This is a genomic window from Flavobacterium arundinis (assembly GCF_038289855.1).
Classification (GTDB): domain Bacteria; phylum Bacteroidota; class Bacteroidia; order Flavobacteriales; family Flavobacteriaceae; genus Flavobacterium; species Flavobacterium arundinis.
Genome location: NZ_JBBYHR010000010.1, coordinates 113,169 through 170,839, shown reverse-complemented (window position 1 = coordinate 170,839; position 57,671 = coordinate 113,169). Strand labels below are relative to the sequence as shown.

The following is a 57,671-nucleotide window of genomic DNA, read 5'->3' as shown; positions in this document are numbered from 1 at the left end:
GCAAATTATTCGGGCATTGCGGTCTATAAAGACATAAACGACCTTGCTAAATGGAAAGTTCTCGACAGTATTACCAAACCCATTCGGAACATTGCGCAAAATAAGCCGGGAGAACTTTGGGCTGCAGATAATTACAGGAGCTTATATCGAATAACCTATGATCCGTCTTTTAATGTAAAGCGCGTTGAAAACGTATCGGCGAAAAACAACATCAATAGTGACTACGGGGTTAAGATATTCAATTTCAGGAATGAAATATTATTTCTTATTAATAATACCTGGTACGCCTATAATAGTATATCGGCCAGGCTCGAAAAAAATATCCCGTTTAATGATTCATTCCGAAATATTTCGGATATCATTCCAATTGACGATGATAATTTTATGGTAATCAAAGATGGCCGCCTGTACACGATATCCCAATCGGGAGGGGAATTTGTATGGAAACTCCTTCCGGAGAAATATTACCAGGGTAGGCTGATCATGGAAAACACACAGCTAAGTAAAGATGGAAACAGGCTGCTGCTAAATCTTGACGATGGATTTCTTGCTTTTGAGCCGGAAAGTGATAAGCTGAAAGAGCATAAAATAACTATTGAGGGCTTTTATCAGGGGTGGCCTATTGATGAAGATACAGATATTAAGTATAATCAGCCGGTTCAGGTCAATATCATATCAGGGTATTTCGGATATAACAGACCTGACCTTTTTTACCGCCTTAATGAAGAAGGCTATGTTCCGGTTGATAATGGCAGCCTGACATTGAATAACCTAACGAGTGGGAAACAGGAGCTAGTGGTTTACTATAATGACGGTGTAAAATATGTCAGGGTTGCAACATATAATTTTAGTGTAGGCAGGCCATGGTACTTTTCATTTTTAATGGTAATTGTGTATGTGTTTGTTATATCGGGTATATTCTTTTTGTACTATCGTTGGAATAAGGTAAGGTACAATCAAAAGATCAGGCTGAATGAGGAAGAACTAAAACACCGCACACAGATACTGGAACTCGAAATGGATGCCGAAAATAAGCTAAGGCAGCAGGAATATGAAAAACACATGCTCGAAATGGAAGTGCAGACTAAAGCTTCGGAAGTCGCCGGCAAGTCACTTTCAATTGCAAAGCATAGCGAAATGATAGAAAGTATCCAGGAAGTATTGGAATCGGAATCGGATGGCAACCACGTCAAATCGCGTATCCGAAAAATTCTTAAAACAAATACAATCAATAAAAATGAGTGGCTGAATTTCGAAAAGAACCTTATCAAAAGCCACGAGGAATTTGTGGAGAAGCTCTCAAAAAAATATCCAACACTTACTGCCAAGGATATCAAATTATCAATTTATTTAAAAATGAATCTTTCATCGAAAGAAATAGCCCCGTTAATGAATATTTCTTTTCGCGGCGTAGAGCTGCATCGTTACAGATTGCGTAAAAAATTAGATATAGGAACGGAAGAAAGCCTGTATAAATTTATGATAAGTATATAGTAAATCAATATTATTTATACAATATCTATAAAATATCTTATATTATTACATACTTCTTGTACATCATCACTACATCATTCGCTATTGTTATGATGTGTTTTGTTTCAGTTTAATTATCTGTATTTCAGTAAATTGTTGTTAAATTATGTTAAAATGATGTAGTGTAGTAAGGTATATACAGTGCTTACTATAACGTTTTAGTTCCTTAAATTTGGGATAGCTAAATTTTATTTAATTATACCATGAGGAAAACAGTACTCAATATTACCTTCTTACTAACAGGCGCAATAACGTTTGCACAAGTGCCTACAACGCCTCAGCCCGCTATAAATGATTCTGTATTTAACGATTCAGTGTTTTTCGACAATGAGATGACCGAAGTTGTCCTTATTGGTTACGGAACAAGAAAAGCGGGTGCAATAACAGGTTCGGTAGTACAGATTAAAGCGGCAGATATCGTGCGTACGCCTGCCCAGTCTGCCATTCAGGCAATACAGGGAAAAGCAGCCGGTGTAAATATCGTTACCAATGATGAGCCGGGAGGCTCGCCATCTATCCGGATCAGAGGCCTTGGAACCGTTACAGGCGCACGTGATCCATTATATGTAATAGATGGTATCGAGACTTCAAATTTAAATGGAATTAGCCCGAATGATATTGCCACGATCGATGTTCTGAAGGATGCATCTTCATTGGCAATTTACGGCCAAAAGGGTTCCAATGGTGTTATTATTATAACGACTAAAAAAGGCAAAATTGGCGATATCAAAGTTAACTATGATGCTTACTACGGCCAAAAGTTTATACAACGCAAGGTTGATATGGCTGACTCATATCGATTTGCCTATTATAACAATTCAGCTTTAGGTGACCCTTCTTATTTCAATTCTACTCAGCCTTATAGTACAGACTGGCTTGATGAAATAACCGATACAGGAGAAATGATGAGCAATTCTGTTTCCCTTTCGGGCGCTACAGAACAAGCTACCTATTATTTTGGCGCTTCTAATTATAAGGAAAAAGGTATCCTTAACGGAACACAGTTTGAAAGGACCAATGTTATAAGCAACAACACTTACAAATTATTTAATGAAAAATTAAAAATAACTTCGTTTATTAACCTTTCGACAAATAAATCGACACCTAAACCGCTGAGTGCATTCACAAATGCCTATAAGCAGTCACCGATTGTACCGGTAAGGTTTGAAAATGGCCGTTGGGGCGTTCCTCTAAGGGATCCGGCTACGGGCCTTGCAAGTATAAATGGTAGTGACAGGTTTAATAACGTGGCTAACCCTGTGGCACAGCTGGCAAATTTTGATGAGCAGAACAGGAATACAACCCTTATCGGATCAGTGAATGCGGAATTAAAAATTTTGGATTACCTGAAATTTAATTCGAACTTCGGCGCAACAGCCAACTGGAGTAAAGGATACACCTATACGCCTACAAGGGAGATTTTCCTTTCGGCAAATCCTACACTTGGCGTAGAAGATTATATTACGCAAAATCCGAACAACCCTATTATAAATACACTGCAACAACGCAGAAGTACGAGTTACAGGTGGAACTGGGATAACTATGCAACGTTTACTAAAACATTTGCAGAAGACCATAATGTAACACTGGTTGCAGGTCTGTCAAGGACAACCAGCAATATTTCAGAATTCCTGAATGCTACAAGGCAGGATGTCCCGGCACAATCCAATTACTGGAATCTTGACCTGGCATCTTACAACGGGACAGTGGCGCCGGGATCGGTAGCCCAAAACAATAGTACAACACCTATCGTATCGGTAGCCTATTTTGCAAGGGGAGAATATGATTACAAAGGCAAATATCTTTTTTCGGCATCGATACGCCGCGAAGGGATAAGCGCTTTCCAGGAAGCCAAACGTTTTGAGACATTCCCATCGGTTTCTGCCGGATGGGTGCTTACTGGTGAAGAGTTTATGAGCAATGTGAAATTCCTTAATAATTTCAAGATAAGGGGTGGTTATGGTGAAGTGGGTAATGCCAATGCCAGTACTATCAATACGATTCTTTTTAATGCCGGTAACAACTACGCCTTTGGCCCTGACCAGATAATATATCCGGGAAACAATGTGCCTTTCCAGGTTGATCCTAACCTGACATGGGAAACGATGAGAGAAATAGACCTTGGTTTTGATTTTGCCGTGATGAACAACAGGCTTACAGGATCATTTGATTATTACAACCGTAAAACAGACAATGTGATACTTCCGGTTGCTGTACCTACGGTGCTTTCTCCGGAACCGGTTTTACTCAATAGCGGTCTTGTAAGCAATAAAGGGGTTGAATTTACTGCAAAATGGCAGGATAAAATAGGACAGGATTTTAATTACTGGATTGGTGGAAACGTATCGCACAACAAAAATGAGCTTGAAGAAGTACACAGCCCGTTCTTTGGAGATTATATCGGTGGCAGCCTTGGCAACGGGCAATATACCAAGCAGGTACTGGTAGGCCAGCCTTTGGGAACATTCTATGTATACCAAAATACAGGGTATAATTCTGACGGCGCACCTACCTATAGCGACCAAAGGGTAGCGGCAGGCTCGTATATTCCAACAGTGACGTATGGTTTTAATGTTGGCGCAAGCTATAAAGGATTTGACGTTTCTGTAGATGCCTATGGTGTTGGTGGGAACAAGCTTTACAATGGTAAGAGAGCACAACGATTTGGCGGCGAAAATATTGAAGACGCTGTATTGGAAAATTTCTGGACACCTTCTACGCCGAATGCTGCTAATCCACGGCCATCCAATAGTGTTCCGCGAGCATCTACCTACTATATAGAAAAAGGTGATTTCCTCAGAATAAACAACATCACTCTTGGCTATACATTACCCCAATTATTTAAAGGTATAGATAAGGTAAGGATGTACGCGACAGCTATAAACCCGTTCCTGTTTACTAAATATAGTGGTTTCTCTCCTGAAGTAGTAGGTAACGACAATGCAAGCCCTCTTGGCAGTGCAGGTATAGAACTGGACGCTTATCCTACGAACAGAACATTTTTATTCGGCCTTAACATAGGTTTTTAAAAGCAATGATTATAAATATAACAGAGATGAATAAGAAGTTTTCATATAAAGCTATAACAGGGGCGTTAATTGTAATGGCAGCAATGACGCTGTCCTGCGACGATGACTTGAATGTGGATCCACAAAATGCGATTAACGAAATTGATTTTCTTAATAATCCGGATAATGCGGTACAGCTCGTAAATGGCGTATATAATAAGATGTTGGATTATGATATGTATTCTTTCTCCTGGATCGGGATGACAAGCATAACATCCGATGATGCAGATAAAGGTTCTACACCAAGTGATACAGGAACAGATAAGCAAAAGATGGATGCGCTGACCTTTGATGCATCCGATATATCATTCAATGATGTATGGAAGGGCAGGTATGCGGGCATCTACCGTACAAACAATGCGTTATTTTACCTTGAGCAATTGTCTATAGACGCGACATTGAAAAACAGGCTGATAGGGGAAACTAAGTTTCTGAGGGCATTATTCTATTTTGACCTCGTGAGGTGTTTTGGGGATGTGCCTATTGTGGTGGAACGAATCGACCTTAACGATACCGAAACTATTAATGAGGTTGTATTTATAAGGAGGCCGAAAGCTGATGTATATGCGCAAATAGAAGCAGACCTTACAGACGCAATGAATAAGCTTCCGCTCAAATCACAATACAATCAAAATGACCTCGGCAGGGCTACAAAAGGTGCTGCACAGGCATTGCTGGCAAAGGCTCATCTGTACCAACAGGAATGGAATGAAGCTTTTGATATGGCGGGGCAGGTAATAGCATCCGGCGAATATGGACTTTTGCCAAATTATGCCGAAGTATGGCGTGAAGTTGGCGAGAACCAGCGTGAGTCGATATTTGAAGTGCAGGCTACGCTTACTAAAGGCCTTAGCGGATATACAGATGTTCAGGGGCCAAGAGGAACACCCGATCTAGGGTGGGGATTCAATACACCTTCCGTCAATCTTTCCAATTCGTATGCAGCTGGGGATCCAAGGAGGCAAGCTACTATAATGTACGTGCCGGGCGTGCTTTGGGATGGCTTCATTGCTCCAACTACATGGAATAACCCAAGATATAATTATAAGGCTTACCAAAGCAGTATAGCCGAGTCCTGGAACGGCAATAAAGGTGAAACGGCCAAGAACCTGCGCCTTCTTAAATACAGTGACATACTTTTGATAAGGGCAGAAGCGGCCTACCAAATGGGTAATACCAGCGAAGCCGAAGACAGGATTAATGAAATACGCACAAGGGTAGGGCTTGGAGAGATTTCGGGCATTACGCTACAGCAGATATACAATGAAAGAAGATGGGAAATGGCCATGGAGCATGATAGGTGGTTCGACCTTGTAAGGACAGGGCAGGCGCAGGCGGCAATGGCAGCTGATGGAAAAACATTCATCGTTGGCAAGCATGAGGTTTTCCCGATACCGGACCCTCAGATAGCGGTTAGCGGAGGAAGGCTTACCCAAAACAATTATTAATTCAAAACACGAATACTAATACTAACTTAATTTTTAATTTAATTTTTACTATGAAAACAATCAAAATTTTTGCGTACGCCCTGGCCGCTACTTCAGGGATGGTACTTACTTCTTGCGGCAGCGACGATTCAGCCAGCAGCCTTCCCCCAATTGGCGGGTACAACACTGCTGATGAGATTGCCGCAAGTGACCTTTTAGCATACTGGCCCCTTAATGGTGACGGTAAAGAATCGAAGTCCGGAGCTATGCCAACAAACACTGTTGGTGCTTCGTGGGTTGAAGGAAAAAAAGGACAGGCTTTACGTTTGAATTCAGGTTTCCTTGACTATGCCCCGATTGCCGAATTGAACGGTCCAAACCCGGGCTTTACAATAAGCTGTTGGGCTAAAATAACCAACCAGAAACTTACACCGGATGCAGTAAGTACAATTTCCCCGCTTATCTCATTTGCCGGTGGTCCAAATGCTAACGTTGGAAACCTTGCTCTTTTTGGTAACACGCATGGCTTAGTATCAAGTGACTCTATCCAGATGAAAGCAGAATACCATTTTAAGAAACCGGATGGTGTTGATTTCAATGGCGACTGTGTAAATATGATAAAAATGGAACCTTGGATGATTTCCGACAATGCTGCTAATACAGGCGCGACTCCGCTTCATGCTGCATTTGCAAACAAAACAGGCGGGCAATGGGCTCACATTGTATTTACGTACAATGGCGCCAATGCTATGGTTGGTATGTATGTAAATGGAGTTAAAATATCTAATCCTGCATGGGAAGATAGAAAAGGAGATAATACTTTACCATTGCCAATTGCTTTCTTTACACCGTCACACCCAATCATTGGAGCTCTTGCAAGTGTAGCAAACGGTACTAATGTTGATACATGGAATGCCGCTCTTAAAGGTGATATAGATGAAATTCGTGTTTACAAAAAAGCACTTATACTTGCTGATATCAATGCTCTTTATCAGTTGGAGTCTGCAGGCAGGTAATTAAAATTTTTATATTTATAAATCCCGGCGGCATTGCCGCCGGGTATTTTAACTCCCGCGATGAGCGGGACAGTATGTCCCCAACTATACTGAAAATTCCAAAATACATTTCCAAGAAAATCATCATCAAAAAACAATTCACAGTGAAAATTTACCAGTTAGCCATCATTCTTACTTTATGCATTTCGTGCGCATCGTGCGATAAGAAAGATGATGATGAAAACAATACTACTCCTCCATTGGAGGAAACAATGACAGACCAGCAGATCCTCGACCTTGCCCAGAAAGATGCGATCAAGTACTTTTGGGACTATGCCGAGCCCAATTCAAAGCTTGCACGCGAAAGATACCATACCGATGATCCGGGCAATGATGCCCAGATTGTTACCACCGGGGGTTCAGGCTTTGGCCTTATGAGCATCCTGGTAGGAATAGAGCGTGGTTTTGTACCGCGCGGAGAAGCAGTTACGAGATTACAGACTGCTCTTAACTTTTTAGAAAATGCAGACAGGTTCCATGGTGCATGGCCACACTGGATGAATGGTATAAACGGCAATGTAATACCATTTGGCACAGTTGATAATGGCGGTGACCTTGTGGAAACCTCATTTTTATGTGAGGCATTGATATGCATGCGTGAATATTTTAAAAATGGCAATGAGGCCGAACAGGCCCTTGCACAGCAGGCCGATGAACTTTGGAATGGCGTTGAGTGGGACTGGTATACCAAAGGCGGCGAACATGCGCTGTACTGGCACTGGTCGCCGCAATACGAATGGCAGATCAACTTTAAGCTCGAGGGCTACAACGAATGCCTCATAACGTATATAATGGCGGCAGCATCCACAACGCATCCCGTAGATGCCGCAGCCTACCATGAAGGCTGGGCCAGGAATGGAGCCATAGTAAATAACGGTCAGCGCTACAACCTCCCGGTAGTATTAAGTTATAATGGAGCTAATGGTAATGTGGGACCTATGTTCTGGTCGCATTATTCGTATTTGGGAATGGATCCCCGCGGATTGAGCGATCAATATGCCAATTACTGGACACTGGTGCAAAACCATGCGAAAATACAGCACGCTTATTCTGTTGCGAACCCAATGGGCTGGACAGGATACAGCGACAAAGTTTGGGGCCTTACGGCAAGCTACAGTCGCAATCCTAATGGCAGTACAGGCTATGATGCCCACTCACCTGTAAACGATAAAGGGATAATCAGCCCAACGGCAGCATTATCGTCTTTCCCATATACACCGGAAGAGTCAATGAAAATGCTACGGTTCGTGTATGAAGATGCCGACTGGAAAAGCAGGCTCATAGGCGTGGCAGGGCCGTACGATGCCTTTAGCATACACCACAACTGGGTTACACCGCGCTACCTTGCCATTGACCAGGGGACAATAGCGCCAATGATAGAAAACCACCGCACAGGGATGCTGTGGAACCTGTTCATGCAGGCGCCGGAAGTGCAGCAGGGGTTGCTTAACCTTGGCTTCCACTCAACGCAGCATGGATTTTAATTTAGAATGATTAGGATTTTTTCATAGCAATTCTTTTTCAGTACCGTCTTTTGCCAATGGCGGAGGACGGTATTTTTTTTCAAAAACATCTAATTCGAAAATATACTATAATGAGATTTAATACGACCTTACTCCTTTTACTGGCTTTTTCTTTGTCAATGCATGCGCAGAAGAAGAAAGCCGACAAAAAAATAAAGCCACGCGATGAGTTTGTAGCCGAACTTATGGCAAAAATGACAATTGACGAAAAAATTGCCCAAACAGTACAATTTACTGCTGATGGTACCGTAACAGGGCCGAAAGGTGGGGATAACTTTATAAATGAGATTAAAAAAGGAAACGTTGGGTCGATACTAAATGCTACCGGAGTAAAATATACCCGCGAGCTGCAAAAGCTTAACCTTGACAATTCACGGCTAAAAATTCCATTGCTGTTTGGATACGATGTTATACACGGCTATAGGACAATATTCCCTATAACGCTGGGTGAAACTGCAGGCTGGGACCTGGAGGGGGCCGAACTCTCTGCCCGTATAGCAGCTGACGAGGCTGCTGCATCAGGTATCCATTGGACGTTTGCACCAATGGTAGACATTGCCCGCGACCCGCGTTGGGGCCGTGTATCTGAAGGTTCCGGAGAAGACACCTACCTGGGTTCTAAAATGGCCTATGCCCGCGTGAAAGGTTTCCAGGGAAACGACCTTTCGTTAAACAATACTATCCTTGCCTGTACCAAGCACTTTGCCGCTTATGGGGCTGCCGAGGCTGGGCGTGATTACAATACGGTGGACATGAGCGAAAGGGTACTTCGCGAAACGTACCTGCCGCCGTTTAAAGCGACCGTAGATGCAGGGGTAAAAACGTTCATGACCTCATTCAACGAAATATCGGGTGTACCTGCTACGGGTAATAAATTCCTTGTAAACGGCATCCTGAAAAACGAATGGAAATTTGATGGCTTCGTTGTGACCGATTATACCGGCATGAACGAAATGATATACCATGGTTTTGCAAAAGACTCTATGCAGGCCGGTGAGCTGGCAATGGTTGCCGGTGTTGATATGGACATGGTGGGTGGCATTTACCTCAAAAAGCTAAAAAAGCTTCTGAACGAAGGCCGTGTTACCGAAGCGCAGATAAACGATGCCTGCCGCAGGATACTCGAAGCAAAATATGACCTTGGCCTTTTTGAAGACCCTTATCGCTATAACGACGAGAAAAGGGAGGCTGCTACCATCACTAAAAAAGAATACCTGGATGCTGCATTGCGAATAGCCAACAAATCGATGGTATTGCTTAAAAACAACAACAATGTACTGCCGCTCCACAAAGAGCAGAAGGTAGCCTTTGTAGGGCCGTTGGTAAGCGACGACTGGAACATTATAGGCTCATGGGCTGCTACGGGTGACCGCCAGGGATTTGCCGTGAGCGTTCAGGAAGGTGTGAACAAAATAATTACCGATAAAAGTAAAGTTACTTTTGATAAAGGTGTTGAAATCGTTGACCAGCGCCGCGACATGATGCAGAAAGCACTTGATAATGCCCGTAAAGCCGATGTTATCGTAGCTGTTATGGGTGAGTTTGAAAACATGACAGGAGAGGCTGCTTCGCGCACCAATATCGACCTGCCGGGTATCCAGAAAGAATTTCTTGCTGAACTAAAAAAGCTGGGCAAGCCAATTGTTTTGGTGCTGATGAACGGAAGGCCGCTTACCCTTAGCTGGGAAAATGAGAATATGGATGCCATACTTGAGGCGTGGTTCCCCGGTACAATGGGCGGTGATGCTATTGCACAGACGCTTTACGGAATCAACAATCCGGGCGGTAAGCTGCCAATAACGTTCCCAAGGAATTTAGGTCAGGTACCGTTATACTACAACCATAAAAATACAGGAAGGCCATACCTTGGCGCTTCTGATCCTGAACAAAAATACAAGTCCCGCTATATCGATTCGGATAATAGTCCCCTTTATCCTTTTGGTTACGGGCTTAGCTATACTAAGTTTGATTATTCCAACCTGAAGCTTTCTTCAAAAAGCATCAGCATGGGCGGAAAGATCAAGGTTAGCGTTGATGTTGCCAACACCGGGAATTATGATGGTGAGGAAGTGGTACAGCTGTATGTAAAAGATGAATTTGGGTCGGTAACCCGTCCGGTAAAAGAGCTGAAAGGATTTAGGAAACTGATCCTGAAAAAAGGAGAAAAGAAAACGGTGGAATTCGAGATTTCTACTAACGACTTGCGCTTTTATAATATTGATATGAAGTTCGTTGCAGAGCCTGGGGACTTTGAAGTGTCGGTAGGCGGCAGCTCTGACGCGAACCTTAAAGATAAGTTTGTGTTAGTTAAGTGAGTTTAATTTTGTTGATCTTTGTGTGTAAAGGCTGTCTGAAGGGGACAGCCTTTTTTCTTACATTTACAGCCAATATTTATAAAAAATGAGATACGTAATTGCTTTCTTTTTCCCCTGGTTGTCGCTGTTCCTGCAAGGCAAAATAATGTCGGGCATTATCTGCCTTGTTCTTCAATTAACCCTCATTGGATGGATACCGGCTTTTATTTGGGCAGTAAGCGCATTGAACCGTATGTATGCGGATAGGCGCAACAGGCAGCTTATTAAAGCAGTAGAAAGGAACTACAGATAGCAACTGTCTGTCGTTTTTATCATATCCTCACTGCAAACGTTTGAACCTTCGGGATTTTTAAAGACAATTCTGATTTTAGTGCGTTTTTTTAGCAGATTGATTAATAGCAATACCGCAGTATATCTGTATATTTATGAAATTTTTAAGTATGAAATTTTACATCACTGCCATTGCGTTTTTCTGTGCCGGGTTATTGAATGCCCAGACAGTACAGTCACCTTCAAAAGAGATCACGGTAAACTTTGCAATTGACGCTTCCGGGCGGCCTAATTATACTGTTACCTATAAAAATAAGCCTGTTATTAACCAAAGCTTGATGGGGCTTGAAGTAAAGCACCTGCCTGCCCTGAACAGCGGGTTTAAGGCTATCGAAACAAAACAGTCTTCTGTAAATGATACATGGAAGCCCGTCCTTGGCGAGGTGGCAGAGATCAGGAACAATTACAACCAGCTTGAAATAGCCCTTGAGCAGACAGCAACAGGCAGGAAAATGAACATCATCTTCCGCGTGTTTGACGAAGGTGTAGGCTTTCGCTACGAATTCCCCAAGCAACAAAACCTCAATTACTTTATAGTTTCTGCTGAAAATACCGAATTCAACCTCGCGGGCGACCATAAGGCTTTCTGGATCCCCGGCGATTTTGACAGCCAGGAATATGCCTATAACGAAACATTGCTTTCGGAGGTAGATAACAGCAAGCTCGATATGAACAACGGTATCGGAATGAAATCCATCCCGCAAAAACATGCCGTACAGTCGCCGCTGATGATGAAAAGCAAGGATGGCCTGTATATCAATATTTTTGAGGCAGCCGTTGTTAATTACCCGGTAATGCACCTGCAACTGGATCCGGCAAAGCATACACTAAAATCGCTCTTAGTACCCAACGCCATGGGCGATATGGCTTTCCTTCAAACACCTGCCCAAACACCTTGGCGTACCATAATGGTAAGCGATGATGCACGTGAGATACTGGCGCAGAAAATGATACTCAACCTTAACGACCCTTCCAAAATAGATGATACTTCGTGGATTAAACCAATGAAGTATATAGGCATCTGGTGGGAAATGCATGCTGGCAAGTCCACCTGGGACATGAGCGGTACGCAGGATGCCGCCCAGAAAGTAACAGCTACACCAAGGCCGCATGGTGCTACAACCGCAAACGCAAAAAAATATATTGATTTTGCGAAAAAGCACGGTTTTGAAGGCCTTTTGATCGAAGGATGGAATACAGGCTGGGAAGACTGGTACAACAACTGGAAAGAAGAGATTTTCGACTTTACCACACCATATCCTGATTTTGATGTAAAAGAAGTCAGTGACTATGCTAAACAGAATGGCGTTAAGCTGATCATGCACCATGAGACATCGGGTTCGGTTTCCAACTATGAGCGCAGGCTCGACAGGGCTTTTAAGCACATGAAGGATTACGGCTACCAGTCCATAAAAAGCGGTTACGTAGGCAGGATCATTCCAAGGGGCGAATTCCACGACGGGCAGACCATGGTGAACCATTACCTGTATGTGGTAAAGCGTGCCGCGGAGAACAAGATCATGGTCGATTCGCACGAATCGGCGCGCCCAACAGGTGTTCACCGCACATGGCCCAACTATGTTGCTGCCGAAGCAGCAAGGGGCAACGAGTTCAACGCATGGAGCGTGGGCAACCCACCGGTGCACGAAACCATATTGCCTTTCACAAGGCTTTTGGGCGGCCCGATGGACTATACGCCGGGTATATTCGAAATAAAAATGAGCGTGTACGACCCTGCCAAAACGGAGCAGGTGCATACCACTTTGGCAAAACAGCTTGCCCTTTATATCACGATGTACAGCCCGTTGCAGATGGCCGCCGACATACCGGAAAATTACGAAAAATATCCTGACGCTTTCCAGTTCATAAAAGATGTAGAGACCGACTGGCAGGACACAAAAATACTGGAAGCAGAACCGGGCGACTACGTTACCATTGCCCGAAAAACTAAGGGAAAAGAAAGCTGGTTCCTTGGCGCTATAACCGATGAGAATGCCCGTACTACGACCATTTCCCTCGATTTCCTTACGCCGGGCAAAAAGTACAAGGCGGTTATTTACCAGGATGGCAAAACGGCCAACTGGAAAAATAACCCTATCAGCTACGAGATAAAAACACAGGAAGTGACTTCGAAAACGAAGCTTAAACTGGTCCTTGCAGCAGGTGGCGGAACAGCTATAAGTTTTATGCCAATTGACAATAAGTAATGAAGAGACTAGCCATTATAGTATTGCTTATCGTTTTTACTGCGGGTTACGGCCAGCAGAAAACCTATTGCAATCCCATAAATATTGATTACGGCTACTGCCCGATACCCAATTTTGTGACGCAGGGAAAGCACCGCGCTACTGCCGATCCGGTGATCACATTCTTCAAGGGAAAATACTACCTGTTCTCCACCAACCAGTGGGGTTACTGGCATAGCGACGATATGCTCGACTGGAAATTCATTCCCCGAAAATTCCTCAGGCCGGAGCATGATGTCTATGATGAGCTTTGTGCTCCGTCCGTGTCTTTTGTGAACGATACAATGCTGGTGGTTGGCTCTACACACACTAAGGAATTCCCGATTTGGATGAGCACCAAACCCGAAGGCGACAACTGGAAAGAGCTGGTGCATAAATTTGAGGCCGGTGCCTGGGACCCGTATATTTTTTGGGACAAGGAAAAAGACGAGGTCTACCTTTATTACGGCTCAAGCAACCTATATCCGTTATATGGAGTAAAGCTCAATCGTAAGACCTTCCAGCCTGATGGCGAAGTGATCCCTGTACTGGCGCTGAATGACGACGAGCACGGTTGGGAACGCTTTGGTGAACATAACGACAATACCTTTTTGCAGCCTTTTACCGAAGGCGCTTTTATGACAAAGCATGACGGCAAATACTACCTGCAATATGGCGCACCCGGCACCGAATTCTCCGGTTATGCCGATGGGGTGTATGTGGGCACCAACCCGCTTGGCCCATTTGAGTACCAACCGTTCAACCCTTTCTCGTATAAGCCGGGAGGCTTTGCAAGGGGGGCAGGGCATGGGGCAACCTATCAGGATATAAACAACGATTACTGGCACATATCAACAGTTGTATTATCTGTAAAGAATAATTTCGAAAGACGCTTAGGCATCTGGCCTGCGGGCTTCGATAAGGATGGCGTGATGTACAGCAATACGGCGTACGGTGATTACCCAACGTACCTCCCGGCGCAGCATAAAGGCCACACGGGGCTGGCATCATTTGCCGGATGGATGCTGCTCAATTACAACAAGCCGGTACAGGTCTCTTCTACTTTAGGAGGCTTCCAACCGAATTTTGCCGTGGATGAGGATATCAAAACGTACTGGTCGGCTAAAACAGGGAATAAAGGCGAATACATCATGACCGATCTTGGTGAAAAGAGCACCATCAACGCGATACAGATCAATTATGCCGATCAGGATGTGGAAATTATGGGTAAGCCTGCAACAACGACCGGGCATAAATACATCATTTATGCATCGGATGACGGAAAGAAATGGTCGGTGCTTGTTGATAAAAGCAAGAACACCAAAGATGTTCCGCACGATTATATCGAACTTGCCAAACCTGCGACAACACGTTATATAAAACTGGAGAACCTGCAGATGCCTACGGGCAAATTCGCGATAAGCGGATTGAGGATATTCGGTAAAGGAAGCGGCGAAAAGCCGGGCGAAGTGAAAAATTTCGTTCCTTTACGCGCCGAAGCCAAAAAGAAGGGCGAGCGCCGTAATGTATGGTTCAAATGGCAGCAGGAGCCCAATGCCGATGGCTATGTTATTTATTTTGGCAAATCTGCTGATAAATTATATGGGTCGATTATGGTATATGGCAAAAATGAGTATTATTTTAGCGGCCTGGACAGGAGCGATGCCTACTATTTCCAGATCGAGGCTTTTAATGCCAACGGTATCGGCCCAAAAACAGGAATTAAAAAATCAGAGTAAATAAAACATTCTTTCTAAAAACCAAATATTCACATTAACCATTAAACATTTATGAGTTCACAAAACCAAACCAAATGGGGCCAGTTCATTCCGCTGGTAACCGTTTTCTTCTTTTGGGGCTTTGTTGCCGCAAGTAACGATATCCTCATTCCCGTTTTCAAGAAGGCGTTCGACCTTTCGCAGGGACAAAGCCAGTTGGTATCTGTTGCATTTTACATTGCCTATACTGTTGGTGCGCTGCTTTATATGGGAATTTCATTCCTCACAAAAAAGGATATCGTAAGCCGTCTTGGTTACAAGAATTCACTTGCCCTTGGCCTTATAATTTCCGCATTAGGTACATTACTGTTTTTTCCGGCTGCAAACACGCAATCGTTCCCTTTAATGCTTTCAGGTCTTTTTATTGTTGGCCTTGGCTTTTCACTTCAGCAAACGGTAGCTAACCCGCTTGCGATTGCATTAGGACCGATAACAACAGGATCGCAACGCCTTACGCTTGCAGGCGGTATCAATAACTTTGGTACGACGATAGGCCCGCTTATCGTGAGTTTTGCCCTGTTTGGCGACCCTGCCAACGCAAATCCTAATGTAAATATAGAGGATGTAAAAATCCCTTACCTTATCCTGGGAGCCGCTTTCGTACTTGTTGCGATCATGCTGAAGTTCTCTTCGCTGCCAAACCACCCGGCTATAGAAGAAGATATTGTTGAAGATACAAAAGGCCCAAGCAAGTCCGCATTGCAGTACCCGCAGCTTTTATTGGGCATGCTTGCCATCTTCCTTTATGTGGGGGTTGAAGTTTCTACCGCAAGTAACCTGCCTGCCTACCTTGAAAAAGACCTTGGCTTCCTCACCAAAGATGTAGCGCCTTATATATCACTTTACTGGGCGAGCCTAATGATTGGCCGTTGGGGTGGTGCTGTTGAGGCATTTACCAATACGAAAAGCATGCAGATGATCTTCAAGTTTATAGCGCCATACCTTGCATTTGGTGTTTTCCTTGGGGTAAATGCAATTGCACAGCACGATCTTGCACCTTTCTATGTATATGCTGCTATTATCGTAGTGCTTATAGTTGCCGACCTTGCCAGTAAGGGAAACCCTGCGACAATGCTGATGTTGTTCGCATTTCTGGGAATTATTGCATTGATAGTAGGTATGACCACTGAAGGAATGGTGAGCGTTTATGCCTTTACAAGCGTTGGGCTATTCTGCAGTACCTTATGGCCATGTATCTTTACACTCGCTATTAGTGGACTTGGCAAGAAAACCACGCAGGGCAGTAACTTCCTTATTATGATGATTATGGGTGGCGGACTTGTAAGTTTCACGCAGGGTCTTGTAGCCGATGCTACTACCATAAAAATGAGTTATATCGTTGGCGTTGTTTGTTTCGCTTACCTTGCATTCTACGCTATTGTCGTTAAAGGTATCCTTAAGCGCCAGGGCATTAATTTTGACACAAAAATCAGCGGGGGCCACTAAGATTCACCTCTGAATTATAAATCTAAAACCGTCCCTCAGCAGGGGCGGTTTTGTGTTTTTGCTAACACTGCTGCTGTGGGAAAAGCTTTATATTTGCAAAAAAAAATAATCATCATGAACAAAAGAATAATAGCATTATCAGTAGTATCGGCTTTGGCATTTGCCGCCTGTACCGAAAAGAAAGAGACCGTGACCGAAGAGCCTGCCGCCGTAGAAGTTGTAGATAAAACCGCTGCACCCATAGACAGCGTTGTAACACCGACTGAAGTACCGGAGAAAAATTCACAGCTTGCCGAAGGTACTGAAATCACGGTAGAAGGAAAAATTACGGAGATCAACCAGGGTAAAGACGGCTACACTGCCAAGATTAAAATGGCCGATGGTACCGTATACTTCGCGACAATTAGCATCCCGAATATGAAAGACCCTAAACAATATAAAAAATATAATGTTGGCGATGTTATCAAGGTAAAAGGCAAAACCTTTAGAGTTGAAGAGGATACAATGATCAAGGTCGAGGAGTTGTACTAATAAATCCGGATTTTTATTTTAATTATATATAGAGACACAGTGAATGTGTCTCTATTGGTTTTAAAGAGACGCAATCACCCTGTTTCTGTAGTATGCTCGTTGCAACATACTGACCCCAAATAAGACGTTTGTCCTTTACTGTTCCAGCTGTCCGGTAGTTCGGGAAACTGTCTGCATTTGCAACTCTTTTTTGTTATATTTTCAGAAATAAATCCTAGCTGTGCAAAAAAACATGGAAAGCTGCGCCATTATTTAATGAAGATTCCCCAAAAATTATTCCCCCATGATTTTCCACAATTCTATGACTGATGGCAAGGCCAATTCCGGTTCCATTATACGCCCCGTCATTATGCAATCGCTGGAATATCGTATAGATCTGCTTCTCATACTTTTGCTCAAAACCAATTCCGTTATCCTGAAAGGTAAAATCGTACCAAACCAATTCATTATCCAGTGTCGGATATTTTTCCACCTGCGCTGCTGAGAGCTTTTCGCAGGAAACTTCGATTCGCGGAACATTATCGGTACGCAGGAATTTTAAAGCATTGCTTATCAGGTTATAAAATAGCTGATTCATCTGTAAGGGTATTGCGGCAATCATAGGAAGATCGGAGCAGGTTATTTCCACATTTTTCTGCTCAATGACCAGTTCAAAATCACTAATAATATTTTTAACGACGTTATTTAAATCGGTGGCAACATACAATCCCGGATCATTAGCAAGATAAGAGTAGGAGAGGAGGTCCTTCACAAGGGTTTTCATCCTTTCCGATGATGCACTTATTTTATCGAGCAGTATTGTGGCTTCTTCAGGCAGGCCCTGTCCCTGCAACACACTCACGAATATTTGTATTTTCCTGAGAGGTTCCTGGAGATCATGGCTGGCAATGTAGGCAAACTGCTGTAGCCTTATATTAACGCTGTTGAGTTCGCGAATAGACATGCTGAGCTCGGCGTTAGATACTTCCAGCTCTTCTGTGCGCTCTTTTACTTTTGCCTCAAACCCGTCTGACAATGATTGTAGGTCCTGTGCAATTTTTTTCCTTTCTGTTATGTCCTCAATGGCGAGAAGAATTAACTGTTCTTCACCTTGCTCATTGGGAACCTGCTTAGCATTAAGCAATAAAATGCATTCTTTTCCGGGGGTTATTTCCAGGCCAATTTCATAATCATCTAACTGCTTGTTTTGGAGCAGCACTTTTTCGAGCAATGACCGCATAGTCGCATTATCAAATAACCCACCGCATATTTCGTATATCAGTTGCGCTTTGGCCTCTTCTTTGGTAATGTGGTATTTTTTCACAAAGGCCTTATTGATATTTTTTATGCACATGTTTTTATCAAGCACCACTATTGGTTCCCTAAGTGTGGCTACGATGGCCTCAATGTAGGCTTTTGAAGAATTGATCTCTTCCTGTTTCTCAAGCAGTTCGGCATTTATATTAATAAGTTCCTCATTGCTTGACTGCAATTCTTCCTTGGAAGTTTCCAGTTCTTCGTTCAGGCTTTGCAGTTCTTCCGTTCCGCTAAGCAGTTCTTCATTGGCGCTCTGGAGCTCTTCATTTGAGGCTTCTTGTCCCTCAGATATAGCATTTACGTCAACCTGGGTTTGCAGCAGTTCCTCTTCCAGGGATTTTATGCGCCTGAGGTTGGTATTATCATTATCGATTTGTTCTTGGATAAGATTGATAAATTTTGCATTTCCTTTTTCAGGAAGGATGGCAGAAGTAAAAACGATTATAAAATAGGGCTCCAGTGTTTGCGAAAGTTTCCTGATTTCTATGGTAACATCTAAAAGGTCAGTACCTGACTTAAAGGGTATTCCGGTTTTCACGACAGAGATATTAAGATCTTTTGCCTTACGCACGATATTGCGCAATTCAAATGCAAGCTCCTTACGTACAATCTTAAGAAGACTGAATGTGGGTAGTCCGGATACCAGCTGAAGGTAGGGGGTGACATTGCCATTTAAATGAACAATGTCCATATTGTCATTTATAATGACGCTTGCAGGCGTAAAATCGGCCAGTAAAACTGCCTGGCCGCTTTTTACAAAATCGTCTGCTGCCGGCACACTAACCGGTCCTTTGCCGGATGGCTGTTGCGATGATGCTTCCATTTCAAGCATTACTTTGTGTACCTGACGTCCTGAAGCCTGCCTGCGGGCATATACCTTGCCGGCCTTTAGCACGGGCTTAAATAATTCTGCGGCCGGAGCAGCTGTATCTGACTTGCCAAGCAAAAGAAAGCCGTGATCTAAGAGCGCGTAATGAAATGTCGTGAGCGCTTTTTTCTGTATAAACGAACCCATATATATCAGTACATTTCGGCACGATATAAGGTCCATTCTGGCAAATGGAGGATCTTTTAGGAAATTATGCGCTGCGAAGGTGCAAAGGCTCCTTATATTTTTCTTTATCTGGTAACCGTCCGCTTTCCTGTCAAAATAGTTGATCAGCTGCGCTTCCGATACGTTAACGAGCTGCGTTTCTTTGTAAAATCCCTTTCTTGCTATTGCCAATGAAGCTTCCGAAATATCTGATGCGAAAATTTGTATTTGTATTTCACTATGATGCGCTTCTAAAAATTCCTTAAACGCTATCGCAAGCGAGTAAGCTTCTTCACCGGTCGAGCAACCGGCCACCCATATTCGTATTGGCGCGGCAGAACTTTCTTTGTGTATATTTACTAAGGAAGAAAATACCTTTTCCTTCAATTCAGTAAAAACTTTTGGGTCCCGGAAAAACGTTGTAACGGGTATTAAAAAGTCATTAAATAACAGCGATGGCGCTAAGGGGTCAGCCGCTAAAATTTTTAAATATTCAGTAAAGCTGCTGGTTTTGGAAATGGCCATCCTTCTTGCCAAACGCCTGCGTATTGTACTCTGCTTATAGTATGAAAAATCGACACCGGTATTTTTGCGGATTATCTGGAAGATCTCGTGGAAGGCGTTATCTTCATCCCTGGCAGGGTCGCCGGAATCATGATTATCGTTCGCAGGATTCAATTGAATTAATTTCTCAGGCATTTCTTCCGGTTTCATTATAAAGTCAACGGTTCCTGCATTTATGGCGTTTAACGGCATCTGGCTGTAGGCTGACGAACTTTCGTCCTGTGCGAACGTAATGCCGCCATATCTTTTTATCGCCTTCAGGCCAAGTGTACCATCCGTACCTGTCCCTGACAATACAATTCCCACAGCAAGTTCCAGATGTACTTCGGCTAATGATACAAAAAAGATATCGATGGCAGCATTCCTGGATTCCTTTTCCCGGGGGGAAAGCTTGAGCACACCATCTATGGAGGTAAGCAGCTTATTTTCCGGAATCACATAAATGTGGTTTGGTGCAAGGTGGATATCGTCTGTTATTTCCAGTACAGGGATTTTGGTATATCGTGATAAAATTTCCGGCAATATACTTTCATGCGAAGGATAAAGGTGCTGGACCAAAACATACGCCATGCCCGAATTTTCTGGTATCGCTTTCAGGAACTGCCTGAAAGCTTCAAGGCCGCCTGCTGAAGCGCCTATTCCAACTATAGGAAAATCCTGGATTGTGGCACTGGGTCCGGCGACTGCATCTTCTTCATTTTTCATGGTATCGTTCTTGGGGTTAACGTTTTGGTTGTTAGGCGTTTTTTTTAAAGTTAGGCATTAAAAGTTACATGCTGCAAAAGATGGCTTTTAATTATAATAATTTGGGTTGTTTGTAAGTATTCTCTGTTTGGAAAACCATATTCTTCTCATTTGCAGAGTTGCCCGTATTTTTCCATTTTCCCTGATTCTGATCGAAAGGCTATATTCGCTCTATAAAAAATTGGCGTTTCATGGGTTAACAGTAGGATTATGTAGTTATAAAGCTGTAGTTAGTATGGTCAACAGTAAAACGCGACAGCTGAGAAAATATGGATTTCCTTTTTTTTATCCGTTTTGAACACTTGCTTTAAAAGGAGAGTAGTTATTTTGGCGCACCAATTTTAAATGGATTATTGTACCTGACGATATCCTGCCGCGATGCAGGAAAATAAAAAACCCTGCAAATATGAATTTGCAGGGTTTACACGTTTTGGGTTTTTTTGAAAATTTCGGGAAAACCTGATTTTCTCTATTTTTTACCCATTTCGTGGGGAGAGCAGGATTCGAACCTGCGAAGGTTTCCCAACGGATTTACAGTCCGTCCTCGTTGGCCGCTTGAGTATCTCCCCAAAGGCTTTACCTTTTCGCTTATTGCGGTTGCAAATATAGTGTTGTTTTTTAAGTAAACAAACATATTTACTGCTATTTTGGCAACTATTTTTTAAATGACTGTAAGTTAATCCAATAAAAAAATCTCCCGAAGGAGATTCTTTATATTATGAAGCGTAGGCTTTTCTTATTTAGCCAAAAGTTCTTCTACTTTCGCTTTAAGCTCAGCGCCTCTAAGGTCTTTGGCAACAATTTTTCCCGAGGCATCAAGAAGGAAAGTTGCAGGGATCGATTTTACACCATACTGCTGTGCAATTGGCTCATCCCAAAACTTAAGGTTAGAAACCTGGTTCCATGTAAGTTTGTCGGCCGCTATAGCCTCTTTCCATTTGGCAGCGTCCTTATCAAGGGATACGCCTATTATGTTAAGGCCTTTAGCATGCAGCTCATTGTACATTGCCACAACGTTAGGGTTTTCCTCCCTGCATGGCTTGCACCATGATGCCCAAAAATCGACCAGGGTAACTTTGCCAAGCGATTGCTTAAGCGAAAGTTTAGCACCGTCAGGACTTGCAGCACTAAATTCCGGAGCTGCTTTGCCAACTTCTACACTTGCTTTGCTTTCTTCAGCTTTCTGAAGCTTCGCCATTTCGGTAGTAAGCTCTTTTCCTTCCTTAGTTTTTTTATTGTCTGCATCAAGTGCATCATATAGTTTTTTCAGGTCGGCATACGGCGTTTTAGCCATTGCTACCTGTTGTTTTAAAAGAAGCACACTGATGTAGGCTTTTGGATTTTTCTTTATAAATGTGGTAGAAGCATCTGTCATTTCTTTTCCGATAGCCACATAGGTTTTGTTCAGCTTGTTCATAACCACAGTATCGTTAGCTTTATAAGCTGCCATCATTGCCTGCTGGTTTGCTTTTTGGAAAGAAAGCATTTTTGTCCTGATCTTGTTTATATCCTGATAATACTGGTGCAGCATATCGTTATTAAAAGTACCTCCCTGTGTCGATTTGAAGAGGGAATCTTTATCTATAGTAACTTCAATGTCACCTTGCTCAAGTACGATCTCCGCTTTACCATTCAGGCCTTCAACCTGGATGAAATATAATGCCGGCTCTGTGGCAGTGCCCTCAAATACAAATTTACCGTTTTCAACTTTTACAGTATCCTTAGCTGTAAATCCTGTCATGCCGCCTTGTGTTTCAAGGAATACATTCTTTCCGTTCAGCGATTTATCTACTGTTCCTGCTATCTCATACTGGTCTTTCTTGCACGATACAAACGCAGCTGATACAGCAAGAAATAAAAGAAATTTTTTCATATTTGTTTTTTGTTTAAATAATGGTGCAAAAGTATTTAAAAATCACTTGCACTGTGCCGTGTTTAAAATTTATTTTTCAGGAGCAGATTACGAGCACGCAGGTTGTATCAAAGTCGTTTTTACCGATGTGTTTTTTATACCGCCAAAACCTTTTTCTACATTGATCATGTTATGGTAGCCCCTTGCTTTTAGTATCGAAGACATGATTACCGACCGGTAGCCGCCTGCGCAATGAAGGTAAAAATCTTCTTCCTTGGGTACTTCTGCCAATTGCTGATTTACAAAATCCAGTGGAATGTTTACTGCATTTATAACATGCCCGCCATTAAATTCGCCGGGTTTTCTGGAGTCAACCACTATTTTTTCTTCAGATTCCAGCCTGTCGGCAAATTCTTCAGGAGAAATAGAACGGATACTGTCAGTTTCAAAGCCTGCTGCCTTCCATGCATTGATACCACCATTAAGATAGCCAAGGGTATTGTCGAAGCCCACCCGTGCCAGTCGTGTTACAGCTTCTTCTTCCAGGCCTTCCGGAGTAACCAGCACCAATGGTTGGTTCACATCCATAATAAGTGCGCCTACCCACGGTGCAAATGTTCCGTTAAGGCCAATGAATATCGAGCCGGGGATATGTTCTTTTACAAAGTCGTTTTCGTGCCTTACATCAAGTACCAAAGCCTCATTCTCTTTTACTGCGGCAATAAATTCGTCAGCAGATAATGGCACCGAACCTTTTTGCAATATCGTATCGAGGCTTTCATAACCCTGTATGTTCAGCATCACGTTTTGCGGGAAATAGGCCGGAGGAGCGCCAAGCCCGTCGAGCAATTCTTTAATGAATTCCTCTTTGGTCATATCTGCCCTCAGGGCATAATTCATTTTCTTCTGGTTGCCAAGCAGGTCGGTAGTTTCCTTGCTCATGTTCTTCCCGCAGGCGCTTCCGGCACCATGGCTCGGGTACACGGTAAGGCTGTCAGGCAGGACCATTATTTTATTACGAAGCGAATCATAAAGGTGTGAGGCAAGCACTTCCTGTGTCAGTTCGTCAGTAAGGGCCTGTGCAAGGTCGGGGCGGCCCACATCACCTATGAATAAGGTGTCGCCGGTTATAATTCCTGTTGGTTCGCCGCTCTCGCTAAGCAGGTAGCAGGTGCTTTCCAGCGTATGGCCAGGTGTATGTATCGCTTTGATGGTATAATTGCCTACCGTAAATTCCTGCCCGTCGGCGGCAATAAACGCTTCGAAATCAGGATTGGCAGTTGGCCCATACACTATCTGCGCGCCTGTTTTCTTTGCCAGATCCACATGGCCCGACACGAAATCGGCATGAAAATGCGTTTCGAAGATGTATTTTATTTTCGCACTGTCTTTTGAGGCGCGGTCAATATAAGGCTGTACTTCCCGTAGCGGGTCAAAAATGGCAGCTTCCCCGTTGCTTTCCAGATAGTAAGCTGCCTGTGCGATGCAGCCGGTATAAATTTGCTCGATTTTCATAATATGGTATTTAGCCTTCAGTTAATAGGTAAAGTTTCTACGGAAAATCATATCCTTATAAATTCCGAAATCCTTATTTTAATTGGTTGTCTTCCACAAATCTATGTAGATATGTTCCGGCAAATATACCAAAAACTGAGATTACGTAAAAATATAATAGAAAACTTCCACAGGGCACTTAATAATTCTGGTTAGGGCTTAGTGCTTTCAAAGCATAATAACAGTATTGGCTACTACTGACAATCCGGATCAAATTGAAGGACAGATTGTATATTATTGATTTTTAAATATTTGCAGCCAATTTAAAAGAATAAAAATTACATAATATGTATTTTGGCGGGCTTTTTGATGGATTAAATTACAGCAATCATAATTTTAGGATTTATTTTTTATAAAATTTGTAATCCAATCATTGCGTTTGCTTTATATTTGTGATGCTTTAAAAAAAAGTAAAAATTATTTATTATACAAGTTGTAAGTTAAAATTATGGCAACAGCAGAAAAAGCCCGGGTGGGCATGTATGAAAATGTAAAGAACCAGTTTGAAAAAGCTGCAGCCGTTATGGGGCTGGATGAGAGTGTTAAAAAAATTCTTTCTATAACCAATAATGAGATCGTTGTACATTTCCCTGTGAAAATGGATAACGGAAAAGTAGAGGTTTTTACCGGTTACCGGGTACAGCATAACAATGCTTTAGGTCCTTATAAAGGAGGCCTGCGCTATCACCATACCGTAGATATCGATGCCGCAAGGGCACTGGCTACCTGGATGACCTGGAAAACATCACTGGCAGGGCTGCCTTACGGTGGCGGAAAAGGCGGTATCCAAATCGACCCGAAATTATACTCCCAGGGTGAGCTCGAAAGGATAACAAGGAGGTTCACGTATGCTTTAGGTGACAACATAGGCCCTGAGCATGACATTCCTGCTCCGGATGTAAATACCAATGCACAGATGATGGCGTGGATTGCCGATACTTATATGTCGACCAAATCGCCGGCAGAACGTTCTAAAAACCAGCACGTAGTTACCGGTAAGCCGGTAGGATCGGGCGGACTTGAAGGACGTGACAGGGCTACCGGTTTTGGCGTTGTTGTAACACTTGAGTCTTGGGCTAAAGTAAAAGGCACTTCGCTTGAAGGTAAAAAATATATTGTACAGGGCTTTGGCAACGTAGGCTACTGGGCAGCACATTTCATGAACAAAAATGGCGCTATCCTGGTGGGCGTGCAAGATGCTACGGGAACTATTTATAACCCTGAAGGTATTGATCCTGAAGCGCTTTTGCGTTACCAGACTGACAATGCTACCATAACGGGATTTAAAGGCACACAGGAATACGATTCAAAATCTTTCTTCGGGATTGATTGTGATATTATTATCCCGGCAGCACTGGGCAACCAGATAACCGACGAAAACGCATCTGACATCAAAGCGATGGTAGTAGCTGAGGGCGCTAACGGGCCTACAGATACTGAAGGAGAAGCAATACTTATTGCAAATGGCGTGGATATTATACCGGACATCCTTTGCAACTCAGGTGGCGTTATAGGCAGTTATTTCGAATGGCTTCAAAACCGTAACGGCGAAATATGGACGATGGATGATGTGATCGTAAAATTGAGGAAGAAGATTGAAGAGGCTTTCGGCAAAGTAATCACTTCATCGGCGCAATTTAAAACCGACTGGAGGACTGCTGCTTACATTGTGGCCCTCACCCGTATTGAAATGGCTTACAAACAAAGGGGTATTTTCCCTTAATAGATACATACACACTACTGAAGGCGCCAATTGGCGCCTTTTGTTATTAAAATTCGTTATATTTGGAATACTAAAAGATAATCCTATGAAACGATTCCTGGCTTTTTTTGCAATAACGGCGGGTTTTATATGCCATGCGCAGGTACCCGACAGGCTTGCTGTTGCCGTACCAAATTCAGGTAGCAATAGTAGTACCCTGAATACAGCACCACCGGATTTTACGTTCTACTCCAAAAATTATAATAAGGTATTTGACTATTACCAATACACTTTTGATGCGCAAAAGCTTTCGCAGCGAAGCGTTTATGTTGGCTCAGGCAATAGATTCTATTTTGGGCAAAATGGCGGGTTTATAATGGATATGGGGCAGCCGTCACCTAACGCTTACCGTATTAACAGTGGTTATGCCTACGATGTTATCGGTCTCGTTAGGGGGATCAACTTAATTGCAACAAGCGGAAAAGATTATTCTGTAAAATTAAAACCTGAAGTGAAAGATGTTCAGGTTTTTAAAGGAGACCAATGACCCGGTTTTAATGGAGACCAATAAAAAGAGGCAGCCTGATTAGCTGCCTCTTTTTATGCTTATAGACCTGACAGGTCTGAAATGAATTGTTGAATTTGAACTTATCCTCCCATATAGTCATCCCCACCACCATCTTGCTGTTTCTGCTGATTTTCCTTCTGCCTGTCGGATTTGGTCATGTTGAAACGGTAAGTGAATGATAGCGTTACCTGGCGCTGCCTCCATTGCATTTCGCTATACGACCTCAATTGTCCCGGAACATAGGTGTCATTTTTCATTTTCCTGGAATTGAAAATGTCCTGCACATTCAGTGCAATGGTTGCCTTGTCTTTCAGTATGTCTTTACTCAGCACTGTGTTGGCGCTTGCTACGCCCACCCTGCGGCCCTGGGCATTATTTTGCGGCGCTTCGTAGTTGCCGTTAAGCTGCCAGTCGATCTTACCGGGCAGGGTTATTTTTGAATTTATCCGGGTAGTCCAGCTGTAAGCCGTCCTGTTGAAATTTTGGAAGTCAGTTATGGTTGCACCTTCTTCGTTTTCATAAACAAAAGTGTAATCGCCTTTGCTTTCGTAACGGTAAAAATTGAAGTTGCTATTAATTCTCCACCATTTGAATGGATTGTAATTTATATTGAATTCAAACCCGAAACGATATTCTTTAGCAAGGTTTATAGGGGTAGTCAGTATAACCGGAGTCCGGGTATCCTGCCCATCTACTATAGTCACTGCCCCCGTATTTGGGTCAACAATATCAGTACCTCCCACCGGGTTCACGACAAAATCTCCTGATGCTCTTCTCACAAACTGGAAGGTATCATCGGTAATATTAAGGTAGGCCGATGTACTTAGAGTCAGCTGACCCCATTTACGAAGGTAGCCAATGTCAAAAGCATTGGTATAGGAAGGGTTAAGATCCGGATTACCACGGAAGATATTAATGTTACTCTGCAGTCCCGAGAATGGGCTCAGGAACCTTCCCCTTGGGCGGTTGATGCGGCGGCTGTAGCTCAGGCTAACGCTGTTGCCCTGTGCAAATTCATACGAAAAGAATGCAGAAGGGAAAAAGTTATTGTACCGCTTATTGTGATAGTCGTTTAAATTGATAAGGTTCACATCAATATTGCTATCTTCCCAACGCAGCCCGAAGAGGTAAGAGAACTGGCCCATCTTCGACCCGAACTGTGTATACAGTGCATTTACTTTCTCTTTATACTGAAGGAAGTTGGTATAATCGCCGTTGTTTATCCAGATACCGTCTTGAAGTATTTCTGCCCTGGCATCGGTTTCGAGAGTGGTAAAGCTCCCGCGGTAACCGGCTTCAAAACGGCTGTCTTTACCTAAAGGCAATACATAATCGGCCTGTATGAGGCCACGGTCTTCGTTTTGGTTATTGGTTGTGCGCTCGTTGCTGTTCACAATATCCGGGCTGCCCAGTGTGACATCATTGATTATTGCATTCTCGTCGTCAACACTTTTAGAAACGGAAGCATCAATCTTAAGCTCGTGACCCTTGTCATCGAATTTCTTTACAAGGTTGGTCGAATACCTGAAGTTGGTGTCTTTATCATTTTCAAGGTTATACCTGAAACGGGTATTCTGGAAAACACGATCAGCATCATAATTGTCATAATACGTGTCAGTAGGGTTATCGCCACTGCTCCTGCGCCCGGATATTGAGTTGGTCCACGTCAGCGTTTTATCAAGGAACCATTCAATACCGAAGCTTCCGTTAAACGCCCTTTGCAGGCGGTCATTGGTTCTTCTTTCGTTTACAAAGCTGGTTGTATTGTTGTTGTCGTCCAGGTATTCTGTATTTGTCTTTGAATTACCGGGGCTGTTCCTGTAGTTGTAGCCAAGGCTGGTAAATACATTATAATGTTCGCTGCGGTAGTTCAGGTTGGTGGATATTCCGTGGTTGGCAGGCGTTCCTGTATTGGCTACAAACGATCCGTTAAACCCGTCTACCGATCCTTTTTTAAGAATGATGTTTACAATACCGCCGCCGCCTTCCGCATCATAACGTGCAGACGGGTTGGTGATTACCTCTACTTTATCAACAGAGTCGGCAGGCAGCAGGCGCAGTACATCCGCCACATTGCTTCCTGCAAGGGTAGAAGGCCTTCCGTCAATAAGTATGGTTACGCTCTGGTTGCCCCTTAGCGCTACGTTACCTTCAGCATCGACTGATAATGACGGTACATTGTCAAGCACATCGCTCACGCTGCCGCCCTTTACCATCATATCATTGCCAATGCTGTATACCCTTTTATCGAGTTTTATTTCAACAGTAGAGCGTTCAGCAGTAATCTCTACATCCTTTAGCAATGTTGCATCGGGAACCATAGCCATAGTGCCAAGGTTGGTCTCAGCAGTGATTTCCCTGGCAGAAATAACAGCTGACTTGAACGATATAAAATCAAATTTGATGTTATAAGTGCCGGGTGGCACGGTAACAGTATATTCACCTTTAGCATCAGTCATAGCGCCGTTTACGGTAACATTGTCAGGGGTTTGTATGGTTACAGTGGCAAATTCAAGTGGCAGTTTTGTATCCTGCTCAATTACTTTCCCTATAATTTTAATGCCATTGCCGCCATCGGGCCTGCCCTGTGCGAAAGCCATGACGGTGGAGAGTAGAAATAATAGTAAGACAGAAGTCCGGAAATTTTTCATGTATTATAGAATAGGTATTGATAGATGATTTAGCAGGTATGACCTCCTAAATAGCCGAAGGTTTAATGTTGAAAACTTAAATATTTGTTAAAAGGATTATAGTATATCATGCACCTTATCGGCAGGGCGGGCTATGATGGCTTTGTCGCCATTCACAACTATTGGGCGTTCGATAAGGATTGGGTGTTGGACCAAAGCTTCAACTATCTGGGTATCCGTCAGTTTTTTGTCCTTGTACCCGGAGGTCCAGACAGCTTCTTTTTGCCTTACAAGCTCAATCGGCTTTATCCCCAGCTTTTTTAGAAGCTCTTTCATTTCTTTTTTCGAAAGAGGCTCATTAAGGTATTTTACAGTAGTGAAAGGTAGTTGTTCTAACTCCAGCAGTTGCAGGCATTCGCGGGATTTGCTGCACATGGGGTTATGATAGATGGTAATCATTCAATTCTTTTTGCAAAGAAAGTTATTATTAATTGAAAATTCATCTAACTTAGTGCTAACATAATTTTAAATTAATTCCTAAACGCTTATGTTTATAGTACAGGCTTTTAAGCCGGGAAACAAATTTTGGAAATATTTAGCGGGGTCTGTTATTGTTATAGGAGCATCTTTCGTAGGGCAAATACCATGGATTATAGCTATTGCGTTAGAAAAGTTAAAATCTGGCAGGCCTATGCCTGTTGACGAAGCGGGAATCATGAAATTTCTCGACCTTAACCTTACTTTATTCTTCATTCTCCTTTCATTTGCGATTGCTATGGTGGCGTTGGTGCTGGTAGTCCGCAAAATGCATTACCAGAAATTCAGGGAAATTATCACATCAAGGCCTAAGGTAGACTGGAAGCGGGTATTTTTTTCTTTTATGGTATGGGGTATTTTCTCTGCCGGTATGATATTGCTTGCCTATTATTCCGAACCGGGGAAGTACATACTTCAGTTCGACCCCGGAAAATTTGCTGTATTGGCAGTAATTGCAATAGTAATGATACCCATACAGACAAGTGTTGAAGAGCTTGTTTTCCGTGGCTACCTCATGCAGGGCTTCGGTCTGCTTGCCAAAAACAGGTGGTTTCCATTGGTCATGACATCGGTAATATTTGGCGGAATGCACATCTTTAATCCCGAAGTGGCAAAAATGGGGTATATCGTTTCAGTGTATTATATCGGCACCGGGCTTGCACTGGGGATTATGACCCTTATGGATGAAGGTACCGAACTTGCTCTTGGCTTCCATGCTGCCAATAACCTTATTGCAGCACTTTTGGTTACTGCCGACTGGACTGCTTTCCAAACCTATTCAGTTTTTAAAGACGTATCCGAACCAACTGCCGGATTTGATATCGTATTGCCGGTACTGGTAATTTACCCTCTTTTATTGCTCCTGTTTAGCTACAAGTATAAATGGAAAGGATGGCGCGAAAAACTCACAGGAAAAATAGTACTGCAACTCCAGGAAAATAATGAATTAATAAATACCGAAACCCATGAATAACCCGGATTACCATTTTGTGCACCCCAAATTCAAACTCAACGGATTCCATTTTAGTGAAGACGACCTTACGCGTATCGCTTATAGCTTTATTAAAGAGGGAGAACCTTTTGAAAGGGCGGTAGGCGATTTCCTGATGTATTGGTTTGACCAGAACAGCTATATCGAAATGCATACCTCGGGCACTACGGGGAACCCAAAGCTGATCAGGGTAGAAAAGCAAGCAATGGTAAATTCAGCCCTGGCAACCGGTGAGTTTTTCGACCTGGCTGCAGGAATCAAGGTACTGCACTGTCTGCCAACCCAGTATGTCGCCGGGAAAATGATGTTGGTAAGGGCATTTATCCTTGGTTGGGATATGGACCTTGTGGCGCCGGTTTCCCATCCGCTGGAGCGTAGTGAAACCCAATATGATTTTGCCGCAATGGTACCGTTGCAGGCAGAGCATTCGTTAGGTAAGCTGCACATGATAAAGAAACTAATACTGGGTGGGGCTAAAGTAAGTCAGGCGCTAAGCGATAAGCTGGCAGGCCTTTCGACAGCAATATATGAAACCTACGGCATGACAGAAACCATAACCCACATTGCTGCCAAGAGGATAGGGGAGGAAGCCTTTACGGTACTACCCAATGTGAAGATTAGCGAAGATGAAAGGCATTGCCTTGTGATCGACCCGTTCCTTATTTGCGATGAACCGGTTGTGACCAATGATGTGGTGAAAATAGTGGATGATACCCACTTTATCTGGCTGGGCCGTCATGATAATGTTATCAACAGCGGCGGCGTAAAGCTATTCCCGGAACAAATAGAGGAGAAGCTTTCCGGCAGGATCGACAGGCGTTTTTATGTAAAAGGTGTACCTGATGAAATATTGGGAGAAAAGCTTGTGCTCGTTATTGAAGGCGAATCTTTTGATGTAGATAGAGCAACTTTTAAAGGCTTAGGGAAATTTGAAAAACCTAAAGACATTATTTTCGTTGAAAAATTTGCGGAAACCGGTTCGGGTAAGGTAAAACGCGACTAAAATTTTGAAATAATTGTAATTTTAACAAAGTCCCTGGTTTTGTGCAAGCGTCAGCATTTTCCTGACATTCGGATGAAGTGAATGAAAGGTCGCAGGCCGTTAAATAAATCCGGAAAGTCAGGGGCTTTGCAAGGCTTGGTTATACTTGGATGAAGTAGGTAAAATACGACTAAAAATAGTATCTTCGGGCCGTAACCAATTGATTTTTCCAATGAAGATTCTATCTCTTTTTGCCTTCCTGCTTTCTGCTAAGGCTTTCGGCCAATGCAAGGACAGCGACAAAGTATTTTCTCCAGTTAAGGAGATGATCAGTGACAGTTCCGTATTCTTTGCAGTTAATGATAAGTACGGCGACAGTCACCGTATTACAAGTATTTCAGATTATGCCAATGGGGCCATAAGTGCTGCGGGCAACTATATAAAGCAGCGTTCCGGTGCCGCTTTCGAAAAAAAGTGCAAGTTAAAATACATTTATGTCAACTATCCCGAAGGCATGAATGAAAACTCGCCGGCTACAGAATTATATAACCTTTCCAAATATAAAGCCAGTTACACTATCAGCTATACGGTACAGTACGGCATATATAATTATGATTTTGAGATTCTCCTCGACCATGCTTATAAAGTCCTTTCCGGGGATATGATTCCATCAATAGCGGATAACCCGAAATTTGACAAGTTCATTGATGTCTGCAAGGCATTAACACTGGTAAAATCACAAAAACAATATAAAGGCGTAATATCCGGTGTAGGGATTTCTTACGATCCTGAAATTGACTCATTTTGCTGGCACATACAGGAAGAGCCCGAATCGATTCCTGATAAAGGGGAATATTCGGTACGGGATTACTATGTCAACGCCAATACCGGTAAGCTCACCAATGTAGATGAAGAGGTTTATATTATACCATAACAATAGTTTTATGACATTTATTAAAAATAAAATAGCAGTTTTTGGCATCTTTTTTATGCTGACACTGTCCGGCTGCGCCCAGCAACCGCCTTGCAACCAGATCAAAGCTGAATTTACGGATCATTCCGCTACTGATGCGCAGAAACAGGCTACTATCGAATTGATAGGTAAGCGATTAAAAAGCAAAAACCTTCGTGCTGATATTACAATAGAAAAGAATATGATAATCGCCAAAATGCCGTGCGAAGGCAGCGATAAAGCGCCCCATTGCTTTTACCAGGATAAGTTCGCCATATATGAAACCTACGAAACTGCCGAGCTCAATGCTGCCATGGATGCTATTGGCCGCGTTGCTGACAGCCTGGCGGATAATGCTCATGAAATTGCAAACGGCTATACTGCGTATGTAATGCGATTTGAGGAAATGCTGGACCGTAAGTTTGCCGATGTCGCAGTGATAGGGGTTTGCCCGATAATACGCACAGAGGAGTTCATGAGGCTTGTTAGCCGTCCCGAATCGAAAAAGCTATTGCCCGCCGGACTGTCATTCGTTTTTGGCCTGCCCGAAAAAAATGCTCCGGGAGTTCTTGTTTACGCGATCAGGGCTCCCGATAATGCGCAGCCCCCGGTTACTATAGATATGCTTGAAGAAACGGATGTTCAGCGGTCTTACAATAAGATTAATTATGATGTAATGCTGGAATTCAAAGACAAATATATAGCTGCCTGGGAAGCGCTTACACGTAAGAATACCCGAAAATTTCTTGCCATTGTCCTTGATGGAAGGGTTTTGAGCTGCCCAATGGTCACCGCGCCAATCAAAGGCGGAAAAGCCGCTATCAGTGGCAATATGGATCGCAGGCAGGCTGAAACAATGGCAGAGCGGATTACTATGAGTTTGCCCCTTGAGGTGCTTATTACTGAGGTAAAATTATTACAGTAAGGATGGATTCTTATTTCAATAGATTTAAATGGAAGAACAATTGCACCAATTTTGGCAGGAACTGGTAACTCAATGCAAAGCATTCCAAACGGATGAATTCGAATATTACTGGGAAATATGGGGCGTCAACTGGTATCCCTGGACGATTGAAACGGCAACGCGAAAAGGGCTGAACTTTACAGACGGTTATGACCCTGGTAAAAAACTAGACTGGCTCGAATCCCAGGGAATAATAGCTATAGTAAAAGAATATACGCGGGAAGAGATGGGCGACGAATTCAACAGGAAGCGCTACAAGATTGCAAAGAAATACCTAAAATAAAATGGAAAACAATAAAGAATCGGTTTTTGACCGGCTAATAAAAGAAAGTACAAGTTTAGGCTTTGCCGGTGGCAGCTATTTAGAATCGGCAATAAAAAGAGTATTGCTCCATGCTTTATCAAATAGCGAAAGGCTGCCATACGAACGGAAAAAGCAATTCGAGATACCTGATGAATACCTGGATTACCTTAGCACTGTAGACAACAATACTATGAAACCTGCTAGTCAGGACCTGTACATTTACGGCCTTATGGAAGCATTGTCCCTTACAGTAAATTATTTTGATTGTGATGCACAACCTGATTACCAGCCTATTTTCTGGCTTTCGGTAGGGCACAGGAGCGATAGGGGTAATTTCTTTATTTGCTGTGATAAAGCCTCAGAACTGTATGGACAGGTAGGCGAATTCTACGATAGCTCCCCGTTCAGGGATATGGAAGATTTTGGCCAAGTGGGAACCGGATTTGCTGATTTCTGCGATAATGTGCTTGCAGGAAAAGTGTATTAAAAAAAAATATTCTCAGTTGCCGGCAGGCAGGCTGATAACTAAAGCTTCTGTACTTTCACGTAAAATTTTGTTTTCTGCAATGCTACATCCTTCAAATCAGCTATATCTACATCCGATGTTTTCCAGTCATTGGTACCAAAGAGACGTACTTCTTTGCCATTTGCTATAATACCTACCGGCAGCTTAAAGTTGGCCTCATCTGTCTGCCAGCGGTACTCCAGCTTTCCATTGTTTAGTTTTAGCTGCAGGATAGGAGGGTTTTTATAACGCAGGTACTGATTGAAGAATGGCGTAAGGTTCATGCCGGTTTCTTTACTGAAGAATGCTATCACCGTTTCGGTATCAATCACTTTCTTCTTGTATGTTTCAGAGTATTTAAGCAGCATCTTCCACCATTTGTCGTCGTCGTTGACTACATGGCGTAACGTATTCAGCATCAACGCCCCTTTAAAGTACATATCACCTGAACCTTCTTTGTTTACACCAAATACGCCAATCACAGGCTTGTTATTGGCAACACTCATCTGCTGCCCCGTAATGTACTTCATGGCTTTGTCATAACCATAAAGGCATTCAACAAAAACCGTTTCAGAATAGGTTGTAAAGCCTTCATGTATCCACATATCGGCAATATCTTTAGAGGTAATGCTGTTCCCGAACCATTCGTGGCCGCTTTCGTGTATCGTGATATAGTCAAAAAGCATACCTACCCCGGTACCACTCATATCGCTGCCCATATAGCCCTTTTTGTATTTGTTGCCATAAGCCACTGCGCTTTGGTGCTCCATACCCAGGTAAGGCGTTTCCACCAGCTTGTAGCCATCCTCGAAGAAAGGATATTGCCCAAATTTCGACTGGAAACATTCCAACATGGGCTTTACCTCCTCAAAATGTGTTTTGGCCTTCTCCTCATTTTGTTTCAGCACATAATAATCCAGGTCAAGGCCACGCAGGCTGTCGTGTATGTGTGCATAGTCGGCCACGTTCAGGGTAATTGTGTAGTTGTTTATAGGATTCTTTACTTCCCAGTCCCAGCGGGTATAGCCATTCTTCAGGTCGGTGCTGCCCATGAAACGCCCATTGGAAACATCCATCAATCCGTTTGGTACCGCCACTTTCACGGAAGCTCCTTTTTCAGGCTCATCCGTCTGGTGGTCTTTTACCGGGAACCAAAGGCTTGCACCCGTACCCTGTACCGCAACGCCTATCCAGGGTTTGCCTGCACCGTCTTTAGAAAATACGAAGCCACCATCCCAGGGTGCATTTTTTGCAATAACAGGATTACCGGAATAATAGAAACGCAACGTTTCTTCGCTGCCCTTTTTCAACTCCTTTGGAAAAGAGATGAACACGGCGTCGTTATCCCGCTTGTATTCCAGTTTTTTACCTTTCAGCTCTATACTTTCAACTTTCATGTTTTCGAAAAGGTCGAGCTGTATTTTTGTTGTGTTTTCAACGACTTTAAAGGTAATGTCGTTGTAGCCGCTTATATATTTTTTCTCAGGATCAAGTTTTATATTGAGGTCGTAACGCTGCACGTCAAAAGAGGTACGTTCCTTCCGTAGGCCGCCCTGGAGGCTGTCACGGCGCGTATAGGTTTGTGCAGTTGCCGAATATATTCCGACGAAAACAATAGCAAGTAATAATACTTTTTTCATGGCTGGAGTGTTTGGCTTATTGGTCACTAAATGTAGGAAATTGTTACATCATGCCGAAATATTTAAGGCTCGTCGCATTCCGTTTCTACCGAAATAAATAATTTTTCAAATTCCCCCTGATAATTTACATTGGGAATCTCATGGTTAATTTGCCTGATAGCGCAATTGTGCCAGCCGTAAGCCAGTATGTATGATCTTGCGTGTGCAAGCCTCGATTCCGGACTAAGAGTGTTTGTGTATTTATTGAATGAAGCTTCTGAAAAATTACGATTCTCCTGTTTGCTCATAAGCCTGCCCCAACATTCCATTAGTTTTAATGTGTCATTCGATACCAGTACTTCAGCATATTCAGGGCAGTATTTGGAGAACCGGTTATTCAACAGTATTTGAGGATTGGAGTGTGCCTCAAGGTTAATTGTCGAAAGTTCGTACCATTCGTCAAGGTTCTTTAGCCTGTTCTGCCGCAGTTCCTCCCAAATATTCCCTTTAACCAGTGCCAGGTTTTTGAGTTCCTTTTTCTTTGCTGCATACTCCTTTTTCAGCAACTTTAACTGGCCTTTACTGTCAAAACTATTGTATTTTTCAGGGTCGGTTTCCAGGTCCCGTGTTGACAGTAACAATGATCTGTTACTGTACCAAAGCTTATAAGTGTCCTGTAGCTGCTTTTTGGTATATTTCGATTTATCGAAAGTGCCGGTGTGGTCGCAAAGTTCTGTATACCATAGCAGCGTATCTGTTGCAGCAATGGTATTGTAATATGCAACGCCAGATTTCCCAAATTTTTGAAAGCTTAGTGATAAACAGGTAACAACAAAAAACAGGCACGTTATAATTGTCTTCATTACTTTTTTGCTGTAAATATAACAAACTCTCTTTCGATCTGCCGTTCGCTGGTTACAAACTCTTTTTCCGTATTTACCGAAACTACTTCCAATCCAGCTGTTTCCATAAGCCTGGCAACTGTTTCAATATCATAGAGCGTAAAACCGTATTTTGCAAAAGGAATGTGCCGCATGGTGCTTTCCGGGATAAATCCGATAACGGCAATACCTCCCGGTTTCAGCACCCGTGCAATCTCATTGGCGTATGCGTGCGGGTCGTTCCAAAAATAAACAGTATTGGTAGTGAGTATTTTACTGAACCTGCATTCACCATAGGGTATTTTTTCCCCATCCGTCAATTGGAAGGAAACTGTTGATAAGCCTTTATTCCGCTTTTGTGCTTCCTTCACCATAGCCGGTGAAATATCAATCCCCCTGTAATTAATCTCTTCAGCGCTATAGATGATTTCTTTGGTATGCATGCCGTTGCCGGGGCCGATTTCCAGTATCTCGTCGCCTTCGGTAAGATGCAGCCCGACGATTGCTTTGGCTATCATGTTACTGTTGGTAAAATTCATCATTTCACCTACTTTCAGCCCATTTTCGCCATCGGGGCAGCGCAACTGTGCGGCAAGTTCCTCTAGTTCAGTTTCCGAAAGTGGGGGCGGCCTATTTTCCATAAAGAAATTCAAGTATTACATCCATCCTGTCCTGCCACGATTGCTCGTCGTGCGAAGCGCCCTCAAATTTACGCGTTACCCAGTTCGTTCCCTCTGTAAAGCCTTTCGCCTGCATTATCTCATCCACCATTTTTTGATGTACTTCATAATACTGGTCGAGTGTCTCGGTGCCGTAGTCAAAATAAATGCGATGGTTTGTTGGTGAGGGGAGGTGGTCTTTCATATAGGTCCGTACCGCCTCAGACGGATGCATATTATTATTGTCAAACAGCAATGGCCAATGTGTCGAAACACAGGCAGCCTGGCCAAAAACTTCAGGGTATTCGCAAATCCCGTACATCGATATCAGCCCGCCCATTGAGCTTCCGCAAACCGAAGTGTTTTTTGCATCCGGCAGTGTCCTGTAATTCTTGTCAATGTATGGCTTCAGTTCGCGTATCATGAATTGAAGGTATTCATCGGCAAGCCAGTTCACCTGCACATTCATTTTTTCAGAAAGCTCTTTAAAAACTTTGTTGTCTTCGTCAGTAAAGTTTTTAGCTGCCTTTTCAGGAAAGTACTCCATATAGCGCAGGCTATCGCCATGTGCTGCCGTCACAATAATAAACGGTTTTACCTTTCCCTCCTTTATTAGTTTTTCAGCCGTACCATCTGCTTCCCACGCTACGCCAAACCCGGCATTTCCTTTGTCGAAAACATTTTGGCCGTCGTGCATATAGAGTACAGGGTATTTTTCTTTTTTATTAGTGTCATAGCCCGGCGGGAGCCAAATTTGTACATTGCGGGCGTTAATGAATTTCGACTGGAAATTGTCAATTTTTATGATCCTGCCTGATGTCTGGGCAATACAGTTCAGTACAGAAAAGAAAAACAGTGCTGCTATGGTTTTCATATATTGTAAATTATTTATAGGTTTTACGTATTTTGATTCCTGCAACATACCAGCCCAAGGCCGTACCCCAAATAGCCATAAGCGCCATAAAGAAAATGCCTGGAACAGGATGACTACCATTCCAGGAAGGAAAATCGTAAAGTATAGAAATCATAAAATTAGGCTTATGGGTATGATAGTAGCATTCATCCGTGATCATTATCATATCCGAAAGCATTAATGACGCAAATGCAATAACAAGTCCTGCAAGGATGCATATGAAATACACTAATGCCCTATAAGCCATAAAAGTTTTTCTCCTATAAATATAGTAATTTACACCTGTATCACACCAAGGTTAAATTGTTTTTCTATAGGGGCATGGTTGGCCGCCTCAATACCCATAGATATCCATTTTCGCGTATCCAGCGGGTCGATGATCGCATCCGTCCATAGCCTTGCAGCGGCATAGTATGGGGACACCTGCGCATCATAACGCGCCTTAATCTTGTCGAACATTTCGGCTTCTTTTTCAGGGGTAATGGTTTCGCCTTTTGCTTTAAGCGATGAGGCTTCTATCTGCATTAAAACTTTAGCGGCCTGGGTACCGCCCATTACGGCAAGCTCGGCACTCGGCCAGGCGAATATCAGCCTTGGGTCGTATGCCTTTCCGCACATGGCATAGTTGCCCGCGCCATAGGAGTTGCCTACTATTACTGTAAATTTAGGTACTACCGAGTTGCTTACAGCGTTTACCATTTTAGCGCCGTCCTTAATGATGCCGCCATGTTCAGACTTAGATCCTACCATAAAACCGGTAACATCCTGAAGGAAAACCAGCGGTATCTTCTTCTGGTTGCAATTCGCTATAAAACGGGTTGCCTTATCGGCACTGTCAGAATAGATAACACCGCCAAACTGCATTTCGCCTTTTTTCGATTTTACTACCTTACGCTGATTGGCTACAATGCCAACAGCCCAACCGTCGATGCGGGCATAGCCTGTAATAATTGTTTGGCCGTAACCTCCTTTATATTCATCAAATTCGCTGTTATCTACCAAACGTTTGATGATTTCCATCATGTCGTACTGCTCGGTGCGCATTTTGGGAATGATACCGTAGATGTCGACTTCCGGCATTGCAGGTTTTTCGGCCTTGATGCGGTTATAGCCTGCTTTGTCATAATCGCCTATTTTGCCAACGATACTTTTAATTCTGTCCAATGCGTCCTTGTCATCCTTGGCTTTATAATCTGTCACACCCGATATTTCGCAATGTGTGGTCGCCCCGCCAAGGGTTTCGTTATCTATGGTTTCTCCAATGGCTGCTTTTACAAGGTAGCTTCCCGCAAGGAAAATACTGCCTGTTTTATCGACAATAAGTGCTTCGTCGCTCATTATAGGCAGGTAAGCCCCACCAGCCACACAGCTGCCCATCACGGCCGCGATCTGGGTAATACCCATGCTGCTCATGATGGCATTATTACGGAAGATACGCCCGAAATGCTCCTTATCAGGAAATATCTCGTCCTGTAACGGCAGGTATACCCCGGCGCTATCTACAAGATAGATTATTGGGAGGCGGTTCTCCATGGCTATCTCCTGCGCACGAAGGTTTTTCTTCCCGGTTATAGGGAACCACGCACCGGCTTTCACGGTGGCATCATTGGCAACAACAATACATTGCTTCCCACTCACGTAGCCAATTTTCACTACCACGCCGCCGCTGGGGCATCCGCCATGCTCAGCATACATCCCGTCTCCGGTAAAAGCGCCTATCTCTATGCTTTTGCTGTTTTTATCAAGAAGGTATTCAATACGCTCCCGTGCTGTCATTTTGCCTTCAGCGTGTAGTTTCTCAATGCGTTTTTCGCCCCCGCCAAGCTTAACTTTTACAAGCCTTTGCTTCAGGTCTGAAAGTAGTAGTTTATTATGATCTTCGTTTTTGTTGAAGTTAATATCCATTGTATCTGTATATTTGTTACCGGAGTGTAATTTTACGCCGCTAAAATACGAAAACGTTTGATAGTTTTAGAATATATTGCGAATCTGTTATTTATTAATGGAGGTATAAACTCGATTTAATAACTCCAAGTTCATAATCGCTTAACTATTTCTTAACATTGTTAAAATACCTTTGCCGCATAAAATTTATTGTAAATGTCTATAAACAGTATTTTCCAATTCCTTGTTCCAAAAGACAAGAAATTCTTCCCGCTTTTTGAGCAGGCAACACAAAACCTTGTAGTACTGGCCGAAACACTTCACGAAGCTGTCAACGCACCAAAAGAGCAACGCGAGGTTTATTTCAGGAAAATAGAAGAGCTTGAAGCTGTAATAGAAGAGATTGCCCATAAAACCAACCTGGAATTAAGCAGAAACTTTATCACGCCCTTTGACAGGGAAGATATCCATGCGCTTATTTCATCCATAGACGATGTTGCAGACTACCTTTATGGTGCAGCAAGCAGGATGAGGTTGTATCAGGTAGAAAAAATCACGAAGTCGATCAGGAAAATGACAGAGATCACCCTGGAAAGCTGCCAGCTGATACATGCAGGTGTATCAGAACTGAAAGACATGAAGAACCTGAAAGGCATTGCCGATGTGTGCAAAAGGATCAATAAACTTGAAAATAAATCGGATAATGTTTTTGATAAAGCAGTAGCCGATATCTTCGAAAACGAAACGGATGCCAAAAATATCATCAAATACAAAGAGGTGCTGTCAGCGTTGGAATCGGCATCCGATAAATGCAAAGGAGTAGCAAATGTGCTGGAGTCTATCTCTGTAAAGCATTCATAACCAACCATAGCAACCCATTCTATGACGCTCCTGATAATAATTATTGTATTAGCGCTGATTTTTGACTACATCAACGGTTTCCATGATGCTGCGAATGCTATCGCAACCATTGTAGCTACCAAAGTGCTTACGCCTTTCCAGGCGGTAGTCTGGGCGGCCTTTTTTAATTTCCTTGCCTATTGGGTATTTGGCTTTGGCGTTGCCGATACAGTTGCCAAAACAGCCCATACTATGGATATTAACCTTGTGGTTATCCTGGCAGGTGTCATTGCAGCAATTTGCTGGAACCTGCTTACATGGTGGCTCGGGATACCTTCAAGTTCCTCCCACACCCTTATTGGGGGCTTTGCCGGAGCAGCTATTGCCCATGCCGGATTTGATGTAGTTTCCTGGTATACACCGGGTAAAGACGGCGGAATGCCCTCGGGAGTGCTTATCATCATAGCCTTTATTGTTTTGGCGCCATTGCTCGGTGCGCTGGTATCCTACCTTATTTCCATATGGCTGTTAAACTCTTCAAGAAAAGACACGATCTATCCAAAGATATTTACAGCTTCTTTAATGATAGCTACAATAGTGTTTGTATATTTTATGATGCAGGGCTATGATGAGATCAAGAAACCGCGTTTTGAGTCGCATTTTTGGAGTATCGCGTTTGAGCCGCACAACATAAAATGGCTTTTGGTTGCATTCATAATACTTACGATAAGCACTTTCTGCCTGTTTTTTAGCAGGCTTACACACAGCAAAGCAGAATCGTGGCTAAAAAGGATGCAGCTGCTTTCTTCGGCATCGTTCAGCCTTGGCCATGGCGGTAACGATTCTCAAAAAGTAATGGGTATCATAGCAGCAGCAGTTGCTGTATACATTCATACAAGCGGCGATACCCACATGGATCAGTGGCTTGACGTTGTACTTCCGAAAGACGGGGTAGACGGTAAAATGCCGGGATGGATACCGTTGGCCTGTTACTCTGCGATAGCAGCGGGAACACTGAGCGGCGGATGGAAAATTGTAAAAACGATGGGGTCGAAAATAACCAAAGTAACATCATTTGAAGGCGTTGCCGCAGAAACTGCCGGCGCCCTTACCTTATATTTCACAGAGCATTTGAAAATACCTGTAAGTACAACACATACTATCACAGGATCGATCATTGGTGTTGGCCTTACAAAACGTGTCTCGGCTGTGCGCTGGGGAGTTACAGTGAGCCTAGTATGGGCGTGGATACTCACAATACCTGTATCTGCTGTCCTTGCGGCGATAGTGTATTACATATTAAGCCTATTCATATAACATATACTTATACTTTTTCATATAGCCTGCAGCCATCTGCGGGCTTTTTTATTTGTAAGATATTGACTGATATGTGCTATCAATTGAATGATTTATGCTATTCTAAAACGTTGTAGTAGGGTACTTTTGGAGGACAACAATATAAAATAGTAGTATATGAGTATAGTACAAAGGCCTGATTTTAAGGAAAAGTATGATAATTTTATCGGTGGAAGATTTGTACCGCCTGTTAAAGGGGAGTATTTCGACAATGTATCGCCGATTGACGGAAAAGTATTTGCCCAAGCGGCGCGCTCAACAAAAGAAGACATTGACCTTGCGCTTGATGCAGCACACGAAGCTTTTAAAACATGGGGCAAATCGTCGCCTGCCTATCGCAGCAATGTGCTGAATAAGATCGCTGACGTGATGGAAGCCAACCTTGAGTATTTGGCAACCGTGGAGGCTATTGATAATGGTAAGGCCATACGCGAGACACTTGCTGCCGACCTGCCGTTGTGTATCGACCATTTCCGCTATTTTGCAGGCGTTATCAGGGCCGAAGAAGGCGCAATAGCAGAACATGATGAAAATACCGTTAGTATCGTCCTGCACGAACCCCTTGGAGTGGTTGGTCAGATAATCCCTTGGAATTTCCCTTTGCTTATGGCAACATGGAAAATCGCACCCGCCATTGCGGCAGGTAACTGTACGGTTGTCAAGGCCGCAGAGCAGACCCCCGTATCTATTATTATCCTTATGGAACTTTTGCAGGATGTCATTCCGCCCGGGGTTATCAATGTGGTGAACGGTTTTGGTATCGAGGCAGGGAAACCGCTTGCTACGTCGCCAAGGATTGCCAAGGTATCTTTTACAGGTGAAACCACCACGGGCAGGCTTATCATGCAGTATGCCGCTGAGAACATTATCCCTTCTACCATGGAGCTTGGAGGTAAATCGCCAAATATATTCCTGAAGTCAGTTGGCGATGCCGATGATGATTTTTTCGACAAAGCTATTGAAGGGGCGGTGATGTTTGCTTTAAACCAGGGCGAAGTTTGTACCTGTCCGTCAAGGATGCTGGTACATGAGGATATTTACGACAGGTTTATAGAAAGGGTTATAGCGCGTACAGAATCCATAAAAATCGGTCATCCGCTGGATAGAACGGTCGCGATGGGGGCACAGGCATCCAATGACCAGTTTGAAAAGATAAAATCATATCTTAAGATAGGCAAAGAAGAAGGTGCCGAAGTGCTTACAGGTGGCGATGCCAACCAGCTTGAAGGTGAACTCGGTGGCGGCTACTACATTCAGCCTACGATATTCAAAGGGCATAATAAAATGAGGATATTCCAGGAAGAGATCTTTGGGCCTGTGGTTTGTGTGACGACTTTTAAAACTACCGAAGAAGCGATAGAAATTGCAAATGATACGCTTTACGGGCTTGGTGCAGGCGTATGGACACGCGATGCCCACGAACTCTACCAGGTACCAAGGGCTATTAAAGCAGGAAGGGTTTGGGTAAACAACTACCACGCTTATCCGGCCCATGCACCGTTTGGCGGTTATAAAAAATCGGGCTTTGGGCGTGAAAACCATAAAATGATGCTCGAACATTACAGGCAAACAAAAAATATGCTCATTTCTTACGATAAAAAGAGGCTTGGGTTTTTTTAAAAGCTATTAGTTTGGTTGAGGAGGCTGTCTGCGGGCAGCCTTCTTTTTTATTAATTTTAATCTGATTATTATGTATAAAAGAATAGGCATTACAGCCCAGGCAACTGCACTTATCAACGAATTAAAAAATAAGTATGGAGAACTGATGTTTCACCAAAGCGGCGGCTGTTGCGACGGTTCGCAGCCCATGTGTTTTCAAAAAGGCGATTTTAAGCTGGGTTACAGTGATGTTTGCCTTGGGGTGGTAGAAGGCTGTGAATTCTGGATGAGCCGCGACCAGTATGAATATTGGCAGCACACCCACCTTACGCTTACTGCCATCGATGGGAGGGGAGCCAGCTTTTCGCTGGAGATACCGCTAGGAAAAAGGTTCATGATTGAGTCGCGCCTTTTTACCTCCGAAGAAAGTGCCGGTCTTGAACCACTTCGGTATCTCGAAGATTAATTCACATACAGCATCTGGTATTGCTTTGGGGTAATGCCTTCATATTTTTTAAACAGCCGTATAAAATAATTGCAGTCATCAAAACCCGCCATAAAACATACCTCGTTTATCTGTATTCCCGGGTTTTTAAGTAATTGCTTCGCCTGCTTTATTTTTTCATTGAGTATATATTCAATAGGGCTCATGCCGAGCTCCCTTTTAAAATAGCGGTAAAAAGATGTGGTGCTCATGCATGCCCTTTCGCTCAAGTCTTTCAGGTTGATGTTTTTAGTAATATTAGCGCGGATGTATTGTGTAATGGCATAGATAACACTACGCGTATCAACAGCACCATTGTTTATATGCTGTGCGGTCTGTGTCTGGATGAGCCTTACCAGGAGTTCCTGCAAAGCAAGGTCCACCAGGGCATCTTTAGTAATTGAAAAGCCCATACATTCCCGGATGAGCTTATTGATGGTATTGGCCAGTTCGGTATTATTATAAAAGAAATAATTCTTGTGGTTGAGCCTCCAAAGTTCATCTTCCTTGGGATAGCGTTCATTAAGGAATACAAGGGTATCTTCTATTTTGCGATGGTCTATTGCCAGGGCTAAGCATTGGGTAGGATTTTGGAATGAAGCCTCGGGGAAATCGATTTTCATTTCTACATTAGAGGGAATTATTACGGTTTCTCCGGGAAGGTAATCAAAGCCGGGGTCGTCAAACAGATGCATTACTTTTTTTCCCCTCAGCATGCTTGTAACTACAAGGTCATTAAACTTTAGCGGTACAAGGGTGGATTCAGAATAAGTTTCAAAAAGGTTTAGCTCACAATTGTCGAGAGAATATACGGTACGGTTCTCCACGAGGGTTTTCAATGATTTTTCACTGGAAAGTGAAGGTGCTTGCAGCAAAGCCTTTTGATTATTCATATCCATATAAATTTACCGGCTATAAGATAAGTATATAAAATGAAACCAGGGCTGCTTTTAGCTACTAAATTCAGATAGCGAAGGCTCTTTCTCGTACCTCAGCGGAAGGGTTACGATAAAGGATGTTCCCTGGTCTTTTCCTGGGCTTATAGCTTCGATGGTGCCATTGTGAAGCTCTACAAACGATTTGGTTATCGAAAGCCCCAGTCCGTTGGATGTTTCCTTTCCGGTAGGCTTGGAACTTAGTTTTGCAAATTTTGTAAACAGCCTGTCCACATCATTTTCATCAAGGCCCTGCCCGTTATCCTTTACCCTTATCTGTATATTTCCATTCACCTCGGCAGCCATTACCATTATTGTTGCCCCATGGTAGGAATATTTTATCGCATTGCTGAGCAAGTTGTGCAATATATCCGAAATCTTCGCCCTGTCGGCAAAAAATGGTGGTGGGTTGTCAGGAAGTTCAAATATGATAGACTGGTTTTTGCGTGCAGCAAGCAGGTCAAAGCTGTTTTGAAGACGGGTAAAAAGTTCCTTCAGGTCTATTTCTTCAATAGAAAGCACTATTTGGGTCTCTTCCATTTCCGATTGTTTCAGCAGGTCAGAAAGTTTAGCTTGTATCCTTCCCACAGACGACTTTATCATTTCGGTCATGTTGGGTATTTTAGTACCGTCCTTTGTAATGATTTCGTTTGCAAGCTTTATGGAGGCCAGCGGATTCTTTATTTCGTGCAGCGCAATATTCATAAGGTCGATCTGCGATTCGATAGTTTTGCGGTAGCGCAGCCTGTTTTCCAATTTGTCTATCACAATTTTGGACAGGGTTTTCATCATGTCAATCTGCAGCGGTGTAACTTCCCTCGGGCGGGAATCGATAACAGATATGGTGCCTACATTATAACCTTCCGGTGTTTTCAAGGGTACAGCGGCAAAAAACCTGACACCATTTCCACCCAAAACATAGGGGTTGTCCAGAATTTCAGGAACGTTCATAGTGTCGTTAAAAACCAGCACGTCATCCTGAAGTATGGCCAGTGAGGAAAGGCTGTCTTTGCGCTTTGCCTCGTTAAAGGTCATCTGGCTCAGGTTGGATTTTATAAAAATACGGTCTTCGTCGATAAAGCTTATGAAGGCGCTGGGGCAGTTGAATACCTGTGTTACCATGAGCGCTATTTTGTCAAAGGTATCTTCAGAATGGGTATCCAATATGTGGTAATCACGAAGCTTTTCCAGCCTGTGGGACTCGTTTTTTGTAAGCAGTGATGTAGGCGTAACGTATTGCATTGGTAATTTTGGAACTTCTTTAATTCAATATCACTTCATCTAAATTCCGTTTTCAAAAATAGCGAATAAATATCTCATTAACATAATTTTAGGACGAATATTGTAATTGGGCCGGTGTTAAAAAGTATCATGCTCAGTATTCAATTTCCGGTTCGCGGTCCGGTATGTATTTAATTGGAAGGGAAACTATAAAAGTAGTCCCTTTGTCTTTTCCCGGGCTCATGGCATATATGGTGCCTTTGTGCAGCTCAACAAACGATTTGGCTATAGAAAGCCCTAATCCGGATGAGGTCTCCCTACCTGTTGGTTTTGAGCTTAGTATCGCAAACTTCTTGAATAGCTTCTGCACGTCGTTCCGGTTAAGTCCCTGGCCCTCATCCCTGATTTCTATATGTACGTTATAACCGGCTTCCCTTGCAGCGATCTTTATTACAGAGTCGGGATAGGAATATTTTATAGCGTTACTGACAAGGTTATGGAGTACATCAGATATTTTTGCTTTGTCGACTTCTATTTTCGGCAAGGTTGTATCATACTTCAGTTCAATGACCTGTTTTTTCCTGCGGGCAAGCAATTCAAAATTGTTGAGCAGGCGTGTGAAAATCTCGTTCACATCTACTTCCTCTATCTTAAGAAGCAAGTCGGTCTCTTCCAATTCCGATTGTTTTAAAAGGTCGGATAAGCGTGTTTCAATCCGGTTTACCGATGTCTTTATTACTTCGTTCATGCGCGGTTTATCCGAAGCCTCCTTTCTCAGCATGTCGGTGGCCAGGTTGATAGATGCCAGCGGATTTTTTATTTCGTGCAGGGTGATGTTCATAAGGTTTACCTGAGATTCTATCGACCTTCTGTAGCGGAGCCTGTTTTCCAGTTTGTCGATAACAATCTTCGAAAGTGTTTTAAGCATTTCAAGCTGCTCTTGTGTTACTTCCCGTGGCTTATCATCAATTACACAAATAGTGCCCATATTGTAGCCTTCAGGAGTTTTGAGTGGTGCGCCCGCATAAAAACGGATGCCGCCCTCCGCCGCAACGTAAGGATTGTTTATTAATTGGGGATGTTCGTGCGTATCGTTCAGCAGAAATACGTCATCCTGAAGTATGGCAAGCGAGCAAAGGCTGTCTTTCCGGTCTACTTCAGCTGCTGCAAGCGAAGTCAGGTTAGCTTTAAAGAATACCCTGTTTTTATCTACAAATGATATAAAAGCGCCCGGCATATCGAATAAGCGCGAAGCCATAGAAGCTATGGTATCGAAAACATCTTCCGGATAAGTGTCAAGTATATTGTATTCACGCAGCTTTTCGAGCCTGAGGGAGTCATTGAGCGGGATAAAAAAATCAGTTTGTTGATTCATATTTGCTTATGGAACAGGCGGCTGCTTTTATAAATGGGTTATTTAAATAAGATCCTAAATTACAATTATTTTATTAAGAATAACTGCAATTCAGGATGTTAAAGTTAGGTTAAAGGCAGTATAGCTTTATTGCTCCTCCGTTCTCTGGCCCATCATCATTAGATAAGCTTTTAGGAATTCGTCGATTTCGCCATTCATAACGCCTTCGGCATTACTGGTTTCGTAGCCTGTACGCACATCCTTCACAAGTTTGTACGGGTGCAGCACATAGTTGCGTATCTGCGACCCCCACTCGATTTTCATCTTGTTGGCCTCTATTTCGTCCCTTACAGCCTGGCGCTTTTTAAGCTCAATTTCATACAATTGCGATTTCAGCAACTGCATTGCCTTGGTCTTGTTGTCAAGCTGCGAACGGGTCTCAGAGTTTTCGATAATGATTCCGGTAGGGTGGTGGCGAAGGCGCACCGCTGTCTCTACCTTATTCACGTTCTGTCCACCGGCACCGCTCGAACGCATGGTTTCCCACGAAATATCCGACGGGCTGATCTCAATCTCGATAGTATCGTCTGCCAATGGGTAAACGTAGACCGATGCGAAAGACGTATGGCGCTTGGCATTGCTGTCAAACGGGGAAATACGCACGAGCCTGTGCACGCCGTTCTCACCCTTCAGGTAGCCGAAGGAATAATCGCCCTCAAACTCAAGGGTTACCGTCTTTATCCCCGCGACCTCACCGGCCTGGAAATTCAGTTCCCTTATTTTGTAGCCTTCCTTTTCGCCCCACATCATATACATACGCATCAGCATCGCGGCCCAGTCGCAGCTTTCGGTACCACCGGCACCCGCTGTTATCTGTACCACGGCGCTAAGGCTGTCGCCCTCGTCGGATAGCATGTTCCTGAACTCGAGGTTCTCGATATGGGAAAGGGTAAGCCTGTACTGCTCGTCAAGCTCCTCTTCGGTAACATCGCCTTCTTTAAAGAATTCGTACATTACCTGCAGCTCTTCGGCCATGGTGTTTCCTTTCTCGTAATCATCCACCCATTTTTTCTTCGACCGGAGATTTTTTACAATGATCTCGGCCTCTTTGGCGTTGTTCCAAAAATCGGGTGCGAAGGTTTTTTCTTCTTCGTTGGTAATCTCTATTAACTTTCTGTCGACGTCAAAGATACCTCCTCAGTGCTCCCAGGCGCTCTATAATACCTTTAATTTGTTCGGTATTTGTCATAAATAATGTAGTTTTGTAACAGCAAAAATAAGGCATCCTTTTTAATAATCATGGAAATAAATTTAGTAAGTGATACGGTAACCCGGCCCGGCCACGAAATGCTCCAGCAAATGTTCAGGGCAAAAGTAGGTGACGATGTATATAAGCAGGACCCAACCGTCAATGAGCTCGAAGACACTGTTGCCAGCCTTTTCGGGATGGAAGCCGCCTTATTTTTCCCATCAGGTAGTATGGCTAACCAAACGGCTATCAAGCTGCATACAAACCCCGGAGATGAACTTATTTGCGATAAATGGGCGCACGTTTTCAATTACGAAGGTGGTGGGGTAGCTTTTAACAGCGGCGTATCGAGCAGGCTGATCGACGGTAACCGTGGTATGATAACCGCACAGCAGGTAGCCGATGCCATCAACCCGCCCGATTTTTACCACAGCCCGCTTACCAGTCTTGTGTGCATAGAAAATACTACCAATAAAGGCGGGGGTGCCTGTTACGACCTGCAAACGTTAATGGAAATTGGGGAGGTTTGCAAAGCTAATAACCTTAAATACCATCTTGACGGTGCACGGTTATGGAATGCTCTGGTAGCCAAACGCCAGCACCCAAAACAATTCGGAGAATTATTTGATACCATATCAGTATGCCTTTCCAAAGGGCTTGGCGCACCGGTGGGGTCGCTGCTTGTTGGTAGCAAAGAACACATCCATAAAGCAATGCGGATACGTAAGGTTTTTGGAGGCGGTATGCGCCAGGCGGGCTATCTCGCTGCGGCAGGGCTGTATGCGCTGCAAAACAACGTTGGCCGCCTGGAGGAAGACCACAGGCGCGCCAAACAGCTTGGAAACCTCCTGCAACAACTGCCCTGGATAGAGAAGGTAGAACCTGTAGAGACGAATATCCTTATCTTTTCCCTGAAACCGCAATTCAGCGAAAGCGCTTTAATGGAAAAGCTGAAGCAGAAAAATATCTTTATCTCATCCCTTGGAAAGAACAAGCTTCGCATTGTAACGCACCTTGACTATAAGGAGGTGATGCATAATTATGTGATAGAGACACTGGGGAAGATGAGTTTTTAAATCTTAAATCGCATAAATGAAATTCATCCTTACGTTACTACTGACAATTTCTACAATGTCAATTTTTGCCCAGGGTAAAGTTGACGATGAGATAAAAGCCTTATCGGGTAATAAGCAATATGAAAAGATAATTGAGCAGTATGCTTCCAGATCCGGGGAATGTTCGGCAAAGTCCTTGTATTATATCGGACTTGCCTATTACATGAAAGAAGATGACAACAGTTGCATCAAATTCATGGATATGTCAATAGGCAAAGATGCAAAGGACCCTGCACCACACTACATAAAAGGTTCAACTCTGAACTATATGGACAAATATGATGAGGCCATAAGGAGTTTTCAAACCGCAATTTCCCTAAAAGAAGATAATGGGGAGTATTATAGCGGTCTTGGCGATTCCTATTATCAGCTCAAAAAAAATGACATGGCACTTGAGGCTTATAAAAAAGCAATTAGTCAAGCTAAATGCCCGACAGGCCATATTCCATGATCGCGCAAATCTATTCTGAACAAAAAGAATCCGATAAGGCATTGGAAGCATTTTACGCCGCAAAATTGAAAATCTCAAAAAAATCAGCCTCTTATATAAACGCGCTTTTCAATATAGGATTGCTTGAATCCCTGAAAGGGAATTTTGATAAAGCTGAACCGGCATTTATTGAGCTTATCCAATTGGATCCAACAGATTATCATTCTTATGCAAAACTCATCCAGATCTACTATCACAGGAAAGAGTATGACAAAGCAAAACCATATAGGGACAAACTTTATGACGCTCATAAAAAAGGAGAGCTTAAAGACAATATGAAAGATATGTTTTGTTTTGACCAATTCAAATGGAATGGTTATCTGGTACAGGTATTTGAACGTTATCAGAATGGAAGTAACAATGGTGATATATACAATAAACATCTTTTTTATGTAATTGATAATAAGGATGATATCGTTTTAAGGGTCCAGACAGAATATTCACCTATATCTGTTGAGTTAGGGGGCGCAGAATATTTGCTATGTGCTAACAAAGGGATGACACATTATAATCCGGGCATAGGTTTTAAAGGCGATATGAAATATGATGACCTTAAAGCCAATGCAATAAAGTTGTTTGAAATGTATATGAAATAAAATACTATTCAGAAAATTATCAAAAAAAAGCACGACTCCCCCCGACCGCGCGGATTTGTAATTTCTAATTCCACTACATATGATAGCGCGGATTTGCAATCCGTGCCTCAAAACAAAACCCGACCACGCGGATTTGTAATTTCTAATTCCACCACGTACGATAGCGCGGATTTGCAATCCGTGCCTCAAAACAAATCTAACAAAATAACGTCAAGTTCGTTATCAAGTCCCGCATAATTTCTTGCCGAACTAAAGTAGTAGTCTTCAGGATAGGCAACAATTTTATCTGCTACAGGGTTATTGTGTATATAGTTTACTTTCTGCTTTATAAACCAGTTGGTTTCTACAATTTCGGCGTGATAGCCATCCTGCCAGACTTTAAAATTCTGGTTTCTCTTTAAGTGCTCACAGGCTTTTTGGAAAAGCGGCAGTAACCATTCACGACGGCTTTCAGGTTCGTTTGCTACAGCATCGACAATTTTCTTAGAGGTGAATTTTTTAAAGTCCCGCATCACATCCGGCAAAATAAAACCATTAGCCGCCTTGCACATCAGGTGAAGATGGCTCGGCATCAGGCAATAGGCATAAATCTCCAGCCCTTTGCTTTTGCAGCAATAGTCAAGTGCGTTTATTATTATATATTTTTGATTGAGCCTTGTAAATACATCTACCCATCCCACCGTAGTTATAGTGATAAAGTAAGCCTGTTCGGGTGTAGTCGCTTTGTATTTGGTGGACATGTTTAATTTCGTTAATTGCACGGATTGCAAATCCGCGCTATCGAGTCCGGGCTAGAAATGCGTTATAGCAAATATAATAAAAAACACGGATTGCAAATCCGCGCTATCATATTCACTGTTAGTATTATATTTTTCGCTTTAAACGGGAAGGGACACTGTAAATACGTTAAACAAAATAATCCCACGACATACGATAGCGCGGATTTGCAATCCGTGCCTCAAAACAAATCTAAAAAAAAAGCACGACCCTCGCCGTGCTTTTACTATTTGCAAAATTTATAATCTACTGAAAAGGATTACCCCATTTGGCATCGGTATATACATTGGTGCCGGTAAGTGTTTTCAGGAAAGCCGCCAGGGCGTTTACTTCGTCCTGCGTCATGTTCAGCTTTTGCCCGATCCCGCCCGGCATGAGGCGGTTATCAAGGTTATTGTTGTTAGCTGTGGAAATTATATTATAATGTAATATCGCATCCTCCAGTGTTGCGAACTGCCCGTTATGCATCAGCGGGCCGTTCAAAGTGCCATCGGCTTTTACCAGGTCGCGCAGTGATGGCGCGCGGGTATTGGCAGTATCAAAGCCACCTCCGGATAAATTTGCTATGAGGCCGTTATTCCTTACAGCCGGGTCAATGTCAAATTCCGGAATGCGGTGGCATCCTGCACAGCCAACCCCTCCGTTTATCCTTTCGGCATTTTGGTTGAAAGCAGGCGGCCTTAAAAATAGGTCCTTACCCTGGTTTTCCTGTTGGGTAAAGTTAGGAAACGGCGGGCCGTCATTGCCTGCAATTGCCCTGCCGGTATCATATTTAGAATCGAAAGACTGGATGCTCCTTACGAACTGGGCCAGTGCCTGCTGTATTTTTTCTTCGGTAATCTCGTCATTGCCGTATACGAATGTAAACAGCTCTTTATAATAGCCCAGGCTGCCGAGCTTTAAAATAAGGTCATCAAAGCTTTGGTCGCCATTTTCGCCACTAAAGCCCATTTCGCCGTGGTTGCGCACCGGCATAGTGGTTTGCTGCTCGAGCGATAAAGCCCTTTCGTCCCAAAAAAAGTGTGTTTCGGCTGCGAACCTAGTGTTGATAAGCCGCATGGTATGCCGTGTCGTCGTGCCATTCACTCCCGTGCTTGCTACTGCCGTATCGCTAAAGGCGTGTTCCTGCTTGTGGCACGAGGCGCAGGATACAGTATTGTTTGAAGACAGGTTGACGTCATAGAAAAGCACCCTGCCAAGTGTCGCCACTTTATCGGTCACAGGGTTTGCGCCGGAATTGTCTTTGGTTATATAACCGGGCACCTGCTGGCCGGCATAATTGTAAAGATTTTCCGGGTCGATATTGCTGCCGAAGGTTGCCTTAATATTTTCATAAGGGTCAATAGCCTTATAATCGCTATCGCTGCTATTGCAGGAAAAGAGCACTGATAACGAAAGGCTGCCGAGGAGGTAAACACATTTCTTCATAGTAGTGATTTATTGGTCTACCTGTTTAGACGACAAATAAAGAAAATTCCTGCGGATTTAGGTGAAAAAAATCTGAATAAAAAAAGCACGACCCAGCGTGCTTATATTTATTGCTTCAAACACAACCAAAAGTAACCCATCATATCAATGGCAGGCGCTTATGAGTGAAGCTCAATAGAAAATAAAAAATAAAAAAATAGACAATCAAAAAAGCCCAGGTATATTCGGCATTCCGTCTTTGGCAACAGCCGCAAGTTCTGCTTCATTGATGGCTGTAGCACTGGCGATGGCTTTATTCATTACCAATACAAGATAGTCTTCAAGCTGCTCTTTGTCTTCCAGCAAGGCATCATCAATCGTTATTGAACGTATTTCCCTGTTGGCGGTCAGCGTTACCTTCAAAAGCCCGTCATTGCTCTGCTCATCAACAAGCACTGTATCAAGCCTTTTTTTAGTGTCTTCAATCTTTTGCTGGGTTTCCTTCAGTTTACCCATCATTCCCATGATATCTCCAAACATTTTTACGAATTTTATTATTTAATTATATTACAAATGTATTAAATTGCGGGGTTATATACCAATTCATAAATCTATGAAAAAACACGTACTTTTAAGTTGTGTTTGTGTTATTTTTGCGGCGAATGCCCAATCTAATAAAACCAAAATGACCGAAACGATAAAACCGCCCCTTGCTGCGGTTAAGCCTAAAAAACTTGAAAAGCACGGCGATGTGCGTACCGACAATTACTACTGGCTCAACGAAAGGGAAAATCCTGAAGTGATTGACTACCTTACCAAAGAGAATACCTACTACAATACCATGACGGCCGGCCTGAAGGATTTCCAGAAAAGTCTTTTCGAGGAAATGAAGGCCACAATAAAAGAAGACGATTCTTCTGTACCTTATTTTTATAACGGCTACTACTATATTACCCGCTACGAAAAGGGAAAGGATTACCCGATATATGCCCGCAAGAAAGGCAGTCTTGATGCCAAAGAGGAGATCATGTTCGATTGCAACGAAATGGCGAAAGGGCATTCGTATTTCCAGTTGGGCGGACTTAACGTTAGCGAGGACAACCAATGGGCGGCTTTCGGCATCGATACGGTTTCGAGAAGGCAATTTACCATACAGGTAAAAAACCTGCTAACCGGAGAGATACTTCCGGTTAAAATAGAGAACACCACCGGTGGCTCTACATGGGCCGGGGATAACAAAACGTTATTCTATACCCGTAAAGATGAAGTTACGTTACGTTCAGATAAGATTTACAAGCACAAGCTGGGCAGCGATGCTAAGGGCGATGTAATGATCTACCATGAAAAGGACGACACCTTCGGGACATTCATTTATAAGGAGAAGTCAAAGAAGTACCTTGTTATCGGTTCAACAAGCACACTAACATCCGAATTCAGGATACTGGATGCTAAAACACCGGATGGAGAATTTAAAATGTTCCAGCCCAGGACACGCGGCCTGGAGTACAGCATAGCCAATTACGGCGATACGTGGTATATTGTTACCAACAAGGACAAAGCGACCAACTTTAAGCTGATGACAACGCCTGAAAATGCCACAGCCAAAGAAAACTGGAAAGACCTGATACCGCACCGCAAAGACGTGCTTCTGGAGGATATTGAGATATTTAAGAATTACCTTGTAATAGAAGAGCGCTCTAATGGTCTCAATAAAATAAGGATCCGGCCTTGGGATGGTAAGGGAGAATACTACCTGCCGTTCGATATAGAGACCTATACGGCAGGAGTAAGTACCAACCCTGACTTTGATACCGACATATTGCGTTACAGCTACCAGTCGCTTGCTACGCCTTCTTCGGTTATCGACTTCAATATGAAGACGAAGGAAAAAACCGTACTGAAAGAGCAGGAAGTGCTTGGCGGCAAATTCGACAAGAACAATTATGTAGAAGAAAGAGTTTGGGCCACTGCAAAAGATGGCACCAAGATCCCGATCTCTATGGTGTACCGCAAAGGCATTACCAAAAATGGCAACAATCCGTTACTGTTATATGCTTACGGCTCGTATGGCTATTCTATGGACCCGTATTTCTCTTCTATCCGCCTTAGCCTGCTTGACAGGGGCTTCATCTTTGCCATCGCCCACATAAGGGGTGGGGAGGACCTGGGCCGCGAATGGTATGAGAACGGAAAATTGCTAAAAAAGAAAAATACCTTTACTGATTTTATCGATTGTTCCGAATATGTGATCGCGCAAAAATATACATCTGCAAAACACTTGTATGCCGAAGGCGGCTCGGCAGGCGGATTGCTGATGGGGGCTATCGTGAACATGGCGCCACAACTGTATAACGGCGTTATTGCGCAGGTAGCTTTTGTGGATGTTATTACTACAATGCTTGACGACTCTATACCGCTTACAACCGGGGAATATGACGAGTGGGGTAACCCGAACGACAAAAAATACTACGATTACATGAAATCGTACTCGCCTTATGACAACGTTACCGCCCAAAACTACCCGAATATGCTGGTAACAACAGGCCTTCATGACTCTCAGGTGCAGTACTGGGAGCCTGCCAAATGGGTAGCAAAACTAAGGGTAACTAAAACAGGCAACAACCTTTTGTACCTGGATACCAACATGGAAGCAGGCCACGGTGGCGCTTCCGGACGTTTTGAAGCGCTTAAGGAAGTTGCCAAGGAATATAGTTTTTTATTAGATTTGGAAGGAATTAAAAAGTAATTAAATTTTTTTTGTTAGATTTGCAAGGTTTTGAGGTCAGTAAACTTTGTACCAGTTTTACCTTACTAACTCATTTTTTATGAAAGTATGAAAGAAAGAATAACAGCCTATAATAATGTATTGGAATTAATCGGGAATACCCCCCTGATTAAGATCAATAAAGTTACTGAAGGATTAGAGGGGAATTTTTACGCGAAAGTAGAAGCTTTTAATCCGGGCCATTCCACAAAAGACAGGATTGCATTATACATCATTGAAGAAGCTGAGAAAAAAGGCATCCTGAAGCCGGGCGATACTATTATCGAAACCACTTCGGGTAACACAGGCTTCAGTCTGGCAATGGTAAGCATTATTAAAGGTTATGACTGTGTACTTGCGGTAAGCTCAAAATCGTCGAGAGACAAAATTGACATGCTGCGTGCCATGGGCGCAAAAGTGTATGTTTGCCCTGCAAATGTATCTGCCGATGACCCGCGTTCTTACTATTGTGTTGCCCAAAGGCTGCATGAAGAGATCAAGGGATCTGTTTACATCAACCAGTATTTCAATGACTTGAATGTAGATGCGCATTATAAAACCACCGGCCCTGAAATATGGGAGCAAACCGGCGGGCAGATAACCCACCTTGTTGCGTGCAGTGGCACTGGAGGGACTATATCGGGTGCGGCACGTTTCCTTAAAGAAAAGAACCCTGCTATCAGGATACTGGGCGTGGATGCTTTCGGCTCTGTGCTTAAAAAATACCACGAGACAAGAGAGTTTGATAGTGATGAAATTTATCCTTACCGCATAGAAGGCCTGGGTAAAAACCTTATCCCTACAGCAACAGATTTTGACGTTATCGACAAATTCATAAAAGTTTCTGACGAGGACAGCGCCCATGCTGCCAGGAGCATTGCCAAAACGGAAGGCCTTTTTGTAGGCTATACCAGCGGCGCAACGCTACAGGCAGTGAAGCAGTATGCCGAAGCTGGAGAGTTTGACGAAAACAGCAATGTAGTTCTTATATTCCCGGATCACGGATCGCGCTACATGAGCAAAGTCTTTAGTGATGAATGGATGAATGAACAGGGCTTTTTCGATAGTGTTAACCTTGAAGAGGCACAAAAAATCGAATTTATCAAATAATATAATTTA

Annotated in this window: 46 protein-coding genes and 1 tRNA gene (1 of these 47 only partly in view); 28 read left to right on the top strand and 19 right to left on the bottom strand. The window is 43.2% G+C overall.

All coding sequences use genetic code 11. The features are described from left to right. The 11 genes from AAEO56_RS16805 to AAEO56_RS16755 all read left to right on the top strand — a co-directional run. Positions 1-1,494: the 3' portion of a histidine kinase gene (locus AAEO56_RS16805; RefSeq protein WP_341698233.1), read on the top strand. The gene continues 1,251 nt to the left of window position 1, outside the view; the window shows 1,494 of its 2,745 coding nt (coding positions 1,252-2,745); the start codon falls outside the window, past its left edge; its stop codon occupies positions 1,492-1,494. A 242-nt stretch (positions 1,495-1,736) separates the two neighbouring features. Beyond that, positions 1,737-4,562, top strand: a complete 2,826-nt coding sequence (locus tag AAEO56_RS16800; RefSeq protein ID WP_341698232.1) for a SusC/RagA family TonB-linked outer membrane protein — start codon at positions 1,737-1,739, stop codon at positions 4,560-4,562. Positions 4,563-4,588: 26 nt separating this feature from the next. Further along, positions 4,589-6,049 carry a RagB/SusD family nutrient uptake outer membrane protein gene (locus AAEO56_RS16795; RefSeq protein ID WP_341698231.1) on the top strand — a complete coding sequence of 487 codons (1,461 nt, stop codon included), beginning with the start codon at positions 4,589-4,591 and terminating at the stop codon, positions 6,047-6,049. Positions 6,050-6,099: 50 nt separating this feature from the next. Continuing rightward, positions 6,100-7,044 (top strand): LamG-like jellyroll fold domain-containing protein, encoded by a 945-nt coding sequence (locus tag AAEO56_RS16790; RefSeq protein ID WP_341698230.1) that lies wholly within the window; start codon positions 6,100-6,102, stop codon positions 7,042-7,044. Between the two features lie 143 nt (positions 7,045-7,187). Then, positions 7,188-8,567, top strand: coding sequence for a glucoamylase family protein (locus AAEO56_RS16785; protein WP_341698229.1), 1,380 nt, complete (start codon positions 7,188-7,190; stop codon positions 8,565-8,567). Between the two features lie 110 nt (positions 8,568-8,677). Next, positions 8,678-10,921 carry a beta-glucosidase BglX gene (gene bglX, locus AAEO56_RS16780; RefSeq protein WP_341698228.1) on the top strand — a complete coding sequence of 748 codons (2,244 nt, stop codon included), beginning with the start codon at positions 8,678-8,680 and terminating at the stop codon, positions 10,919-10,921. 85 nt (positions 10,922-11,006) lie between these two features. After that, positions 11,007-11,213 (top strand): YqaE/Pmp3 family membrane protein, encoded by a 207-nt coding sequence (locus tag AAEO56_RS16775; protein ID WP_341698227.1) that lies wholly within the window; start codon positions 11,007-11,009, stop codon positions 11,211-11,213. 148 nt (positions 11,214-11,361) lie between these two features. After that, positions 11,362-13,458, top strand: a complete 2,097-nt coding sequence (locus tag AAEO56_RS16770) for a glycoside hydrolase family 97 protein (RefSeq protein ID WP_341698226.1) — start codon at positions 11,362-11,364, stop codon at positions 13,456-13,458. Next, entirely contained in the window at positions 13,458-15,215 is a 1,758-nt protein-coding gene (locus tag AAEO56_RS16765; RefSeq protein WP_341698225.1) for a family 43 glycosylhydrolase, read from the top strand. The genes AAEO56_RS16770 and AAEO56_RS16765 overlap by 1 nt, the downstream gene beginning before the upstream one ends. Positions 15,216-15,266: 51 nt before the next feature. After that, on the top strand, positions 15,267-16,700 hold the full coding sequence (locus AAEO56_RS16760; protein WP_341698224.1) for an MFS transporter: 1,434 nt from the start codon (positions 15,267-15,269) through the stop codon (positions 16,698-16,700). Positions 16,701-16,814: 114 nt separating this feature from the next. Then, positions 16,815-17,231, top strand: coding sequence for a hypothetical protein (locus AAEO56_RS16755; RefSeq protein WP_341698223.1), 417 nt, complete (start codon positions 16,815-16,817; stop codon positions 17,229-17,231). 214 nt (positions 17,232-17,445) lie between these two features. Here the strand turns inward: AAEO56_RS16755 and AAEO56_RS16750 are convergent, their stop codons facing one another. From AAEO56_RS16750 to AAEO56_RS16735, 4 genes are all read right to left on the bottom strand, one after another. Continuing rightward, positions 17,446-20,829: a CheR family methyltransferase gene (locus tag AAEO56_RS16750; protein ID WP_341698222.1), complete on the bottom strand. Its 3,384-nt coding sequence runs from the start codon at positions 20,827-20,829 to the stop codon at positions 17,446-17,448. A 527-nt stretch (positions 20,830-21,356) separates the two neighbouring features. Beyond that, a tRNA-Tyr gene (locus tag AAEO56_RS16745) sits at positions 21,357-21,437 on the bottom strand. Between the two features lie 167 nt (positions 21,438-21,604). Then, on the bottom strand, positions 21,605-22,741 hold the full coding sequence (locus tag AAEO56_RS16740; RefSeq protein ID WP_341698221.1) for a TlpA disulfide reductase family protein: 1,137 nt from the start codon (positions 22,739-22,741) through the stop codon (positions 21,605-21,607). 87 nt (positions 22,742-22,828) lie between these two features. Beyond that, complete coding sequence (locus tag AAEO56_RS16735) at positions 22,829-24,235, bottom strand: MBL fold metallo-hydrolase (protein WP_341698220.1); 1,407 nt, start codon at positions 24,233-24,235, stop codon at positions 22,829-22,831. 487 nt (positions 24,236-24,722) lie between these two features. Between AAEO56_RS16735 and AAEO56_RS16730 the strand changes: the two genes are divergently transcribed. Together AAEO56_RS16730 and AAEO56_RS16725 are read left to right on the top strand one after the other, a co-directional pair. Continuing rightward, positions 24,723-25,997, top strand: a complete 1,275-nt coding sequence (locus tag AAEO56_RS16730; RefSeq protein ID WP_341698219.1) for a Glu/Leu/Phe/Val family dehydrogenase — start codon at positions 24,723-24,725, stop codon at positions 25,995-25,997. A gap of 85 nt (positions 25,998-26,082) precedes the next feature. Further along, positions 26,083-26,523: a hypothetical protein gene (locus AAEO56_RS16725; RefSeq protein WP_341698218.1), complete on the top strand. Its 441-nt coding sequence runs from the start codon at positions 26,083-26,085 to the stop codon at positions 26,521-26,523. Between the two features lie 101 nt (positions 26,524-26,624). Here AAEO56_RS16725 and AAEO56_RS16720 read toward each other — a convergent pair whose 3' ends face one another. Beyond that, positions 26,625-29,195 (bottom strand): TonB-dependent receptor domain-containing protein, encoded by a 2,571-nt coding sequence (locus AAEO56_RS16720; protein WP_341698217.1) that lies wholly within the window; start codon positions 29,193-29,195, stop codon positions 26,625-26,627. Positions 29,196-29,291: 96 nt separating this feature from the next. Further along, the gene (gene arsC / locus AAEO56_RS16715) at positions 29,292-29,633 is read right to left on the bottom strand and encodes an arsenate reductase (glutaredoxin) (protein WP_341698216.1); all 342 of its coding nucleotides are present in this window, start codon (positions 29,631-29,633) and stop codon (positions 29,292-29,294) included. 88 nt (positions 29,634-29,721) lie between these two features. Here arsC and AAEO56_RS16710 point away from each other — a divergent pair, with 88 nt between their 5' ends. From AAEO56_RS16710 to AAEO56_RS16685, 6 genes are all read left to right on the top strand, one after another. Further along, positions 29,722-30,684, top strand: a complete 963-nt coding sequence (locus AAEO56_RS16710) for a CPBP family intramembrane glutamic endopeptidase (protein ID WP_341698215.1) — start codon at positions 29,722-29,724, stop codon at positions 30,682-30,684. Continuing rightward, positions 30,677-31,705, top strand: coding sequence for an AMP-binding protein (locus AAEO56_RS16705; protein WP_341698214.1), 1,029 nt, complete (start codon positions 30,677-30,679; stop codon positions 31,703-31,705). The genes AAEO56_RS16710 and AAEO56_RS16705 overlap by 8 nt, the downstream gene beginning before the upstream one ends. A gap of 211 nt (positions 31,706-31,916) precedes the next feature. Then, on the top strand, positions 31,917-32,618 hold the full coding sequence (locus tag AAEO56_RS16700; RefSeq protein WP_341698213.1) for a hypothetical protein: 702 nt from the start codon (positions 31,917-31,919) through the stop codon (positions 32,616-32,618). A 10-nt stretch (positions 32,619-32,628) separates the two neighbouring features. After that, positions 32,629-33,561: a SecDF P1 head subdomain-containing protein gene (locus AAEO56_RS16695; protein ID WP_341698212.1), complete on the top strand. Its 933-nt coding sequence runs from the start codon at positions 32,629-32,631 to the stop codon at positions 33,559-33,561. A 28-nt stretch (positions 33,562-33,589) separates the two neighbouring features. Further along, positions 33,590-33,883, top strand: a complete 294-nt coding sequence (locus tag AAEO56_RS16690; RefSeq protein WP_341698211.1) for a hypothetical protein — start codon at positions 33,590-33,592, stop codon at positions 33,881-33,883. A 1-nt stretch (position 33,884) separates the two neighbouring features. Continuing rightward, positions 33,885-34,391, top strand: a complete 507-nt coding sequence (locus AAEO56_RS16685) for a hypothetical protein (RefSeq protein ID WP_341698210.1) — start codon at positions 33,885-33,887, stop codon at positions 34,389-34,391. 38 nt (positions 34,392-34,429) lie between these two features. On the opposite strand, the gene AAEO56_RS16680 is transcribed toward AAEO56_RS16685, so the two are convergent. From AAEO56_RS16680 to AAEO56_RS16655, 6 genes are all read right to left on the bottom strand, one after another. Continuing rightward, positions 34,430-36,049 carry a M1 family metallopeptidase gene (locus AAEO56_RS16680; protein ID WP_341698209.1) on the bottom strand — a complete coding sequence of 540 codons (1,620 nt, stop codon included), beginning with the start codon at positions 36,047-36,049 and terminating at the stop codon, positions 34,430-34,432. 62 nt (positions 36,050-36,111) lie between these two features. Then, on the bottom strand, positions 36,112-36,891 hold the full coding sequence (locus AAEO56_RS16675; RefSeq protein WP_341698208.1) for a hypothetical protein: 780 nt from the start codon (positions 36,889-36,891) through the stop codon (positions 36,112-36,114). After that, positions 36,891-37,550, bottom strand: coding sequence for a class I SAM-dependent methyltransferase (locus AAEO56_RS16670; protein ID WP_341698207.1), 660 nt, complete (start codon positions 37,548-37,550; stop codon positions 36,891-36,893). The genes AAEO56_RS16675 and AAEO56_RS16670 overlap by 1 nt, the downstream gene beginning before the upstream one ends. Continuing rightward, positions 37,540-38,442, bottom strand: coding sequence for an alpha/beta hydrolase (locus tag AAEO56_RS16665; protein ID WP_341698206.1), 903 nt, complete (start codon positions 38,440-38,442; stop codon positions 37,540-37,542). The genes AAEO56_RS16670 and AAEO56_RS16665 overlap by 11 nt, the downstream gene beginning before the upstream one ends. A gap of 10 nt (positions 38,443-38,452) precedes the next feature. Then, on the bottom strand, positions 38,453-38,728 hold the full coding sequence (locus AAEO56_RS16660) for a hypothetical protein (RefSeq protein WP_341698205.1): 276 nt from the start codon (positions 38,726-38,728) through the stop codon (positions 38,453-38,455). Positions 38,729-38,757: 29 nt separating this feature from the next. Then, positions 38,758-40,386: an acyl-CoA carboxylase subunit beta gene (locus AAEO56_RS16655; RefSeq protein ID WP_341698204.1), complete on the bottom strand. Its 1,629-nt coding sequence runs from the start codon at positions 40,384-40,386 to the stop codon at positions 38,758-38,760. Positions 40,387-40,581: 195 nt separating this feature from the next. On the opposite strand from AAEO56_RS16655, the gene AAEO56_RS16650 reads away from it, so the two are divergent. The 4 genes from AAEO56_RS16650 (at position 40,582) to AAEO56_RS16635 (ending at position 44,626) form a co-directional block, all read left to right on the top strand. Further along, positions 40,582-41,226, top strand: coding sequence for a DUF47 domain-containing protein (locus AAEO56_RS16650; protein WP_341698203.1), 645 nt, complete (start codon positions 40,582-40,584; stop codon positions 41,224-41,226). Between the two features lie 21 nt (positions 41,227-41,247). After that, the gene (locus tag AAEO56_RS16645) at positions 41,248-42,522 is read left to right on the top strand and encodes an inorganic phosphate transporter (RefSeq protein ID WP_341698202.1); all 1,275 of its coding nucleotides are present in this window, start codon (positions 41,248-41,250) and stop codon (positions 42,520-42,522) included. A 156-nt stretch (positions 42,523-42,678) separates the two neighbouring features. Continuing rightward, on the top strand, positions 42,679-44,181 hold the full coding sequence (locus AAEO56_RS16640; protein WP_341698201.1) for an aldehyde dehydrogenase family protein: 1,503 nt from the start codon (positions 42,679-42,681) through the stop codon (positions 44,179-44,181). A 70-nt stretch (positions 44,182-44,251) separates the two neighbouring features. After that, the gene (locus AAEO56_RS16635) at positions 44,252-44,626 is read left to right on the top strand and encodes a DUF779 domain-containing protein (RefSeq protein WP_341698200.1); all 375 of its coding nucleotides are present in this window, start codon (positions 44,252-44,254) and stop codon (positions 44,624-44,626) included. On the opposite strand, the gene AAEO56_RS16630 is transcribed toward AAEO56_RS16635, so the two are convergent. From AAEO56_RS16630 to prfB, 4 genes are all read right to left on the bottom strand, one after another. Then, positions 44,623-45,537, bottom strand: a complete 915-nt coding sequence (locus tag AAEO56_RS16630; protein WP_341698199.1) for an AraC family transcriptional regulator — start codon at positions 45,535-45,537, stop codon at positions 44,623-44,625. The two genes, AAEO56_RS16635 and AAEO56_RS16630, sit on opposite strands and share 4 nt — an antisense overlap. A gap of 57 nt (positions 45,538-45,594) precedes the next feature. Next, positions 45,595-46,821, bottom strand: coding sequence for a GAF domain-containing sensor histidine kinase (locus AAEO56_RS16625; RefSeq protein WP_341698198.1), 1,227 nt, complete (start codon positions 46,819-46,821; stop codon positions 45,595-45,597). A 133-nt stretch (positions 46,822-46,954) separates the two neighbouring features. Beyond that, a complete protein-coding gene (locus AAEO56_RS16620; protein ID WP_341698197.1) occupies positions 46,955-48,175 on the bottom strand; it encodes a GAF domain-containing sensor histidine kinase in 1,221 nt (406 codons plus the stop codon). A gap of 126 nt (positions 48,176-48,301) precedes the next feature. Beyond that, positions 48,302-49,403 (bottom strand): peptide chain release factor 2 gene (gene prfB, locus AAEO56_RS16615; protein ID WP_341698196.1). Its coding sequence is split into 2 segments (ribosomal slippage): positions 48,302-49,339 and positions 49,341-49,403, totalling 1,101 coding nucleotides; the frame shifts between segments, so codons are not numbered across the junction. A 50-nt stretch (positions 49,404-49,453) separates the two neighbouring features. Between prfB and AAEO56_RS16610 the strand changes: the two genes are divergently transcribed. The 3 genes from AAEO56_RS16610 to AAEO56_RS16600 are packed head-to-tail and all read left to right on the top strand — an operon-like array spanning position 49,454 to position 51,604. Beyond that, a complete protein-coding gene (locus tag AAEO56_RS16610; protein ID WP_341698195.1) occupies positions 49,454-50,479 on the top strand; it encodes a threonine aldolase family protein in 1,026 nt (341 codons plus the stop codon). A gap of 16 nt (positions 50,480-50,495) precedes the next feature. Further along, positions 50,496-50,969 carry a tetratricopeptide repeat protein gene (locus tag AAEO56_RS16605; protein WP_341698194.1) on the top strand — a complete coding sequence of 158 codons (474 nt, stop codon included), beginning with the start codon at positions 50,496-50,498 and terminating at the stop codon, positions 50,967-50,969. Continuing rightward, positions 50,966-51,604, top strand: a complete 639-nt coding sequence (locus AAEO56_RS16600) for a tetratricopeptide repeat protein (protein WP_341698193.1) — start codon at positions 50,966-50,968, stop codon at positions 51,602-51,604. Before AAEO56_RS16605 ends, AAEO56_RS16600 begins: the two co-directional genes overlap by 4 nt. A gap of 185 nt (positions 51,605-51,789) precedes the next feature. On the opposite strand, the gene AAEO56_RS16595 is transcribed toward AAEO56_RS16600, so the two are convergent. From AAEO56_RS16595 to AAEO56_RS16585, 3 genes are all read right to left on the bottom strand, one after another. Then, entirely contained in the window at positions 51,790-52,344 is a 555-nt protein-coding gene (locus tag AAEO56_RS16595; protein WP_341698192.1) for an REP-associated tyrosine transposase, read from the bottom strand. A gap of 283 nt (positions 52,345-52,627) precedes the next feature. Then, a complete protein-coding gene (locus AAEO56_RS16590; protein WP_341698191.1) occupies positions 52,628-53,809 on the bottom strand; it encodes a cytochrome-c peroxidase in 1,182 nt (393 codons plus the stop codon). A gap of 204 nt (positions 53,810-54,013) precedes the next feature. Continuing rightward, the gene (locus tag AAEO56_RS16585) at positions 54,014-54,328 is read right to left on the bottom strand and encodes a YbaB/EbfC family nucleoid-associated protein (protein ID WP_341698190.1); all 315 of its coding nucleotides are present in this window, start codon (positions 54,326-54,328) and stop codon (positions 54,014-54,016) included. Between the two features lie 73 nt (positions 54,329-54,401). On the opposite strand from AAEO56_RS16585, the gene AAEO56_RS16580 reads away from it, so the two are divergent. Both AAEO56_RS16580 and AAEO56_RS16575 read left to right on the top strand, forming a co-directional pair. Then, positions 54,402-56,534, top strand: a complete 2,133-nt coding sequence (locus tag AAEO56_RS16580) for a S9 family peptidase (protein ID WP_341698189.1) — start codon at positions 54,402-54,404, stop codon at positions 56,532-56,534. Between the two features lie 87 nt (positions 56,535-56,621). Next, complete coding sequence (locus AAEO56_RS16575) at positions 56,622-57,662, top strand: PLP-dependent cysteine synthase family protein (protein ID WP_341698188.1); 1,041 nt, start codon at positions 56,622-56,624, stop codon at positions 57,660-57,662. Positions 57,663-57,671 lie beyond the last annotated feature (9 nt).

Bases quoted from the DNA above. Each gene is read 5' to 3' on its own strand.
- AAEO56_RS16800 (WP_341698232.1), top strand. From the start codon at position 1,737: ATGAGGAAAACAGTACTCAATATTACCTTCTTACTAACAGGCGCAATA.
- AAEO56_RS16795 (WP_341698231.1), top strand. From the start codon at position 4,589: ATGAATAAGAAGTTTTCATATAAAGCTATAACAGGGGCGTTAATTGTA.
- AAEO56_RS16790 (WP_341698230.1), top strand. From the start codon at position 6,100: ATGAAAACAATCAAAATTTTTGCGTACGCCCTGGCCGCTACTTCAGGG.
- bglX (WP_341698228.1), top strand. From the start codon at position 8,678: ATGAGATTTAATACGACCTTACTCCTTTTACTGGCTTTTTCTTTGTCA.
- AAEO56_RS16775 (WP_341698227.1), top strand. From the start codon at position 11,007: ATGAGATACGTAATTGCTTTCTTTTTCCCCTGGTTGTCGCTGTTCCTG.
- AAEO56_RS16770 (WP_341698226.1), top strand. From the start codon at position 11,362: ATGAAATTTTACATCACTGCCATTGCGTTTTTCTGTGCCGGGTTATTG.
- AAEO56_RS16765 (WP_341698225.1), top strand. From the start codon at position 13,458: ATGAAGAGACTAGCCATTATAGTATTGCTTATCGTTTTTACTGCGGGT.
- AAEO56_RS16760 (WP_341698224.1), top strand. From the start codon at position 15,267: ATGAGTTCACAAAACCAAACCAAATGGGGCCAGTTCATTCCGCTGGTA.
- AAEO56_RS16755 (WP_341698223.1), top strand. From the start codon at position 16,815: ATGAACAAAAGAATAATAGCATTATCAGTAGTATCGGCTTTGGCATTT.
- AAEO56_RS16750 (WP_341698222.1), bottom strand. From the start codon at position 20,829: ATGAAAAATGAAGAAGATGCAGTCGCCGGACCCAGTGCCACAATCCAG.
- AAEO56_RS16740 (WP_341698221.1), bottom strand. From the start codon at position 22,741: ATGAAAAAATTTCTTTTATTTCTTGCTGTATCAGCTGCGTTTGTATCG.
- AAEO56_RS16735 (WP_341698220.1), bottom strand. From the start codon at position 24,235: ATGAAAATCGAGCAAATTTATACCGGCTGCATCGCACAGGCAGCTTAC.
- AAEO56_RS16730 (WP_341698219.1), top strand. From the start codon at position 24,723: ATGGCAACAGCAGAAAAAGCCCGGGTGGGCATGTATGAAAATGTAAAG.
- AAEO56_RS16725 (WP_341698218.1), top strand. From the start codon at position 26,083: ATGAAACGATTCCTGGCTTTTTTTGCAATAACGGCGGGTTTTATATGC.
- AAEO56_RS16720 (WP_341698217.1), bottom strand. From the start codon at position 29,195: ATGAAAAATTTCCGGACTTCTGTCTTACTATTATTTCTACTCTCCACC.
- arsC (WP_341698216.1), bottom strand. From the start codon at position 29,633: ATGATTACCATCTATCATAACCCCATGTGCAGCAAATCCCGCGAATGC.
- AAEO56_RS16710 (WP_341698215.1), top strand. From the start codon at position 29,722: ATGTTTATAGTACAGGCTTTTAAGCCGGGAAACAAATTTTGGAAATAT.
- AAEO56_RS16705 (WP_341698214.1), top strand. From the start codon at position 30,677: ATGAATAACCCGGATTACCATTTTGTGCACCCCAAATTCAAACTCAAC.
- AAEO56_RS16700 (WP_341698213.1), top strand. From the start codon at position 31,917: ATGAAGATTCTATCTCTTTTTGCCTTCCTGCTTTCTGCTAAGGCTTTC.
- AAEO56_RS16695 (WP_341698212.1), top strand. From the start codon at position 32,629: ATGACATTTATTAAAAATAAAATAGCAGTTTTTGGCATCTTTTTTATG.
- AAEO56_RS16690 (WP_341698211.1), top strand. From the start codon at position 33,590: ATGGAAGAACAATTGCACCAATTTTGGCAGGAACTGGTAACTCAATGC.
- AAEO56_RS16685 (WP_341698210.1), top strand. From the start codon at position 33,885: ATGGAAAACAATAAAGAATCGGTTTTTGACCGGCTAATAAAAGAAAGT.
- AAEO56_RS16680 (WP_341698209.1), bottom strand. From the start codon at position 36,049: ATGAAAAAAGTATTATTACTTGCTATTGTTTTCGTCGGAATATATTCG.
- AAEO56_RS16675 (WP_341698208.1), bottom strand. From the start codon at position 36,891: ATGAAGACAATTATAACGTGCCTGTTTTTTGTTGTTACCTGTTTATCA.
- AAEO56_RS16670 (WP_341698207.1), bottom strand. From the start codon at position 37,550: ATGGAAAATAGGCCGCCCCCACTTTCGGAAACTGAACTAGAGGAACTT.
- AAEO56_RS16665 (WP_341698206.1), bottom strand. From the start codon at position 38,442: ATGAAAACCATAGCAGCACTGTTTTTCTTTTCTGTACTGAACTGTATT.
- AAEO56_RS16660 (WP_341698205.1), bottom strand. From the start codon at position 38,728: ATGGCTTATAGGGCATTAGTGTATTTCATATGCATCCTTGCAGGACTT.
- AAEO56_RS16655 (WP_341698204.1), bottom strand. From the start codon at position 40,386: ATGGATATTAACTTCAACAAAAACGAAGATCATAATAAACTACTACTT.
- AAEO56_RS16650 (WP_341698203.1), top strand. From the start codon at position 40,582: ATGTCTATAAACAGTATTTTCCAATTCCTTGTTCCAAAAGACAAGAAA.
- AAEO56_RS16645 (WP_341698202.1), top strand. From the start codon at position 41,248: ATGACGCTCCTGATAATAATTATTGTATTAGCGCTGATTTTTGACTAC.
- AAEO56_RS16640 (WP_341698201.1), top strand. From the start codon at position 42,679: ATGAGTATAGTACAAAGGCCTGATTTTAAGGAAAAGTATGATAATTTT.
- AAEO56_RS16635 (WP_341698200.1), top strand. From the start codon at position 44,252: ATGTATAAAAGAATAGGCATTACAGCCCAGGCAACTGCACTTATCAAC.
- AAEO56_RS16630 (WP_341698199.1), bottom strand. From the start codon at position 45,537: ATGAATAATCAAAAGGCTTTGCTGCAAGCACCTTCACTTTCCAGTGAA.
- AAEO56_RS16625 (WP_341698198.1), bottom strand. From the start codon at position 46,821: ATGCAATACGTTACGCCTACATCACTGCTTACAAAAAACGAGTCCCAC.
- AAEO56_RS16620 (WP_341698197.1), bottom strand. From the start codon at position 48,175: ATGAATCAACAAACTGATTTTTTTATCCCGCTCAATGACTCCCTCAGG.
- AAEO56_RS16610 (WP_341698195.1), top strand. From the start codon at position 49,454: ATGGAAATAAATTTAGTAAGTGATACGGTAACCCGGCCCGGCCACGAA.
- AAEO56_RS16605 (WP_341698194.1), top strand. From the start codon at position 50,496: ATGAAATTCATCCTTACGTTACTACTGACAATTTCTACAATGTCAATT.
- AAEO56_RS16600 (WP_341698193.1), top strand. From the start codon at position 50,966: ATGATCGCGCAAATCTATTCTGAACAAAAAGAATCCGATAAGGCATTG.
- AAEO56_RS16595 (WP_341698192.1), bottom strand. From the start codon at position 52,344: ATGTCCACCAAATACAAAGCGACTACACCCGAACAGGCTTACTTTATC.
- AAEO56_RS16590 (WP_341698191.1), bottom strand. From the start codon at position 53,809: ATGAAGAAATGTGTTTACCTCCTCGGCAGCCTTTCGTTATCAGTGCTC.
- AAEO56_RS16585 (WP_341698190.1), bottom strand. From the start codon at position 54,328: ATGTTTGGAGATATCATGGGAATGATGGGTAAACTGAAGGAAACCCAG.
- AAEO56_RS16580 (WP_341698189.1), top strand. From the start codon at position 54,402: ATGAAAAAACACGTACTTTTAAGTTGTGTTTGTGTTATTTTTGCGGCG.
- AAEO56_RS16575 (WP_341698188.1), top strand. From the start codon at position 56,622: ATGAAAGAAAGAATAACAGCCTATAATAATGTATTGGAATTAATCGGG.